This is a genomic window from Moraxella sp. K127 (assembly GCF_015223095.1).
GTDB lineage: Bacteria > Pseudomonadota > Gammaproteobacteria > Pseudomonadales > Moraxellaceae > Moraxella.
The window spans coordinates 1-56922 of record NZ_JADFBZ010000011.1 but is presented as its reverse complement, the minus strand read 5'-3'; the positions used below and the strand labels follow the sequence as shown (position 1 = coordinate 56922).

The 56922-nt window shown below is 42.6% G+C and carries 49 protein-coding genes, 4 pseudogenes, 1 CRISPR repeat array and 1 riboswitch; of the genes and pseudogenes, 34 read left to right on the top strand and 19 right to left on the bottom strand.

Going from position 1 to position 56922, the window contains the following annotated elements; translation table 11 throughout:
- Together IM753_RS03925 and def are read left to right on the top strand one after the other, a co-directional pair.
- Positions 1-665, top strand: a 665-nt coding sequence (locus IM753_RS03925) for a hypothetical protein (protein ID WP_255518638.1), incomplete at its 5' end; no start/stop codon positions are given.
- A gap of 175 nt (positions 666-840) precedes the next feature.
- Positions 841-1353 (top strand): peptide deformylase, encoded by a 513-nt coding sequence (gene def / locus IM753_RS03920; RefSeq protein WP_029103579.1) that lies wholly within the window; start codon positions 841-843, stop codon positions 1351-1353.
- Positions 1354-1426: 73 nt separating this feature from the next.
- Here the strand turns inward: def and ompR are convergent, their stop codons facing one another.
- Positions 1427-2173, bottom strand: a complete 747-nt coding sequence (gene ompR / locus IM753_RS03915; RefSeq protein ID WP_062498796.1) for a two-component system response regulator OmpR — start codon at positions 2171-2173, stop codon at positions 1427-1429.
- 371 nt (positions 2174-2544) lie between these two features.
- Here ompR and IM753_RS03910 point away from each other — a divergent pair, with 371 nt between their 5' ends.
- From IM753_RS03910 to IM753_RS03900, 4 genes are all read left to right on the top strand, one after another.
- A complete protein-coding gene (locus IM753_RS03910; protein ID WP_065256800.1) occupies positions 2545-2820 on the top strand; it encodes a GNAT family N-acetyltransferase in 276 nt (91 codons plus the stop codon).
- A gap of 159 nt (positions 2821-2979) precedes the next feature.
- Entirely contained in the window at positions 2980-3288 is a 309-nt protein-coding gene (locus tag IM753_RS03905) for a 4a-hydroxytetrahydrobiopterin dehydratase (RefSeq protein WP_065256799.1), read from the top strand.
- Positions 3289-3624: 336 nt separating this feature from the next.
- Entirely contained in the window at positions 3625-3747 is a 123-nt protein-coding gene (locus IM753_RS13265; RefSeq protein ID WP_255518635.1) for a hypothetical protein, read from the top strand.
- A 96-nt stretch (positions 3748-3843) separates the two neighbouring features.
- Positions 3844-4953, top strand: a complete 1110-nt coding sequence (locus IM753_RS03900; protein ID WP_065256797.1) for a hypothetical protein — start codon at positions 3844-3846, stop codon at positions 4951-4953.
- Positions 4954-5028: 75 nt separating this feature from the next.
- On the opposite strand, the gene IM753_RS03895 is transcribed toward IM753_RS03900, so the two are convergent.
- Positions 5029-5892 (bottom strand): PhzF family phenazine biosynthesis protein, encoded by an 864-nt coding sequence (locus IM753_RS03895; RefSeq protein ID WP_194108722.1) that lies wholly within the window; start codon positions 5890-5892, stop codon positions 5029-5031.
- Positions 5893-6006: 114 nt separating this feature from the next.
- On the opposite strand from IM753_RS03895, the gene mltG reads away from it, so the two are divergent.
- Positions 6007-7083: an endolytic transglycosylase MltG gene (mltG, locus tag IM753_RS03890; RefSeq protein WP_194108721.1), complete on the top strand. Its 1077-nt coding sequence runs from the start codon at positions 6007-6009 to the stop codon at positions 7081-7083.
- A gap of 64 nt (positions 7084-7147) precedes the next feature.
- Positions 7148-7792 (top strand): dTMP kinase, encoded by a 645-nt coding sequence (gene tmk / locus IM753_RS03885; RefSeq protein WP_194108720.1) that lies wholly within the window; start codon positions 7148-7150, stop codon positions 7790-7792.
- 183 nt (positions 7793-7975) lie between these two features.
- Here tmk and IM753_RS03880 read toward each other — a convergent pair whose 3' ends face one another.
- The 7 genes from IM753_RS03880 to IM753_RS03850 form a co-directional block, all read right to left on the bottom strand.
- On the bottom strand, positions 7976-9616 hold the full coding sequence (locus IM753_RS03880) for a surface lipoprotein assembly modifier (RefSeq protein ID WP_194108719.1): 1641 nt from the start codon (positions 9614-9616) through the stop codon (positions 7976-7978).
- A gap of 1 nt (position 9617) precedes the next feature.
- On the bottom strand, positions 9618-12614 hold the full coding sequence (locus IM753_RS03875; RefSeq protein ID WP_194108717.1) for a lactoferrin/transferrin family TonB-dependent receptor: 2997 nt from the start codon (positions 12612-12614) through the stop codon (positions 9618-9620).
- 213 nt (positions 12615-12827) lie between these two features.
- A complete protein-coding gene (locus IM753_RS03870; RefSeq protein ID WP_194108716.1) occupies positions 12828-15452 on the bottom strand; it encodes a transferrin-binding protein-like solute binding protein in 2625 nt (874 codons plus the stop codon).
- 429 nt (positions 15453-15881) lie between these two features.
- The gene (locus tag IM753_RS03865; protein WP_062499354.1) at positions 15882-16283 is read right to left on the bottom strand and encodes a biopolymer transporter ExbD; all 402 of its coding nucleotides are present in this window, start codon (positions 16281-16283) and stop codon (positions 15882-15884) included.
- An 11-nt stretch (positions 16284-16294) separates the two neighbouring features.
- A complete protein-coding gene (locus IM753_RS03860; RefSeq protein WP_062499355.1) occupies positions 16295-16843 on the bottom strand; it encodes a MotA/TolQ/ExbB proton channel family protein in 549 nt (182 codons plus the stop codon).
- Positions 16844-16948: 105 nt separating this feature from the next.
- Positions 16949-17938 (bottom strand): energy transducer TonB, encoded by a 990-nt coding sequence (locus IM753_RS03855; RefSeq protein WP_194108714.1) that lies wholly within the window; start codon positions 17936-17938, stop codon positions 16949-16951.
- A gap of 121 nt (positions 17939-18059) precedes the next feature.
- Positions 18060-18431 carry a hypothetical protein gene (locus IM753_RS03850; RefSeq protein WP_065273991.1) on the bottom strand — a complete coding sequence of 124 codons (372 nt, stop codon included), beginning with the start codon at positions 18429-18431 and terminating at the stop codon, positions 18060-18062.
- A gap of 698 nt (positions 18432-19129) precedes the next feature.
- On the opposite strand from IM753_RS03850, the gene IM753_RS03845 reads away from it, so the two are divergent.
- Positions 19130-22351, top strand: coding sequence for a lactoferrin/transferrin family TonB-dependent receptor (locus tag IM753_RS03845; RefSeq protein WP_194092612.1), 3222 nt, complete (start codon positions 19130-19132; stop codon positions 22349-22351).
- A gap of 166 nt (positions 22352-22517) precedes the next feature.
- On the opposite strand, the gene IM753_RS03840 is transcribed toward IM753_RS03845, so the two are convergent.
- On the bottom strand, positions 22518-22835 hold the full coding sequence (locus IM753_RS03840; RefSeq protein WP_194108713.1) for a PepSY domain-containing protein: 318 nt from the start codon (positions 22833-22835) through the stop codon (positions 22518-22520).
- Between the two features lie 589 nt (positions 22836-23424).
- Here IM753_RS03840 and IM753_RS03835 point away from each other — a divergent pair.
- Together IM753_RS03835 and IM753_RS03830 are read left to right on the top strand one after the other, a co-directional pair.
- Positions 23425-24936 carry a surface lipoprotein assembly modifier gene (locus IM753_RS03835; protein WP_194108712.1) on the top strand — a complete coding sequence of 504 codons (1512 nt, stop codon included), beginning with the start codon at positions 23425-23427 and terminating at the stop codon, positions 24934-24936.
- 273 nt (positions 24937-25209) lie between these two features.
- On the top strand, positions 25210-27372 hold the full coding sequence (locus IM753_RS03830; RefSeq protein WP_194108711.1) for a transferrin-binding protein-like solute binding protein: 2163 nt from the start codon (positions 25210-25212) through the stop codon (positions 27370-27372).
- A 622-nt stretch (positions 27373-27994) separates the two neighbouring features.
- Here IM753_RS03830 and IM753_RS13260 read toward each other — a convergent pair.
- Positions 27995-28237 (bottom strand): annotated as a pseudogene (locus IM753_RS13260) (IS5/IS1182 family transposase); the annotation flags it as partial.
- Positions 28238-28255: 18 nt separating this feature from the next.
- Positions 28256-28471 carry an IS5 family transposase gene (locus tag IM753_RS13255; protein WP_065256784.1) on the bottom strand — a complete coding sequence of 72 codons (216 nt, stop codon included), beginning with the start codon at positions 28469-28471 and terminating at the stop codon, positions 28256-28258.
- Positions 28472-28796: 325 nt separating this feature from the next.
- Between IM753_RS13255 and dapA the strand changes: the two genes are divergently transcribed.
- The 19 genes and pseudogenes from dapA (at position 28797) to dapE (ending at position 49575) form a co-directional block, all read left to right on the top strand.
- On the top strand, positions 28797-29699 hold the full coding sequence (gene dapA, locus IM753_RS03820) for a 4-hydroxy-tetrahydrodipicolinate synthase (RefSeq protein ID WP_062501463.1): 903 nt from the start codon (positions 28797-28799) through the stop codon (positions 29697-29699).
- A gap of 23 nt (positions 29700-29722) precedes the next feature.
- Positions 29723-30019: a hypothetical protein gene (locus IM753_RS03815; protein ID WP_227514763.1), complete on the top strand. Its 297-nt coding sequence runs from the start codon at positions 29723-29725 to the stop codon at positions 30017-30019.
- Positions 30020-30101: 82 nt separating this feature from the next.
- On the top strand, positions 30102-30815 hold the full coding sequence (gene purC, locus IM753_RS03810) for a phosphoribosylaminoimidazolesuccinocarboxamide synthase (RefSeq protein ID WP_065256783.1): 714 nt from the start codon (positions 30102-30104) through the stop codon (positions 30813-30815).
- 243 nt (positions 30816-31058) lie between these two features.
- On the top strand, positions 31059-32012 hold the full coding sequence (gene cas1f / locus IM753_RS03805; protein ID WP_194108710.1) for a type I-F CRISPR-associated endonuclease Cas1f: 954 nt from the start codon (positions 31059-31061) through the stop codon (positions 32010-32012).
- 9 nt (positions 32013-32021) lie between these two features.
- On the top strand, positions 32022-35333 hold the full coding sequence (gene cas3f / locus IM753_RS03800; RefSeq protein ID WP_194108709.1) for a type I-F CRISPR-associated helicase Cas3f: 3312 nt from the start codon (positions 32022-32024) through the stop codon (positions 35331-35333).
- Positions 35334-35529: 196 nt separating this feature from the next.
- A complete protein-coding gene (gene csy1 / locus IM753_RS03795; RefSeq protein WP_194108708.1) occupies positions 35530-36927 on the top strand; it encodes a type I-F CRISPR-associated protein Csy1 in 1398 nt (465 codons plus the stop codon).
- Entirely contained in the window at positions 36924-37856 is a 933-nt protein-coding gene (gene csy2 / locus IM753_RS03790; protein ID WP_194108707.1) for a type I-F CRISPR-associated protein Csy2, read from the top strand. The genes csy1 and csy2 overlap by 4 nt, the downstream gene beginning before the upstream one ends.
- Positions 37857-37987: 131 nt before the next feature.
- Entirely contained in the window at positions 37988-38980 is a 993-nt protein-coding gene (csy3, locus tag IM753_RS03785; protein WP_194108706.1) for a type I-F CRISPR-associated protein Csy3, read from the top strand.
- A 2-nt stretch (positions 38981-38982) separates the two neighbouring features.
- Positions 38983-39594 (top strand): type I-F CRISPR-associated endoribonuclease Cas6/Csy4, encoded by a 612-nt coding sequence (gene cas6f, locus IM753_RS03780; protein ID WP_194108705.1) that lies wholly within the window; start codon positions 38983-38985, stop codon positions 39592-39594.
- Between the two features lie 177 nt (positions 39595-39771).
- Positions 39772-40643: direct repeats of the CRISPR family, unit length 28 nt; unit sequence GTTCCTTATCGCATAGATAACTTAGAAA.
- Between the two features lie 123 nt (positions 40644-40766).
- On the top strand, positions 40767-43202 hold the full coding sequence (gene gyrB, locus IM753_RS03775) for a DNA topoisomerase (ATP-hydrolyzing) subunit B (protein WP_194108704.1): 2436 nt from the start codon (positions 40767-40769) through the stop codon (positions 43200-43202).
- Positions 43202-43435 carry a hypothetical protein gene (locus tag IM753_RS03770; protein WP_194108703.1) on the top strand — a complete coding sequence of 78 codons (234 nt, stop codon included), beginning with the start codon at positions 43202-43204 and terminating at the stop codon, positions 43433-43435. The genes gyrB and IM753_RS03770 overlap by 1 nt, the downstream gene beginning before the upstream one ends.
- Positions 43425-43589, top strand: a complete 165-nt coding sequence (locus tag IM753_RS03765; protein WP_194108702.1) for a hypothetical protein — start codon at positions 43425-43427, stop codon at positions 43587-43589. The genes IM753_RS03770 and IM753_RS03765 overlap by 11 nt, the downstream gene beginning before the upstream one ends.
- A 1-nt stretch (position 43590) precedes the next feature.
- Positions 43591-44331 carry a hypothetical protein gene (locus IM753_RS03760; RefSeq protein WP_194108701.1) on the top strand — a complete coding sequence of 247 codons (741 nt, stop codon included), beginning with the start codon at positions 43591-43593 and terminating at the stop codon, positions 44329-44331.
- Between the two features lie 39 nt (positions 44332-44370).
- Entirely contained in the window at positions 44371-44976 is a 606-nt protein-coding gene (locus tag IM753_RS03755; RefSeq protein WP_065256199.1) for a 2OG-Fe(II) oxygenase, read from the top strand.
- A gap of 127 nt (positions 44977-45103) precedes the next feature.
- Positions 45104-45436 (top strand): IS1 family transposase, encoded by a 333-nt coding sequence (locus IM753_RS03750; RefSeq protein ID WP_083108081.1) that lies wholly within the window; start codon positions 45104-45106, stop codon positions 45434-45436.
- A 241-nt stretch (positions 45437-45677) separates the two neighbouring features.
- Positions 45678-46708: pseudogene (locus IM753_RS13440) on the top strand (ThiF family adenylyltransferase).
- A complete protein-coding gene (locus IM753_RS03740; RefSeq protein WP_065256197.1) occupies positions 46701-47894 on the top strand; it encodes an MFS transporter in 1194 nt (397 codons plus the stop codon). Before IM753_RS13440 ends, IM753_RS03740 begins: the two are co-directional and overlap by 8 nt.
- Positions 47895-48134: 240 nt before the next feature.
- Positions 48135-48344: pseudogene (locus tag IM753_RS13400) on the top strand (transposase); the annotation flags it as partial.
- Between the two features lie 52 nt (positions 48345-48396).
- Entirely contained in the window at positions 48397-49575 is a 1179-nt protein-coding gene (dapE, locus tag IM753_RS03730; RefSeq protein WP_194108700.1) for a succinyl-diaminopimelate desuccinylase, read from the top strand.
- Between the two features lie 54 nt (positions 49576-49629).
- Here the strand turns inward: dapE and IM753_RS03725 are convergent, their stop codons facing one another.
- Positions 49630-49953: an NGG1p interacting factor NIF3 gene (locus IM753_RS03725; protein ID WP_194108699.1), complete on the bottom strand. Its 324-nt coding sequence runs from the start codon at positions 49951-49953 to the stop codon at positions 49630-49632.
- Between the two features lie 274 nt (positions 49954-50227).
- Here IM753_RS03725 and IM753_RS03720 point away from each other — a divergent pair, with 274 nt between their 5' ends.
- Both IM753_RS03720 and thiC read left to right on the top strand, forming a co-directional pair.
- Positions 50228-50548, top strand: a complete 321-nt coding sequence (locus tag IM753_RS03720) for a hypothetical protein (protein ID WP_065256288.1) — start codon at positions 50228-50230, stop codon at positions 50546-50548.
- A 260-nt stretch (positions 50549-50808) separates the two neighbouring features.
- Positions 50809-50918, top strand: a riboswitch (TPP riboswitch).
- 101 nt (positions 50919-51019) lie between these two features.
- A complete protein-coding gene (thiC, locus tag IM753_RS03715) occupies positions 51020-52882 on the top strand; it encodes a phosphomethylpyrimidine synthase ThiC (RefSeq protein ID WP_194108698.1) in 1863 nt (620 codons plus the stop codon).
- Between the two features lie 30 nt (positions 52883-52912).
- Here thiC and IM753_RS03710 read toward each other — a convergent pair whose 3' ends face one another.
- The 6 genes from IM753_RS03710 to IM753_RS03685 form a co-directional block, all read right to left on the bottom strand.
- Positions 52913-53563, bottom strand: coding sequence for a histidine phosphatase family protein (locus IM753_RS03710; RefSeq protein ID WP_194108697.1), 651 nt, complete (start codon positions 53561-53563; stop codon positions 52913-52915).
- A gap of 3 nt (positions 53564-53566) precedes the next feature.
- Positions 53567-53749 (bottom strand): type II toxin-antitoxin system mRNA interferase toxin, RelE/StbE family, encoded by a 183-nt coding sequence (locus tag IM753_RS13435; RefSeq protein WP_194108725.1) that lies wholly within the window; start codon positions 53747-53749, stop codon positions 53567-53569.
- Positions 53721-53873: a hypothetical protein gene (locus IM753_RS13230; protein WP_194108696.1), complete on the bottom strand. Its 153-nt coding sequence runs from the start codon at positions 53871-53873 to the stop codon at positions 53721-53723. The genes IM753_RS13435 and IM753_RS13230 overlap by 29 nt, the downstream gene beginning before the upstream one ends.
- Entirely contained in the window at positions 53863-54147 is a 285-nt protein-coding gene (locus IM753_RS03695; RefSeq protein WP_194108695.1) for a type II toxin-antitoxin system RelB/DinJ family antitoxin, read from the bottom strand. Before IM753_RS03695 ends, IM753_RS13230 begins: the two co-directional genes overlap by 11 nt.
- 537 nt (positions 54148-54684) lie before the next feature.
- Positions 54685-55140 (bottom strand): hypothetical protein, encoded by a 456-nt coding sequence (locus tag IM753_RS03690; RefSeq protein ID WP_194108694.1) that lies wholly within the window; start codon positions 55138-55140, stop codon positions 54685-54687.
- A gap of 58 nt (positions 55141-55198) precedes the next feature.
- Positions 55199-55663 (bottom strand): hypothetical protein, encoded by a 465-nt coding sequence (locus IM753_RS03685; protein WP_194108693.1) that lies wholly within the window; start codon positions 55661-55663, stop codon positions 55199-55201.
- Between the two features lie 255 nt (positions 55664-55918).
- On the opposite strand from IM753_RS03685, the pseudogene IM753_RS03680 reads away from it, so the two are divergent.
- Both IM753_RS03680 and IM753_RS03675 read left to right on the top strand, forming a co-directional pair.
- A pseudogene (locus IM753_RS03680) lies at positions 55919-56176 on the top strand (transposase family protein); the annotation flags it as partial.
- Positions 56177-56591: 415 nt separating this feature from the next.
- Positions 56592-56777 (top strand): hypothetical protein, encoded by a 186-nt coding sequence (locus IM753_RS03675; RefSeq protein ID WP_156065149.1) that lies wholly within the window; start codon positions 56592-56594, stop codon positions 56775-56777.
- Positions 56778-56922 lie beyond the last annotated feature (145 nt).

Sequence of the window (56922 nt, the reverse complement as noted above, 5' to 3'; positions counted from 1 at the left end):
ATATCACATATCAATCATTAGAAATAAATAGTGATTTTGAAACTAATTTTTTTATCTATTTCTTGGGTTCCATTATTTTTATATTTTTAAATCTATTCTTTACATTTGATGATGTTATTAAAAAAGTAAAGGACAATAGAATTTTAAATACTATTTTATTGCTAGTAACCATTGGTTTTTATGTATTTTCTATAACGGTAAGTAAGGGGCATGTTATAAGCTCTTTATCCTTCCCTAAATTCATAGAAAAACCCCAAGACAGCTCTTGGTATCTTATTCATAATGGTAATACCACTTCTGAAAATATCAATGGCTTATCCAAAAGAGATATTTTGGCACAAAAAGATATTTTTAATGCTTACAATTGTACAGGTTTAAAAAATGAAGAGAGTAAAAAGAAATGCCAAGATGATAATAAAGATATTTTTAATAATAGAGATAATGCCTTATATGGCTATATGGCATGGAATTTGGGTAGCACCAAAGTTTTCTGCCCTGTATCGGTAGATTTTTTCAAGTTTGCTACTGATGAAGAAGGTCGAATCAATCAGTCAAAAGACATTGCAAAAACAAAAACTAAAATACAACAGGAGAAATCCGCCAAATGTCTTGTGATTGACGATAAATATTTACAGCCTGTTAGTGAGCATTATTTGGCCAAATGATGTTGTGTGAAAAACCCATGGAAATATATAAATTGGAGTTTAGTGGCGGTTTGTTTTGTCTTTTGCAGGTTATTTTTGATGACAAAAAGACTGCCAAACCACGATAACCCTAAATCCATTTTACCAAAACCCAATTTTCTGATATAATACCCCAAAACCAACGACAAGAGACATTATGGCACTATTACCCATTTTACATTATCCTGACCCACGTTTGCGTACTGTGGCAAGTGAGGTTGGCGAAATTACCGATGAGATTAAGACCTTAATTAGCGACATGTTTGAGACCATGTATGATGCCAAGGGCATTGGACTGGCGGCGACACAGGTGGACAGGCATGTGCAAGTGGTGACCATGGACTTAGCCAAAGAAGGCGAAGAGCCACAGCCCAAGGTGTACATCAATCCCAAAGTCACGCCACTGACCGATGAGCTTGTCCCTTATAAAGAGGGCTGTTTGTCCATTCCTGAGGTGTATGATGATGTCAGTCGCCCTGCCCGTGTGCAGATTGATGCTTTGGATGCTGACGGCAAGCCATTTAGCGTTGAGGCGGATGGGCTGTTGGCGGTGTGCATACAGCATGAGCTTGACCATCTAAAAGGCATTGTGTTCGTGGATTATCTATCCCGCCTAAAACAAGACCGTGCCAGAGAAAAGGTGCGTAAAGTGGTCGCCAAAAAAGGCTGATGTGCAAGCGGTAATCCAAGACAAACATCCAGTAAAAAACCAAACAACAAAGCGTTGTTTGGTTTTTGTGTTATCAGCTCTCTGCCCCGTCAGGGACAAAGACATAACCCACGCCCCACACCGTTTGGATATAGCGAGCCTGAGATGGGTTGTCTTCGATGAGTCGTCTTAGGCGTGAGACTTGTACGTCAATTGAACGCTCCATCGCTCCCCATTCACGCCCACGAGCCAGATTCATGAGTTTGTCACGGGTCAGTGGCTCTCTGGGGTGCTGAACGAGTGCTTTTAGAACGCTAAACTCGCCTGTGGTTAGGGTGACGACATTGCCGTCTTTTTTTAGGGTGCGAGTGGATAAATCAAGCGTCCATGAGCCAAACTCCACCACTTCCATCTGCTGAGATGGGGCTCCGGGCAGCTCTCGGTTATGACGGCGAAGCACCGCTTTGATACGAGCCAGTAGTTCTTTGGGGTTAAAGGGTTTGGGTAGGTAGTCATCCGCCCCTGCTTCAAGCCCTGCGATGCGGTCGGTGTCGGAGCCTTTGGCGGTCAGCATGATGATGGGAATGTCGGCATTATCGGCACGCAGGCGTTTGCAGATGGCGATGCCGTCTTCGTCGGGCAACATCAAATCAAGCACGATGAGCGAGAACATCTCACGTTGCATGAGTTTGTCCATCTGCTTGCCATCATGGCACGCACGCACGGTAAAGCCATCATCTTCTAAAAATCGCTGTAATAAGGCACGCAGTCTGGCGTCATCATCAACGACTAAGATACGATGACTGGCGTTTGGGTTTGGATTGGCGTTATCTTCGGTCATGTGTCACCCCTGATAATTGTATGGCTCTTAGTTTACAACATTACACAAAAAAATGTAACTGTTTTTGTCATTATAAATAATATTTTAAGGCTAAACCATATCCAAGATATGTCAAATGGTTAAAAGATCTCTAAAATATGCTAAAAAACTGATGAATTATCATACCACGATGAATACCAAAAGTCGGTAATATTTTGGTAAATGGGTTTGGTGAAATGATTTTGGTTTGTCAATGCACCTGATGTGGCATGCCATGTATAGCGGCAAGCGTATAAATAGGCTTTTGCCTTGATAAAATTTGTGTTAGCATAAGAGCAGTATTTTTAACTTTTAACTTTTAACCTTTAATATCAACCATTAAGGACAGCCCCATGACCGACATCATCCACAACCTTGCCACACAGCGTTTTGAAGTGACCATTGACGGACATACTGGCTTTTTAAGCTATGAAGTCATCAATGATGATACCCTAGATTATAACCACACCATCGTTCCCAAAGAGCTGGGCGGGCGTGGACTGGGTACGGCATTGGTCAAACACGCCTTGGATTATGCTCGTGATAATGGCAAAAAAGTCGTGCCAAGCTGTTCCTTTGTGGCAAGCTACATCGACAGACGAGACGAATACCAACCGCTGTTGGCGTGAGCATGACTTAACACGTCTTATCATGATTGGGTAACAACTAAATTGTGATAATCGTTTACAAAAATATGGGTTAATTTGCCAAAAATCTTGCCGAAATTTTGAAGATTTTGGTAAAATGGCTTGGTGTATTTTTATCTTTTACCTAACCAAAGGAACATCATGAGCAGTCTTACCGCAGACCAAGTCGCCTTACAACTAGAAAGATTGCAAGGCTGGGCATTGGATGGCAATAGCCTTGTCAAGACGTATGAATTTGCCAGTTTTGCTGACGTCATCGCCTTTACTACCCGTGTGGCGTTCTATTGCGAAGAGTTAGAACATTACCCCACGTGGGAGAATTACTATACTGTTTTAAAAGTACGCATTGGCGAGCCCGACCAATACGAAGTGCATGGGCGAGACATTCAGCTTGCCAAACGCATGGAAATGGCAAACGGCGTGGTCTTTGACCAAAAAGAGAAAAATTGAGTTTGGAGAGATAAAATGGGTGTCATCGCCCATTTTTTTGTGTTTTTGATTTGTGTTTTAAAGTTAAAAAACCGCTTTATAAATCTGCCAACTTCCCATTATACATAAAATCCCCAATCAAAGTAGGTCTTTTTACAAAGACTTACAAACCTTGTTATCAATCTTACACAGCCGATTTTTTGGCTACATTTTAACCATAAAACCGACCATTTCTTAACAGACAAATACCCAAAAACTCGCTACAATCATCATCAGATTTTAAATTTAGATTTTATAATCGGACGGTTAAATTTAATTAATTATGTGATTAGGGCGTGCCTGCCTTTGGTATTTGCAATGAAAAATGAGAAAAATCGCACGTTTTTCAAGGAAAAAACGCAGGTTGATAGTTATTCTATCAGACAAGTTTTTGACGATGAAAAACAAGATTTAGCCATTTTTCATGCAAAAATTGATTGAAATTGTCAATTTTTCATCTTATTTTATAAGAATGTTATCAATGGTAGGCACGCCCTAATGATTAGCCATTTAGCAATCAAGTTTAAGGAGTTTGTTATGAAAGCAACATTAAAAAACCTAAAAGCCACCCGTGGCAATCCTGCCGTGAGTATCTTTGTCAAAACTCACCGCACCCACCCAGAAAATGAGCAAGACCACATTGCCCTAAAAAATCAACTAAAAGTCGCCGAAGAGCGTATCACAAACGAACATGACAAACGCACAAGCGATGCCATCATGGAGCTTATCCATGCCAAGACGGACGAGCTTGACCATAATTATAACTTAGATACACTTGCCATTTTTGCCAATGAAAACGAAGCCCAAGTGTTGCGTTTGCCATTTGATGCCAAAGAGCGTGTGATTTTGGGCGAAAAGTTTGCCACCAGAGACTTGGTGCGTGATATGTCCGAAGCGGTGCATTATTATGTACTTGTGGCAACAAGCGAACACGCTCGCTTGATTGAAGCGACCAACGACCGTGTGGTTAAAGAAATCGGTGGTGAGAGCGAACGTCAATCGCAAATGAGCGAGCTGACTTTCCCGATCAATAACACAACCCTACCCACAGGGGCAAAAGCCGACCGTACAGGCTCATCGGATGATGACCGTTATCTAAAAGAGTTCATGAACCGTGTGGATAAGAGCTTACAAGAGTTTCGTAACATTGACCCATTGCCTGTGATTTTGGTGGGCGATAGCCGTACTTTGGGCTTTTATGAGCAGGTAGTGGACAACGACAGCTTTATCATCGGTAAAGTGGAACACCTGCCCAACCTAAAAGACGGACGTGCCGAAGAGATTGTGGCAGGCGTGCAGGATGTGGTGGAGACTCAGCGTGCTACTCGCTATGAGACCGCCCAAGGCGAGCTTGAAAAAGCCCGTAACGAGAAGATGGTACGCACCGATTTGCAACAAATCTACCGCTCAGCGGTTGAAGGCAATGCCGTCAAACTCTTAGTGCGTCAAGGACACATCGTGCCTGCGACCATTGATGAGACTGCCTTGACTTTGCTCGTATCAGACGATGCAACAGCAGATGGCGTCACCGATGATGCGGTAAGTGAGATTATCGAGATGGTGAGCCACAACGGCGGTGAAGTGGTATTTGTCCCCAAAGACAAAATGGACGAAAAAGAGCCGATTGCTCTGATTACTCGCTACTAATTTAGTATGTATCAAAGCACAAAAACCTGCCTACGGGCGGGTTTTTGGTTTTGGGAGAAATTTATTTGGCGTTATTTAGGTCAAATAAAATTCGCCCCGCCCGACTTGCCTTACCTGTCCGCCCATCCGTATGCCGTCATTAAGCCCCAAAAGCAGACGGTTTGGGCGGTGTAGATGGTCGCCTTGATAAATGGTAAATTGTCTGTGGTTGGTGCCATTATCAAGCAGATACGCCCCCAAATTCACGCACGCCGAGCCTGTGCCACTGTCTTCTAAGATAATCCCATTTTGTTCAAAAAATAAGCGAACATGAATGGTATCATCATTCATGCACCACAGATATAGCGTGTGTTCAAGCGTTATGCCTTGGTTGATGGCAAGGGTTTTGTTATTATCAAAGATGTTTTTTAGGCTTGTCAAACACACCTTGGCACGCTCTAACGCTTGTGTATCTTTGACTTGCAAAAGAAGCTGGCACACTCCTGCATTGACAAAATATGCCTTATCCGCCAACATCTCTTGGGGCAAGGCGGTCAAGGTGCTAAGGGCGTGGCGGTCTGTTTGGGCAGGGCAAAGGGCGTAACTGTTGGTGGTTAGCGTGGTGCAAGATGGCATATGGTTGAGATGAACGGCGCGAGTTTGTGTACTGATGTCAAGTGCTGACAAGCCGTGCGTTGTCGCCAAATACCACCCCGACCCAATGGTTGGGTGCCCTGCAAAGGGCATTTCAATACTTGGGGTGAAAATGCGAATGCGTGCGGTGCGGGCTTGTTTGTCAAAATGGGTGATAAACACCGTCTCATTGAGATTGAACTGGCAAGCGATGGCTTGCATGGTGGCGTCATCAAAATTGGCGTGGGGAAAGATTGCCAACGGATTGCCCCCAAAGGGCGTACCATCGGTAAAGACATTGGCAAGGATAAATGGGTGGGCGGTCATGGGTATGCTTATGAATTGTCCAATATAAAATTATCCTGTTAATTTTACAATAATCTTAAAAACTTTTGTGGTAATTTGCTACAATAAGCATAACTTTTCTCATCCAATGTTGCCATGCCAAACAAAAAATCTTCCAAAAAATCCCCCCTAAAATGGCTCACTCTGGCTGTCGTACTAGCCTTGATTGCCCTGTGGGGTGCCATCGTCTATGTAACCGCCTTTGCCAAAACTAACCGCTCTGCCCAAACTTTGACCGTAGAAAAGGGTGATACTTATCACAGTCTTTTGGTCAAAGACAAATGGCAGACCAGTCCGCTTGCATCTGCCACTGCCACACGGTTGTATCTAAAATTGCACGCCAAAAATAACTTAGAAACAGGAACCTACCAAATACCCCAAGGGGCAAGTCTTGCTGATGTTGTCAAGATTTTGGGTCAAGGGGGGGAGGTTGCCATGATAAAAGTGCAAATCATTGAAGGTAAAACCATCAAAGACTTGTATCACACCCTAAAAACAACCGATGGGGTCAAACTAGAATTACTCACACCCCTGTTATCAGATGCTGATGGATATTCATGGGTTGATGTGGCACAAGATAATGCCAAAGTTACCAAAACCCTAAATATCAGCACGCCCAACGGCAATCCTGAGGGGCAGTTTGCTCCTAATACCTACTTTTTTAATCAAGGCACAACCGACACTGTCATTTTAAAAAAACTGCACAGCGACCAGATGGCGATATTGGGTAAGATATGGGCAGAACGTGATGAGGGTTTACCTTATAAAACGCCTTATGATGCACTTATCATGGCAAGCATCATAGAAAAAGAAACAGGCATAAAATCTGAAAGAGATGACGTGTCAGCCGTATTTGTTAATCGCCTGCGTCAAGGCATGAGATTACAAACCGACCCAACCATCATCTATGGACTGTTTGACCGCTATGATGGTAAAATTTATAAATCCAATATCACCGAGCGAACCGATTACAACACTTATCATATAGACGGTTTGCCACCTACGCCCATTGCCCTGCCGTCTGCCGAAGCCATACAGGCGAGTTTGCACCCATCTGATGTGCCATACATCTATTTTGTGGCGACAGGTAAAGGCGGTCATAAATTTAGCCTAACCCTTGCTGAGCATAACAAGGCAGTGGCGGAGTATCGGGCTTTGATGGCGGATAAATAGATGACGTTGCAATCTTTTGTGTGTTATTAACACTTTTAAAAAAATCAAAATATTTGGAAAAATCATGACAATACCCCAATTTATCACCTTTGAAGGCACCGAAGGCGTGGGCAAAACGACCGCCATAGATAACTTTTGCTGTGAGCTTGATAAACAGGGCATCTCTCACATCCGCACTCGTGAGCCAGGGGGTAGCCTGCTTGCCGAAGACTTGCGTAAAATCCTACTAGATAACAAAACCCACATCAATGATGACACCGAGCTTTTGCTTATGTTTGCCGCACGAGCTGACCATTTGCATCGCATCATTTTGCCTGCTTTGGCAGAGGGTAAATGGGTCATTTGCGACCGTTTTTTTGACAGCACCGTGGCGTATCAAGGCTTTGGGCGGTTTGGGGGCGATGAGCGTGAACTTGCTAGGATTGAACGGCTCATAAATGACTTTATCCCAAAACAGCCTGATTTGACTTTTTGGCTGGATTTAGACCCTGCCATTGGCTTGGAGCGAGCAAGTCAGCGAAGTCAAGCAGATAGGTTTGAATGTGCAGGGCAAGGATTTTTTGACAAAACTTATCAAGGTTTTTTGTATCAATACCAAAAAAATCCCGAGCGTATCAAGCGAATCAATGCCAATCAAAGCCCTGATGGTGTAACAGATGAGATTATGCAAATTTTCAAGATTAGCCAAAAGCGGTTGCTCTTGCTGTGATGTGCTTTAACGCTTAGCTCTGTTGCTCTTGTGTCATCATGCTTGTTGATGGGGTGATGGTAATGGGTTTTGTCTTTGCTTAAATGGGTTTTGATGGTATAAATAGTTGTCATCAAAGAAGTTTAATAATACCACAATACTCAAAAACCGCCAGCCACCTTAACCTACTCTTAGACAATTAAGTTAAAACGACCGACTAAGCTCCAAATAAAAATTTTGTTTGTTATGGCTATAAAGTGCTGGTAAATTACTGTTATTTTTACTGTAACGATAAGTCAGCTTTGGCGTTAATCCAAGCCAGCGAATGTCTTTGTGCCAAATGGAGGTTTGTAGGGTTAGGGTTTTATCTGTGCGATACACATCATCAGGATTGACCAGACGCAATAATTTACCATGATAACGCTCACGCTCAGCACTCACCCTACCTTGCACGGTCAGACCATTTGGTAATCTTTGCAATACCCCAAAATGTATCTTTGTGGCATGACTGCTTTTTGTTGCATCTTGCAGATGACTAAGCTGATACCCCACGCCCAAAGAATAACGACGATTTGGGCCATCTTGCAACAAAATGGTGTCATTCACATGATAACGCTTGCCATCATAACCTTGATAACGCTCGGCATAATTGCCTTTTTCCATGCGTACAAAAAACGCATTTTGCCATTTATTATTTACCTGATGATGGCTGCCAAACGCCACGCCCTGACTGTCTTTTCTGGGGGATAATCTGCCATGCAACTGCTGATTGGTGGCAAAAATACGCCCAACAAAAGGCACGACATCAATATAACCTTTTTGGTGGTCTTTTCTTAGCCCAGCATGAGCAAAAACCGCCAGTTCATTGTGGCTTTTGTCATCATAAAACTTACCATCAACATCTAGGGCTGTATAAATACTGATGCCATGACTAAGTGGCGTGTATTTATTCACACCAAGCGATAAGGCAAGCCCATGAGCAGGTTTTGGGGCGTCTTTTTTAATGTTGGGCTGTGTGATGGTAGAGGCGGCATTGATATTGTCCAAATGCAGATAGTTGATGCCCAAATCCAAGCCCATTTTATATTTTTTATGCAAATAGCGACTTTGCGACAGCACCCATCTTTGTTCTTTTTTGCTTAATTTTAAAAAGTGGGCATCGTCTTTGAGTTCATCTAGCACCATTTGGGCGTGTTTATCGTGCTTTTTGGTCAGAAGCAAAGAGGCAAGTTGTAATTTCACCGCCGTAAGCGTCGGCTCTTTGTTGCTCAAATCGGTCAGCAGATTTAATGCCAATTTGGTATTACCATCACTTAGGGCAAGTTTGCTTTGGGCAAATAACAACAAAACATCATCTTGATAATCATCAGGCAGGCGGTCATAAAATGGCAATAACAAGCGTAATGTTGCCACATCATCTTGCACAATCGCTTGATGAAAGACATGATAAAATGCTTCTGGCTGGGCAAGTAAAAAATTGACATCTACGGTCGGTGGGGCAGATTGGTTCTCATTGCTCTGATTAACGGTCAAGGCATTGATGGGCAAGGTATTGATGGGCAAGGGGCTTTTATCACTCTTTAAGTCATCACTGGTAAAACCATCGCCTAAGCCATCACCTAAACCATCTGGGCTATCCAAACTGTCCAAATCTTTACCCAAACTTTCATCTGATAAAGCATCAGCAGATGGCAGTTCATGTGTGGGCGTATGAATGGGCATATGATGGCTGTGGGCATACGCCTGTGCTGTTAATGTATCAACACAGAGCAATAACAGCAGCTGCTTTAAAAGTCTGTGCTTGACTTTTAAAGCAGGGTTGGTCTTTGATAAAAAACAGGTCATATTAAAACTTCATTTCAAGACTGGCAAAGTAACTGCGACCTGGTGCAATGTAACGGGTTGATTGGGTACTGCTTGCAGCTTCGCTGGGCAGTTGGCGTGCCGCTTCCCATGTGGTGTAGCGGGTGTTTAACACATTATTAATGCCAAGGCGGGCGGTGATGCTCTCAGTTGGGCTATAATAACCTGTCATGTCTATTAAAGTATAGGCTTTGGGTATTGTGTGTGTCAAGGTTTGTGTTTCTCTTTTGCCATTTCTGATTCTAAGGGCACTCAGCTCATTTTCATCTTTTTGTTTGCTGTGCGTTAAAGTTGTGCCAATGCCCCATACTTGACTGGGGTGGTCATAGTTTAGACCGACCACATAGCGCGCTGGGGTGATGGCGTCCCAAAAAGCAGGGCGAGCCTGATACCAACCATCGGCATCTTTGGGTGCAATGTAATCAAATTTCCCCAATTTGGTATGACCATAACCCAAGGTCATTTCAAGACCATCTGGCAGTTTTGATGTCATGGCATGCAAATCCAGTTTGCCTTTGACGCTCACCCCTTTGATGGTGGCATTATATAAGTTAGCAAATACCTCATCACTGGTTTTGGGCGTGGGCGGATTGCCAACACATTCATTGGAATCCAAATGAGCCTTACAATACTCTTGCTGGGCTTTGGTTAAGTTCGGTATGGCTTTATCTAACATGTCCTTGTAACGGCTTTTGAACATGCTCATCTCAATATCCCCCCAAGGGTGCTGATAGCGAAAGCCATATTCGTTGGTATTTGAAGTTTCAGGTTTGACATCAACCGCTCGTTTGGGAAAAGACACATCAGGGTCGTTTTTATGCTGGGCGGCGGTGCTGTTATAGTTGTATAACTCATAAAAACTTGGCGTACGAAAGCCTTTGGCAGTTTTATACAACAGGCTAAAATCAGGTGTCAGATGAACCGCCGCCCCAAAATTATAGCTCTTATTGGTGTAGGTTTTGTTGATGATGTTTGAATCGGTGCTGTGAATGCGTTGTTTGTCCAAGCGTCCACCAAAACTTAAATCCACATAATCATTTGGTGTATAAAGGTTGTTAATGCCCACATATTGGTTACTGCCATGAATGGGAGCGCGTTCACATTCATTGGCATTACCACAGGCATCTTTTTCTTCTAAGCGTCCAAGGCGATTTTTGACAATCCACGCTGCCCCTGATTGCTTAAATTTGGCTTGCTCCTGTGCTGTCAGCGTGCTTTCATCAATAATGGCATCGCCTTGGGTGGTGTCAATGATTGTGCGTCTGCGGTTGTTGGCACGAAATTGGCTTTTAACTTTATCTGCACCAGCCAACACCGTCAAATCATGCTGGCCCAGCAGGTCAAAATTAAAATCAAGTTTGCCTGTCAAACTGGTACGCCCTTCTTTATAACGGTAATTGTTTTGATATTCATAATGCCCAATTTCACTGATGCCACAATTTAAATCCACCTTAGGATATTGGCTGCACGATTTTTTAATGTCATGGTTAATGATTTGGATATTTTGTTGGTGTAGGTTTAATTTTGCTTGTTTAAACCATGGCGTGTCAGGCTTAAACTCAAAACCTAACCCATAGCGAGTTTTGCCATGCTCTTGGTTAAACACACTGCTTCTGGCATAAGCCAGTTTTGGAATGGGGGCGTCATTGGCCCCTGGTCTAAATGATGCTTGTGATGCGTCATTGGGGTTTAGATACTCTTGATAATCATCGCAAAGGACAATGGAGCCGCCATTGGCAGGTTTACCGTCATTGCCCAATCTTGCCCCATGATAACTACAATGACGCATATCACGAATGTTGTATGTTTGCTTGGTGTCTTCTAATAACAGTTTGCTGACCAGATTTGGGGTGATTTTGATGTTAAGGCGTGCCAAATACGAGTCTGAACGATAGTCCATGGGGTCAGGTAACAACCGATAAATGCCTGTATAATCTTTGGCAGAGACAACCTCATGGGGGTGCGTGGACGCCAAATATTGTGCTTTTTCAGCATCGCTTAACTCAGAAAAATTGCGATTGCCGATGCCATCTGGTCGGGCTTTGGTGTAGACATAAGGGTATTGTACGCAGTTTTTTGGGTCATCACTTGCCAAACAGCTTTCGGTGATGTAGCTTGTGCCTGCAAACAGTTCATTGGGCTTTCTTAAATCATATTTTTGTTGCCATGCACCCAAGCGATATAGGCTTTGGTTGATGCCATTTAGGTCGCTGTGTGCTTTGTTTTCTTTGCCTTTACGGTAGGTATACTGCACCATCGCCTCCACACGCTCGGTTTTACCTGCCGCTGCCAGCGTCTGACTAAAATGGTCATTTTTGCTGTTATAAGTGGTTTTGCTTTGAGCGCCAAGATTTTTACCAGATTTTAAGACATCGCTCACATCTTTGGTATGAAACGCCACCGAACCGCCCAACGCGCCAGAGCCTGCTTCTAGGGCATTACCACCTTTATTGATGGCAACGGCGGAAATGTTTTCAATCTCTATCTCGTTCATCGCCCCAGAGCCTGCACCAGCTCGTTTGGTGGATTCATCTTTGTAAGATTGAATTTGGGCAATACCATCTACGGTAATCCCCACTCGGTTTTTATCCACGCCATGAATGGCAAATCCGCTGCTGCCACCACGCCCCTGTTCAACCACACTCACCCCAGTTTCATAACGCACCAAATCACGAATGCCCTGTACTTGTTCTTTTGCCAGCGTGTCAGAGGTTTTGACCGTTTTGCCAAGCCCTGTTACATCGGTGTCAAATCGAGAAACAGGGGCAGATGGGGCGGCGGTTACCGTGATGGCATCTAAATAGACGACAGGTGTTTTTGTGTCTTTACCATCAGAGTTGGCATCTGTCTGAGTGTTCTCTTGCGCCCAAACGGATAGGGGTAAAACTGCCACCCCAAATAACGCCACTTTGATGGCAAGGTTTAAGCGGTGTGTGGTCATGGTACAAGCTGATGGTGTGTGTATGATAGATTTTGACATAAAAAATCCTAAACTTTATTTTCTATTTTCTGGCGATGTTTTATCAAGATTTAGCCCAAGGCAAATCTGGTGTATTTATCCAAGAATTCGCCCAAGGCATTGTTTTAAGGCATTGTTTTAAGACACCATTTCAAAGTGCTGTTTTAAGGCATTGCCAAGGGCGTCATCAACTGTTGGTCAAGCGACTAAACGACTAAACGATGATGGGGGGCGTTATTTGGTCTCTTTGACAGCCCCAAAGACAGCCCCTGCTTTTTCGGCGGTGTCATTGATGCCATCGCCTTTGTCATACTGTAACTGTCCTGCCAACTCTTCGCCATTTGTGCCAAAAAATTGCCCCTTAACATCAATGTCTTGAATATTGTATAAAAATCCGCCACTGCTGTTATTGCCAATCTCATGGCGATAATCGGATACATCGGCTTTGGCGGTAAAGGCTGTGCCATCAATCTTGCCATCTTTGATGTTAAAAACAATGTCGCCATTATTGTCATTGAGATTGCCTGTCAGGCTGTTGGTGTCAAAATCCACATTAAACTTAGCTTTATTTTTACCATCTAAGGAGAAAGTTTTTTCATAAGTAGGCTCGTTAATGGGCAAGTGCTTGTTGGCAAATTCGGGGCGAATCTCACCTGCATGGTACACATTATCTGCACCATCATCATCGGCGTCTGCATCATCATCTTGGGGGTCAGCAGATGCGGTCAAATCATCGTCATCTTCTTCTGGGGTAAAGTCTTCGGTTAACAGATAACCTTGATGGCCTTTTGCCTTGATGGTTTCTGCATTATCGCTATAACCTTTGTCCTTTTTTTGAGTAAGATAGCCTGCCCAAAGACCGTTGTAGGTGAATTGACCTGCCGTGGGCAGCGTGGTGCTGGTATCGGCCCTACCGCCTTGCACAAAATAACTGCGTGTTGGGGTTTGGTTGGCATCGTTATACAGCGTCTCGCCAAAACTGATGTGCTGATAGCTTTTAGCACGAATGGCGGTATACGGCTTATCACCACTGGCTTCTTGTAACACGATGGTGGTAACTTGGTTATCTTTATTTAGTTTGGCATCAGGGTATTTTTCTTTAATGGATTGGTTGGCTTTGACAGCATCAGCAGGGGCTAATCTATCAACATGCTTGGCTGATAGGTCATAATAGTTGCCATTAAAATAAAATTTATCATGTTGCCCAAAATAAGCTGGCACGACTTGGGTGCTGCTGCCGACTTTTTTGGTGAACTCTGCTTGTGGTTTGCCCCAACGATATTCATAATATTCTTCATTACTGACATGGACAGTCCCATCTTCAATTTGTTCATTGATTTTATCATTTAACTTTGCTTTATCAATAATTTCACCAATCGTTTCATTATCCACAAAACTGGTGTTGGGTTTTTCAAAGCCTGCACTAAAATACACCGTTTTTGTGGCGACAGGTTTGGCCGTTTTGTCTCGTTTGCCACCAAAGACCACATAAGATGCGTTGTCATTGGATAAAAATTTACCCGCCAGCTCATCGCCCGACTGGCCATAAAACCCGCCTTCTAGCGTGTCTGAGTTGGGGTTTGGGTTGTTTGGGTTGGCAGCATTAGAGAATAGCTCTTTGATAAAAGGTGCGGTTTGTGTGTTTTCGTTAACCAAAGATTTGGCCGTACCGACAAAGCGGTTGCCTTTGATTTTGGCATCAATTTGATACACATCGGTTTCATTGACTTTTTTGGTAGTGTCAAATTGGCTTTTAATATAGTCGCCTTTATCATTTTGCTGATTGGGATTGTCATAATAAGACAGCTTGCCTGTTAATGAGTTTGTGTCAAAATCCACCTGATAAGTGGCAGGCGTGTGCTTATATTGAAAGCCATTTAGATAAATGTGGGCAGCACTGACGACATCGCCCTCGTTGGCCTTGCCACTGGCATTGAGATAGACCCCCACTCGATCATCTGCTGCTGAAAGGGCGGGGCGTTTTTTGACATCACTTAGGTACAGCCAGTTGCCTGTGTAGTTAAATTTACCAGCACTGGGCAGCTGGCTGCTGGCATTTTCTCCATGATAAAACAAAATGGGCATGGGTTTGGGAATGCGGTCTTGGTCATTTTGAGTATCGGCATTTTTTTGGGTCAGGCTGCTGCCTTGTAGTTCAAGATACCCAAAACGGATATTTTCATAAGCATCGGCGGGCTTTTTGGCTTTGGCATTATCAGCTTGCTGATGATTGATGTGAGTGTTGTTGTTGGACGGTGTTGTTAAGTTGCCATAACCATACACTTTAATGGTGTTTATCTTTTGGGGGTCAAAACGATGGCGTTCACTGTCTAAGTGCAAATCAGACAATGCAGGGAATTTGTTAAAATACAAGGGTTTGATGTCATTGGCGGTGATGGGCTGACGCAAGTTTTTACCTTTTCCGATGCCATCAGGGCGATGGGCATCAATACCAACATATAATTTGCCTAACCACTGCTGTTTTAAATCATCGCTATAATCTGGGTCATTTTTTGGGCTGGTATCACGAATCTTACCCATCACAAAAAACCCTGCGGCAGCGGCGGTCTTTTGTGATTGTGTCAGTTGGTTGTTATCGCCATTTGGGTCAGTTGTGCTGGTGTTGTTATCCGTGTTGTTGCCCTGATTGTTGGCGTTGTTGGCATTATTGGTATTGTCATGACCTGTGTTCGGTGTTGGTAAAACCGTGCCTTGGGGCAGTTGGGTAACATTGGGTGCATTGGCACTGATGTCATCAGAATGGCAGCCTGTCATCAGAGCGGCAGCAAAAATACTGGCGATGGCAAGGCTAAGGGTGCGTTTTTGGTAGAAAATGTGGGGGGTTTTGACAGTACTCATGGTGATGTCTCGTTTGGTGTGTTATGAAGACCGCTTTACTAAATCAGCCCAAGCATCCACCACGAAGAAAAGTGCAATCAACTCCCATAAACACATAACAAGGCAAAAAGCACAATCAGCCGATGCTGTTATGCTAAGCTTGCTGTCAATCGGACAATCCACTCACCGTTTGGTAATTGTTAAGATGGGGAATGAAGTTTAGCAATGGATATCTTGGCACTAATGATAATTAGTATCATATAATAACATAAAAATTTACAATCTAGCAAGTTATTTTCTGATATTTTTCTGTGACAATATTAATGGTGTAATAAGATTTTTTGGTAAGATAAATCTTTATGGTTGATAATTTATGGTTGATAAGTAGAATGATGGGCAATAATTAGGGTGTGTTGAACCAATGCTCAACACACCCCAAATCAAATCCATCTATTCGCTGACAAAAGCGATTTTGCCCAGTCCTGCTTTTGATGCCTCAGCCAAAACCTGTGCGACGGTGTCGTATTTACCCTCTTTATCAGCACGCAAATTAATTTGAGGGTTTTTGCCTGCATTAACCTGCTCGGTGAAACGCTGACTTAGCTCATCTAAGCTCAGTGCTTCACGGTCCCAATAAATCCCCCCTGCCTCATCAATGCTAATTTGTAAGACCTCAGGCGGTGCATCATTCACCGATGCCGAAGTTTTTGGTAAATCAAGCGGTACACTTGGATTTAGCACCGTTGCTGTTACCAAAAAAATAATCATCAAAACCAACATGATGTCAATCAGCGGAATAAGGTTCATCTCATTCATGCCGTTATTGTCATGATCACCCAACTCAAAAGCCATCAGAATCTCCTTTATCGTACAATCTTAGACAGAATTTGATGGGCTGTATCAGTTGCCAGATGAATCGCTTGCTTGTTGATGCGTGTGGCAATGTTATAAAAGATCACCGCAGGTATTGCAACCGCCAAACCCAAACCTGTCATAATCAATGCCTCGCCCACAGGTCCTGCCACTTGTGCCAAGCCTGCTTGACCTGTTGCACCGATGCTATGAAGGGCATGAAAAATCCCCCAAACCGTACCAAACAGCCCAATAAAAGGTGCGATGGAAGCTGTTGTGCCAAGAACGGGCAGACCTTTTTCAAGTTCATAACGATGACGAGCGATTTGTTGGAGCAGTTTTTGCTCTGTTGCCATCTTGCGTTGGTCAAATGGCAAATCATCCAAGTTTTGGATATTGATTTGGGAGGTTAGCTCATCAACAATATTTGCTGTGCGACGCCGAGAGTTAATCACACGCATGATGCCCACAACCCAAGATGTCATTGATAAAGCCAATAAGACAAAAAACAGTGTCTTACTCACCGCATCGGTATGCGACCAATAAAATCCAAAATCCATAAATTCACCTCAAATTTTCAAAACCTAATCAAATGACCAAATATCTGGGCAACTCAACTAAGTTATCATAAGAATTATTGCTAAAAATCAGTTAAAACCACAAAATTAGTTGGTACATGACTCATCTTTTGGTAGTTTTAACGTAATCGGATAAATTGCAGTGCCAACACGTGTGATGTTACCCTCTCTAAACGGATGCAGGCGACCACGACCGATTTGACGGATAATCTGTCGGTCTAATTTGGCATCGCCTGTTGAACCATTTAAATTGACATTGGAGATTTTACCCTCAGCATCAACACGGAAACTCACTTGAAGCGTGGTGTCAATATCACTTCTGGCTGAACAAAAATTATTCACTCTGGGCTTGGTTTTCCAGCTGGCATTACTGATATTAATGCCGCCTTCCACGGTCTGATTTTGGGCAGGCTGACCGCCCCCATGATTACCTGCTTTTTTGGCAGCATCAGCCGCCGCTTGGGCAGCCGCTTGTCTTGCAGCAGCCGCTTGGGCTTCTTTCTGTGCTTGTTCTCTGGCTCTGCGTTCGTTGTCAAGTCGCTCCTGCTCACGTCTTGCGTTTTCTAAGCGTTCTTGTTCAAGTCGCTCTTGTTCTCTGCGTTCATTTTCAAGGCGTTCTTGTTCAAGTCGCTCTTGTTCTTGAATTTTGGCCAATTGTTTTTGCTGGGCAACCCAAGCCTCTTGAAGTCTTTGTTGTTCTAAGATGGCTTCTACATCAATCTCGGGCTCAGGTTCAGGTTCAGGTTCAGGCTCGGGCAATGGCTCAGGTTCGGGTTCAGGCTCAGGAATTGGTTCAGGTTCGGGTGGCGGTTCAACAACCTCAGGGGTAGCAACCTCTGGCTCTACAACAGGCTCTGGCGTAACAACAGGTTCGCCTGGCGGTTCGGGCGATTCAAGGTCATTAAGTGCGATGGGTTCAGGCACTGATTCTTTGATGAATTCAACCTCTAAGGGCGGCGTTACAGGTGGTGGTGTTATTGGTTTTATGGTCATATTCGCCAATCCAAAACCTACCAATCCATGCAAGACAGCTGCAATAGAGATAGCCAACACTTTGATTTTTTTGGAATTATCCACTTAAAACACCCATAAACAACTAAATGTAGCACATCTATTTATAGAAAATTAAAAATATTAACGATTATCATTTGTTATATTATAAATAATTTGATTATAAATTGCAACATTTTGGTAAAATTTATTTCACCAAAAAAGCACCAAGCACGCTCATCATCTTATCCTTAATCCAAACCAAGTTAGCACAGTGTTTGGCAAAGTTTAGGTAGGAGCCTAATTTAGGGAGATAGTGAGTGTAATGATTGGTAAAATAAGCCCAAATGCCTTTGTCTGTATAAAGACCTAAGCACTCTCCAACAAGCTCCATGGTAATGATTTTTGCATCAGATAAAGCATGAGTAAAACCTTTGCCTCTTAAAGGTTTGGTTACAATATTTTGATACAAAGTCTCTACCAAAAGATAGGCAACAATGATAAAATCATCATACGACATGGCTTGCTCTGATTGTTTTGTGGTGAAACTTAGGATTGGGCTATGTCGTTTTTGTTTCAAGGGGCTTGGGTTTAGTTGAGAGTGGGGTTACGAGTAGGTCATGGTATTTAGAATCCCTATTTAACGGATGTTAGGGTATTGTAGCATATTTGGGGTTTGTGGGGTGTACCTACTTTCCATGACGGACGATAAGGATGCGGTTATCAAGGTTGGTAATCTGTACTAGGGCGTGCCTGCCCTTTATAACACTATTTGCAATATAGAAATATTTTAGAGATAAACTAATCGTTTTTGCATGAAAAATGGCTAAATCTTGTGACTCGAAGTCAAAAGCTCGTTTGATAGAACGACTATCAAACGAGCTTTTTCCTTGAAAAGCGTGCGATTTTTCGTGATTTTCATTGCAAATACAAAAGGCAGGCATGCCCTATTTTGTTAATAAAAACATTTGTATTATCTCATATAGAGTTGATGTTAATGGTTTGTATTATTCCTTGTTTATCACTTGCATTTGTATGATGCTTTGTATTATAATTTTACTTATTTTTACAAACTTTAAACCAAAATAACCAAAATCAAAAATTCAATCACTTTGGTTGGGTGGTTTTAGCAAGCAAATGGTTGTTTTTGGTAAAAAATAAGTTTTCAAAGACGATACACTTCATACACATTTTTGGCATCTTCAATTTGATGCCTGCCTTGTGATTGATTGGGGTGTATCGGTGTGTCAAAGTGCAAAAGCCAACAGGTGGTCATTGATGAATCAATCAAAACAAAACAACAAATCCAAAAAATCCAAACAAGTATTAAAACTTAGTGCCTTGTCTTTGGGTCTGCTTAACATCACGCAGGTGGCACTGGCAAACACAACGGCCGATAAGGCGGAAGCAACAGATAAGACAAACCTTGTTGTTGTCTTGGATGAAACTGTCGTAACAGCGAAGAAAAACGCTCGTAAAGCCAACGAGGTTACAGGACTTGGCAAGGTGGTCAAAACTGCTGAGACCATCAATAAAGAACAAGTACTAAACATTCGAGACTTAACACGCTATGACCCTGGCATTGCTGTGGTTGAGCAAGGTCGCGGGGCAAGCTCGGGCTATTCTATTCGTGGTATGGATAAAAATCGTGTGGCGGTATTGGTTGATGGCATCAATCAAGCCCAGCACTATGCCCTACAAGGTCCTGTGTCAGGCAGAAATTATGCCGCAGGTGGGGCAATCAACGAAATAGAATACGAAAACGTCCGCTCCATTGAGATTAGCAAAGGTGCAAATTCAAGTGAATACGGCTCTGGGGCATTATCTGGCTCTGTGGCATTTGTTACCAAAACCGCCGATGACATCATCAAAGATGGTAAAGATTGGGGCGTGCAGACCAAAACCGCCTATGCCAGTAAAAATAACGCATGGGTTAATTCTGTGGCAGCAGCAGGCAAGGCAGGTTCTTTTAGCGGTCTTGTCATCTACACCGACCGCCGTGGTCAAGAATACAAGGCACATGATGATGCCTATCAGGGCAGCCAAAGTTTTGATAGGGCGGTGGCAACCACTGACCCAAATAACCGCACATTTTTAATGGCAAATGAATGTGCCAATGGTAATTATGAAGCGTGTGCCTCTGGCGGTCAAACCAAACTTCAAGCCACGCCAACCAATGTGCGTGATAAGGTAAATGTCAAAGATTATACAGGCCCCAACCGCCTTATCCCAAACCCACTCACCCAAGACAGCAAATCCTTACTGCTTCGCCCAGGTTATCAGCTAAACGATAAGCACTATGTCGGTGGTGTGTATGAAACCACCAAACAAAACTATGCCATGCAAGATAAAACCGTGCCTGCTTATCTGACGGTTCATGACATTGAAAAATCAAAGCTCATCAACCATGGCGAAGCCAATGGCTATTATCAAGGCAATAACCTTGGTGAACGCATTCGTGATGCCATTGGGGCAAATTCAGGTTATGGCATCAACTATGCTCATGGCGTATTTTATGACGAAAAACACCAAAAAGACCGCCTAGGGCTTGAATATGTTTATGACAGCAAAGGTGAAAATAAATGGTTTGATGATGTGCGTGTGTCTTATGACAAGCAAGACATTACGCTACGTAGCCAGCTGACCAACACGCACTGTTCAACCTATCCGCACATTGACAAAAATTGTACGCCTGATGTCAATAAACCTTTTTCGGTAAAAGAGGTGGATAACAATGCCTACAAAGAACAGCACAATTTAATCAAAGCCGTCTTTAACAAAAAAATGGCGTTGGGCAGTACGCATCATCACATCAATCTGCAAGTTGGCTATGATAAATTCAATTCAAGCCTTAGCCGTGAAGATTATCGTTTGGCAACCCATCAATCTTATCAAAAGCTTGATTACACCCCACCAAGTAACCCTTTGCCAGATAAGTTTAAGCCCATTTTAGGTTCAAACAACAAACCCATTTGCCTTGATGCTTATGGTTATGGTCATGACCATCCACAGGCTTGTAACGCCAAAAACAACACTTATCAAAATTTTGCCATCAAGCAAGGCATAGAGAAATACAACCAAAAAAATACCGATAAGATTGATTATCAAGCCATCATTGACAAATATGATAAACAACACCCCAAAAACACCCTAAAACCCTTTGAGAAAATCAAACAAAGTTTGGGGCAAGAAACATACGACAAGATAGACAGACTGGGCTTTCAAGCTTATGCAGGGCTACGCAAAGGATGGGCGGATTGGACTAATGAAAACAGCCAAAAAAACGCCAAAAAAGGCACGGATAATATCTATAAGCCAAATCAAGCGACTGTTGTCAAAGATGATAACTGCAAATATAGCGAGACCAACAGCTATGCTGATTGCTCAACCACTCGCCACATCAGCGGTAATAATTATTTCATCGCTTTAAGAGACAACATGACCATCAATAAATATGTTGATTTGGGGTTGGGTGCTCGCTATGACAGAATCAAACACAAATCTGATGTGCCTTTGGTGGACAACAGTGCCAGCAACCAGCTGTCTTGGAATTTTGGCGTGGTGGTCAAGCCCACCAACTGGCTAGACATCGCTTATAGAAGCTCGCAAGGCTTTCGCATGCCAAGTTTTTCTGAAATGTATGGCGAACGCTTTGGCGTAACCATCGGTAAAGGCACGCAACATGGCTGTAAGGGTCTTTGGTACATTTGTCAGCAGACTGTCCATCAAACCAAGCTAAAACCTGAAAAATCCTTGAACCAAGAAATCGGAGCGACTTTACATAACCGCTTAGGCAGTCTTGAAGTCAGTTATTTTAAAAATCGCTATACCGATTTGATTGTTGGTAAAAGTGAAGAGATTAGAACCCTAACCAAAGGTGCTGATGCAGGCAAACAGCGTGGTAAAGGTGATTTGGGCTTTCATAATGGACAAGATGCTGATTTGACAGGCATTAACATTCTTGGCAGAATTGACCTAAACGCTGTCAATAGTCGCATTCCCTATGGATTATACTCAACACTGGCTTATAACAAAGTTGATGTTAAAGGCAAAACCTTAAACCCAACTTTGGCAGGAACAAACATGTTGTTTGATGCCATTCAGCCATCTCGTTATGTGGTGGGAATCGGCTATGATGCCCCAAGCCAAAAATGGGGAGCAAACGCCATGTTTACCCATTCTGATGCCAAAAATCCAAGCGAGCTTTTGGCAGATAAGAACTTAGGTAATGGCAACATTCAAACAAAACAAGCCACCAAAGCAAAATCCACGCCGTGGCAAACACTTGATTTGTCAGGTTATGTAAACATAAAAGATAACTTTACCTTGCGTGCTGGCGTGTATAATGTATTTGATACCTATTACACCACCTGGGAATCTTTACGCCAAACAGCAGAAGGGGCGGTCAATCAGCATACAGGACTGAGCCAAGATAAGCATTATGGTCGCTATGCCGCTCCTGGACGCAATTACCAATTGGCACTTGAAATGAAGTTTTAACCTGCACTTTTAATCAGTGGTTTGGATGTGATTGTGGCATGCCAAATCCCAATCAACCAATGAATAAAGCCCCCATCTACCATGAGGGCTTTATTTTATCATCGCTAAGTGATGCTCTTAGCGGTCATCACTCAGATTAGTCATTAATTTATTAGCAATTAATTTATCAGTAATCACGTTGCTCTTTTAGGATGTTAAGTGATGGGTATTCAAGAACGATGTCATACTCAGCACCGTCTTTGTAGGCTTCTACTTCAAAAACAGGCTTGCCCAAACAATCATCAACTTCTATATCAGCAACTTGATAGCCACGAGCAACAAGCATTTGCATGGCTTTTTGACGATTTTGGTTAAAATTGCTGTCGCCATAAGCTTGTGCTTTAATACGGTCGTTAGCAACTGCGGTGGTAGAGATACCAACGGCAGGCAACAAAACAGCAACACTTAACACGCCAGCCAACAGTTTGTTGGTTAAATTTTTCATGGTAGTTTCCTGATTATTATCATTGTAATTCATGTTTATCGTTATAAACAATCGTTATAAATAACTGTGTCGTGATAACCATCAATCACAAGTGGGTTAAATGCCTTTTGCCCAATGGCAAATGACGCAATATGCTGTTTGTTCTATGATGGTCTATTATGATCATCATTTTATTGACCTATTTTTTAATCGTAATGTTTGTTTGATGTTAGTATAAATTTTATCAATCAAACAATCACAAATTATATCAATCATAGACGGTAAACAGGCTTCATATTTTACGCATATTTCCCCAAATGTCTGTGGTATTTCATAGATGATTTGTAAAATAATTGTCGGTCATTATTATCAATTGTAAACTGATGGCTAATTTGTAACCTTATGGCTAATGATAATATGAATAAAGCGTTATACTGTATCAAATAATGAATAAAAACCATCAATGGCATCTTATTTATCGTCAGTTTGTGTAAATAAGATGACAATGAAACTAACAATTTTGATAAATTAATTAATAATTATTCACATTTTTATTTTTAAATACCATAAAAAATGGTAAAATATGCTCGCTTTTTTGATAGGAACTGTCATGACAATCACGCCTGTTTATACCACATTCACCCCCACCAAAACACCCATAAAATTTTTTATGGCTGGCTTGACTTTTCTAATCGCTCATATCAGCCATGCCGATGATGGTCGCACCGACAATCAAGAACCAATCAATCAAGAAATAACCGCCCTTGAACCCATCATTAACCATGCTCAACCTGAACTATTGCCCCATGGTGCATTAACACCAACAACAGAACCAACACTGGCACAAGCATCAAATCCTGACGAAGATACGCTCATCGCCGATGAAGCGTTACTGCTTGATAACCCCGATTTGCTTAATCACGCCCTAAATTCTGCTGTCATGACCAATCATATGGCAGGGGTTCGCGCATTATTGCCCATTTATCAAAAACTGCCCAAAGACCATCAAAATGGCATCTTGCTTGGGTATGCCAATGCACTGGTTGCCTTGGACAAAGGCAACGCCAAAACAGCCATTGATGAGCTACGTCGCATCATCGCCATCATGCCTGAATATAATGTGGTGCGTTTTCATCTGGCAAGGGCATTATTTATGGACAAACAAAACGAAGCCGCCCTTGACCAGTTTAATAAATTACATGCTGATAACTTGCCAGATAATGTGCGACAGGTTGTTGGGCAGTACAGACAAGCGTTAAAACAACGAGATTCATGGACATGGCAAGCAGGCATGAATCTGGCCAAAGAAGACAACATTAATCAAACCCCCAAAAACACCACGCAAGGTCAATGGACTTTTGACAAACCCATTGATGCCATCACCCTAAGCTATCAATTAGGGGCGGATAAAAAGTGGTCTTTGCCCAAAGGGGCATATGTGGGAGCGAACGCCCAAATCCATGGCAAACATCATCAAAATCACAAAAAATACAACGACCATTGGGGCAGACTGGGGGCAAATTTGGGCTTTGCTGATGCCAAAAAAGACCTTGGCATTGAGGTCTATGGTGAAAAAAGATTTTATGGGCATGAGCGTTATACCGACACCATAGGCATACGCATGTCAGCTGATTATAGAATCAACCCAAAATTTCAAAGCCTAAACGCCATAGACATATCACGCCTAACCAACCATCGGACGCCTAGGGCTGACAGTAACAACACTTTATACAGCACATCATTGATTTATTACCCAAATGCCACACGCTATTATCTTTTGGGGGCAGACTTTTATGATGAAAAAGTGCCACAAGACCCATCTGACAGCTATGAGCGCCGTGGCATACGCACAGCGTGGGGGCAAGAATGGGCGGGCGGTCTTTCAAGCCGTGCCCAAATCAGCATCAACAAACGCCATTACCAAGGGGCAAACTTAACCAGCGGTGGACAAATTCGCCATGATAAACAGATGCAAGCGTCTTTATCATTTTGGCACAGAGACATTCACAAATGGGGCATCACGCCACGACTGACCATCAGCACAAACATCAATAAAAGCAATGACATTAAGGCAAATTACCATAAAAATCAAATGTTTGTTGAGTTTAGTCGCATTTTTTAATGGGATGAGCATGCCCTGCTTTTGTTTTTGTAAAAAAATGTACCATCATAGACAATATCAAGAAAAAATCAAGAAAAAAATCAAAAATATAATAGATAATTGTTATTGTTTATGTTATTATTTATCAATGTAAATTTACCGTATTTTGTCCATCACAAACGCATTTATCATAACTGCTCAAACAAATACGCCAAATGCACATTGTCAGCATGCCAAAATAGGCATTAACAGACTTGTTTAGATAATACCATCAACCCATCAGAGGATTATTTTATGAAACACATTCCTTTAACCACACTGTGTGTGGCAATCTCTGCCGTCTTATTAACCGCTTGTGGTGGTAGCAGTGGTGGTTCAAATCCACCTGCCCCTACGCCCATTCCAAATGCAGGCAATGCAGGTAATGCTGGCGGTACAGGAAATACAGGCGGTACTGGCAGTACTGATAATGCAGGCAATGCTGGCGGTGCAAACTCTGGTACAGGCAGTGCAGGTAATTCAGGTAATGCAAACTCTGGTACAGGCAGTGCCAACACACCAGAACCAAAATATCAAGATGTGCCAACAACGCCCAATAACAAAGAACAAGTTTCATCCATTCAAGAACCTGCCATGGGTTTTGGCATGGCTTTGAGTAAAATTAATCTATACGACCAACAAGACACGCCATTAGATGAAAAAGATATCATTACCTTAGACGGTAAAAAACAAGTTGCAAAAGGTGAAAAATCGCCATTGCCATTTTCGTTAGATGTAGAAAATAAATTGCTTGATGGCTATATGGCAAAAATGAATGAAGCGGATAAAAATGCCATTGGAAAAAGAATTAAAGAACAAAATAAACAAATCTCCGATGCAGAGCTTGCCAAACAAATCAAAGAAAATGTGCGTAAAAGCCCTGATTTTCAGCAAGTAATAACATCACTGGAAAACAAAATTTTTCATTCAAATGACAAAACAACCAAAGCAACCACACGAGATTTAAAATATGTTGATTATGGTTACTACTTGGTGAATGATGCCAATTATCTAACCGTCAGAAAAACAGATGAACCAAGACTTTGGAATTCAGGTCCTGTGGGTGGTGTGTTTTATAATGGCACAACGACCGCCAAAGAGTTGCCCACACAAGATACAGTCAAATATAAAGGATATTGGGACTTTATGACCGATGTTGCCAAAAATAAAAGAAACCGATTTAGCGAAGTGAAAGAAACCTATCAAGCAGGCTGGTGGTATGGGGCATCTTCAAAAGATGAATACAACCGCTTATTAACCCAAGAAGGCTCTGCCCCTGATGGTCATAGCGGTGAATATGGTCATAGCAGTGAATTTACGGTAGATTTTAGTAAAAAGAGCCTAACAGGTGGGCTGTTTAGTAACCTACAAGACAGCCATAAACAAGCAGTAACCAAAACCAAACGCTATGACATCAATGCCAGTATCCACGGCAACCGCTTCCGTGGCAGTGCCATCGCACATGATAAAAAAGAAGAAAGCAAAACCAAACACCCCTTTACCAGCGATGCTACAAACAAGCTAGAAGGTGGTTTTTATGGACCAAAAGGTGAGGAGTTGGCAGGTAAATTCTTAACCGATGACAACAAACTCTTTGGTGTCTTTGGTGCTAAACAAGAGGGTAAAGTAGAAAAAACCGAAGCCATCTTAGATGCTTATGCACTTGGGACATTTAATACAAATAACGCAACCACATTCACCCCATTTACCAAAAAACAACTGGATAACTTTGGTAATGCCAAAAAGTTGGTCTTGGGTTCTACCGTCATTGATTTGGTATCTACCGATGCCACCAAAAATGAATTCACCAAAGACAAGCCAGATTCTGCCACAAACAAAGCGGGCGAGACTTTGATGGTGAATGATAAAGTTAGTGTCAAAACCTATGGCAAAAACTTTGAATACCTAAAATTTGGTGAGCTCAGTGTCGGCACAAGCAACAGTGTCTTTTTGCAAGGTGAACGCACCGCTACCACAGGCGAGAAAGCCGTACCAACCACAGGCAAAGCTAAATATCTGGGGAACTGGGTAGGATACATCACAGGAGCGGACTCATCAAAAGGCTTTAATGATGCCAAAGATGTTGCTGATTTTGACATTGACTTTGAGAAAAAATCAGTTAATGGCAAACTTATCACCAAAGACCGCAAAGATCCTGTATTTAGCATCACAGGTCAAATCGCAGGCAATGGCTGGACAGGCAAAGCCAGCACTGCCGAAGCGAACGCAGGGGGCTACAAGATAGATTCTAGCAGTACAGGCAAATCCATCGTCATCAAAGATGCCGAGGTTACTGGGGGCTTTTATGGTCCAAATGCAACCGAGATGGGTGGGTCATTTGCACACAAAAACAGCGGTGATGATGGCAAAGTCTCTGTGGTCTTTGGCACAAAAAAACAACAAGAAGTTAAGCAGTAATTTAAACACAATGTTTGTTCGGCTGATGGGATTGATGCTTAATCAAATATAAATGATTAAGATGATAAGCCCAAGCCATGCCAATGATTGATAGCAACGATGGCAGATGATGAGTTTTCATTATCTGCCATTATTATTGCTTAGTTACTGTTTGTCATTTGGTGGCATTTTACTTAGGTGGTGTTACTGGTTTTGGTTATGATGCACCATTTTAGAGCAAATGGTCAGATTATTTTCACATCAGACACTTGCCTGCAAAGGCTTATGGTTACCGCTATTCTGCTTAAAAAGCATATACCCTCTGCTGTTTATATGGACATTTTTATGGTAAATACAAAATTTCAACACGCTTTAGGGTATGCCTGCCTTTTGTATTTGCAATGAAAATCACGAAAAACAAGATTTAGCCATTTTTCATCCAAAAACGATTAGTTTATTTCTAAAATATTTCTATATTGTAAATAGTGTTATAAAGGGCAGGCACGCCCTATTAATTTTTATGATATATTCATAAAATTAAGTTAAGTTTTATTTATACTCACCAAACCCCAAAATAACATCTCAAACCTTCTTCGATTGTCTCAAACTTTGACAAATGACTCCTAAGCCATCGCTAACCCATTCACAATCTTTTCAACAACAACGCAATAAAAGCTAAATTCACAAACTGCAAGCTTGTATTTAAGTATCGCTTGCAGTTTTTCCTTAAAATGACTTTAAACTTGTGTAATTCATCACGTTTAGCCACTTCGGTTGTGACTGTTTCACCTAAAATGCTTTTGATACAATGAGTAAACGTCTCGTCACGATAACCGCCATCAACCATGACATTTTTTACTCTGGTGAGTTTTTTACTGCTGCTTTGGTTTTTTAAATAACTGCACTAACCTGCCTGATTTGACCACCTAAAAAAATCACGATGAATGCTATAATAGTTGCCAAGCTCACAAGGCAAATCTTCCCACGAAATGCCTGCACGAATGCGATACAAGATGCCTTCTGCGGTGTTTCTTAAACTGTGCTTGTTATAGATGCCTAATTGTAGTAAAATGGTTTTTAACTTGTACCATTGTTCATCTGTGAGTAAGGTGCGAGCCATAGCGATTTTGATACTTTGACTGGGTTAGAGCTTTCATTGTGCCAAAATCGTTATTTGTTTTGTAAATAATTGTCGGGATGCTCTAGGGCGTGCCTGCCTTTTGTATTTGCAATGAAAATTACGAAAAACAAGATTTAGCCATTTTTCATGCAAAAACGATTGATTTATTTCTAAAATATTTCTATATTGTAAATAATGTTATAAAGGGCGGGCACGCCCTAATAAATGCAATTAAATGCAATAATTTTAATTTAAATTATTTTAAAACGCTCAGTAAAATGTTAAACTAAGCCATTTGATACAAAATGACAAAATCAGGTGCTTTATGACAACTTATGATGAGATGAAGGCAAGACTACAAGGCTCGATGACAGCACTGGTAACGCCCATGACGGCAGACGGTGCGGTGGATTATGATGCGTTGGCTCGCCTGATTGAGTGGCAGATTGAGTCTGGCACGCACGCTTTGGTGGCGGTGGGAACAACAGGCGAGTCCGCCACGCTTTCTATGAAAGAACACGGCGATGTCATTGAATTTTTTGTCAAACAAGTGGCAGGTCGCATTCCTGTGATTGCAGGAACAGGGGCGAACAACACCGCCGAAGCCATTGAGCTGACCGCCCACGCCAAGGCAGTTGGGGCGGATTTTGTCCTGCTTGTCGTGCCATATTATAATAAGCCCACCCAAGAAGGGCTGTATCAACATTATAAGACCATTGCCGAAGCGGTGGATATCCCCCAGATTCTCTATAACGTCCCTGGTCGCACGGTCGTGGACATGAATGAGGACACCGTGGCACGCCTTGCCGATATTTCCAATATTGTCGCCATCAAAGACGCCACGGGCGATTTGGTGCGTGGCAAGGCACTTATCGAGCGTGTGGGCGAGCGTCTTGTGGTCTTGTCGGGCGATGACCCAACCGCCCTAGAACTCATGAAATTTGGAGCAAAGGGTAATATCTCAGTAACATCCAATGTCGCCCCCAAAGCGATGAGCGAGATTTTTAGCTTAGCTTTGGCGGGTAAGTTTGATGAAGCAAGTGTCATCAACCAAGGTATTGAGCATTTGCACAAAGAGCTGTTTTGTGAATCTAGTCCCCAACCTGCCAAATACGCCCTGCACAAGATGGGCATGATTGACACGGGCATTCGCTTGCCTTTGGTGTGGCTGTCAGCAGGCAATCAGTCCATCATCGACCAAGCATTGCAAAAAGCCAATTTGATTTAACAGCAAGAATAAGTGAGAATAACATGACCATGCTAAAAACAACACTAAAACCAACACTAAAACTAACCGCCCTTGTCATGATGAGCGTGGTGCTACTGACGGGGTGCCAAAGTGTCAAAGGCGTACTGGGCAAGCGTGATAACGGCAGTTTGGACTATGTTCACGCCACCAAGCTACACCCCATCCGCCTACCTGCCAACCAAGCATCCGCTCCATTTATCCCTCTGTATGATGTGCCAGAAGTGGCAGGCGAGATCACCCCGTCGACCAATGAGTCAGGCAAGCAGTACCAATTACCCAGACCACCACAGGTAAGATGATTGTTTGGCACGAGCGTTGCTGTTCGTGCCTTTTTATTGTGTAAATTTATCGTGCAAACCGCCACCAAACACGGAGAAACCCATGCAAAAGCAAGCCCTACTTTATGCTGGCAAAGCCAAATCTGTCTATGAAACGGACAACCCTGATTATCTGATTTTGCATTTTCGCAACGATGCGTCCGCCTTTAATGGCGAAAAAATCGCCCAACTTGACCGCAAAGGCAGAGTCAATAACCGCTTTAACAGCTTTATCATGAGCAAATTGGCAGACGCTGGCATTGAGACCCATTTTGAGCGTGAGCTGTCTGATGATGAGGTGCTGGTCAAACGCCTAAAAATGATACCCGTAGAATGCGTGGTGCGTAACTATGCCGCTGGCGGTATTGCCAAGCGTTTGGGGCTTGCTGAGGGCTTGCCACTTATGCCACCGACCTTTGAGCTGTTTTATAAAGATGACAAATTGGGCGACCCCATGCTTGCCCCAAGTACCGCCATTGCCTTGGGTTATGCCACCGCAGACGAGTTGGAGCAGATGAGTGTGCTGACTCACAAGGTCAATGACGTGCTAAGTCAGATTTTTGATGAAGCGGGTCTTATGCTGGTGGATTTTAAATTAGAATTTGGACTGTTTCATGGGCGTGTGGTGTTAGGCGATGAGTTCTCGCCTGATGGCTGTCGCCTGTGGGACAAAGAAACCAAGAAAAAGCTCGACAAAGACCGTTTCCGTCAAGGTCTAGGCAATGTGGTTGAAGGCTATGAAGAAGTGGCAAGACGTATTGGCGTACCGCTTGACTAACTTGGCTAAGAAGTACACCTAACAAACTTAATATTTGCTACAGGCTTTGTAGGGACGTGCTGAGCACGTCCTTTTAATGTTGATATAACATGCTTATTTCTTACATGCAAACTGTGGTATAAGTCCATCATGCCCCTGCACGTCTGCCCAAAATACAACCATCCAAACCCACCCCAATCCGCCCCAACGATTGACGGCACAGTACACATCTGTTAATATCCATGTTATTTGTAAGGATAACACATGGACACCCTACGCCCCACCGACCTAAAAACCATTTTACATTCCAAACGTGCCAATCTGTATTATTTAGAGCATTGCCGAGTCATGCAAAAAGACGGACGAGTGCTGTATCTGACCGAAAGTAAAAAAGAAAATCTCTACTACAATATTCCCATTGCCAACACCACCGTGATACTGCTTGGCACAGGCACGTCCATTACCCAATCTGCGGTAAGGCTACTGGCAAGTGCAGGCGTGCTGATTGGCTTTTGTGGGGGCGGTGGCACGCCTTTATTTATGGGGAGTGAGATTGAGTGGCTGACGCCACAATCAGAATATCGCCCCACCGAGTACATTCAAGGCTGGCTGTCGTGGTGGTGGGACGATGATAAACGTCTCGCTATGGCAAAACGCTTGCAAATGGCTCGGCTTGATTTTATGAATGACGTGTGGGGGCGTGATAAGGACTTGCGTGGGGCGGGCTTTGATAGTAAATCTGATGAAATCATAAGCTTACAAAATCATTACCGCACCCAAATTTTAGGGCAAAATAGCGTCTCAGACCTGCTCGCCCTAGAAGGACGTATGACCAAAGAGCTGTATAAATTTGCCGTCAAACACACAGGCTATAAGGGATTTAGCCGTGATTATGACGGTGTGGACAAAGCCAATCAATTTTTAAATCACGGCAATTATTTGGCATATGGCTTGGGGGCGACCACTGCTTGGGTGCTTGGCATTGCCCACGGATTTGCGGTCATGCACGGCAAGACACGGCGTGGGGCGTTGGTGTTTGATATTGCCGACATTGTCAAAGATACAATTATCCTGCCACTTGCCTTTATGTGTGCGTCTGATAACGTCCGTGAGCAGGAATTTCGTGAACTGTGCTTGTCTTATTTTACCGATTATCACGCCCTTGATGTGATGTTTGAGACGGTAAAGGGGCTTGCTCTAAACAAGGAATTTGAATAAGGATTTTGCATGATTGTAACCTTTATTTCTCAATGTGAGAAAAAAGCCATTAAGCGTACTCGCAAGATTTTGGATGCTTTTGCTAATCGCATTGGCGATAACGTTTGGCAAACCAACATTACTGAAATCGGTCTAAAAACGGTGTATGAGCTGTTAAAATCCACCGCCAGTAAATCCACTGCGGTCGCCTGCCACCGTATCGCCACTCGCCACCGCACCGAGCTTGTGTGGGTGGTGGGGAATAAATCCAAGTTTAACGCCACAGGGGGCATAGCCGTGAATCGCACCAAACGGTCTATTTTACACCACGATTGGGAAAATAACTGGCAGTTTTTGGACGGCATTGGTATCATCGCCACATTGGCAGGACTGCTCCACGACATCGGCAAATCCACGATAGGCTTTCAAAACAAACTCTTTGCCACCGCCAATATCTCCGACCCCTACCGCCATGAATGGGTATCGTTAAAACTCATCGTGTGGCTGGTGGGCGACTGCACGAGCGACCAAGCGGTATTTGACCGCCTTGCCCATATTGATGAGTATTTGGCGGATAAGGCGTTGCCGACTTTGTCCGATTTTGGCACGTTGGATAAGGCGGATATGGGGCAACTGCCACCTTTGACCAAATGGATTATTTGGCTTGTGGTAACACATCATCGCCTACCGCCCACGCATGCTTACTATTTTAAAAATCCCCAAAGTTTTAGCACGCCTGATTATCTGTCAGGCGATGTACAAAGTTATTTGGCAAATCTAGAAGCCAAAGAGCGTTGGGTATCTAATAAGGGTAATAAGGCAGACGACTTTTTTCATTTTAAACAGTTTATTTTGCATAACAAACTGTGGCAAAAACAGCTCAAACGCTACGCCACAAAAGCCCAAAACTCACCCTATCTGCAAATCCTTATCAAGCAACACCCCCAAGCGGTATCCGACCCATTTTTACTGCATTTATCACGGCTATCACTCATGACCGCTGACCATAATTATTCTAGCTTAAAGGCAAATGATAAAAAACGACTTTGGGGTAAATTTAACCAAAACTTGACTGCCAATACCACAAAAACCGATGACGGCAAACAAACACAAACCAAACAAACCTTAGACGAGCATTTATTGGGCGTGGCACAATTTACCGCTCAATTTGTGCGGATTTTGCCAACGTTGCATGAAAATCTGCCAACCCTACAAAACCACAATCCTTTGTTGCAAAACACCGATACGGACGGATTTTTGTGGCAAAACACCGCCTTTAAAACCGCTTTAAAACACCGTGAAACGAGCGATACGCACGGCTTTTTTGGGATAAATATGGCAAGCACAGGCAAAGGCAAAACGCTTGCCAACGCTCGTATCATGTACGCCTTAACCGACCCCAACAAGGGGGCAAGGCTTACTGTGGCGTTAGGGCTTCGTGTTTTGACCTTACAAACAGGGCAAAGCCTACGCCAAAAGCTGGCTTTGACGGATAAAGAGCTTGCCGTATTGGTAGGCGGTCTTGCCCAAAAACAGCTTTTTGAATTACAAAACAGCGACAATGACACCGAGATAGGCTCGGATACAGGCAGTGAGTCCGCCCAAAGACTGCTGGACGAATTTGTAGATAGCGACATTGACACGGATTTGGGCGAGCTAAATCTTGGCACGCTCGTAGAGAGCGACCACGCCAAACGGCTGATAGCGTCCCCTGTGGCGGTCTGCACCATAGACCACTTAATGCAAGCAAGCGAATGCAAGCGTGGTGGGCGGTATATCGTGCCGATGTTACGACTGTTTAGTAGCGATGTGATTTTTGACGAGCCTGATGATTTTGACCAAAACGACTTGCCCGCCTTGTCTCGCCTTGTGCATTTGGCAGGGTTGTTTGGCTCTCGGGTGATGTTGTCGTCCGCCACGTTGCCCCCTGATTTGGTGGCAGGACTGTTTAAGGCGTATCAAAGCGGACGTATGATTTACAACGCCAATTTTGGTAAACCTACCCCAAAGGTGGTGTGTGCGTGGTTTGATGAAAATACCAGCAAAGCGGTGCAAGTGGCAGATGATTTTGATACTCATCATGGGCAATTTATCAAAGGGCGTGTTAAGCATTTAAATGATGAACCAGCACGCCATTGGGGTGAGATTTTGCCGATTGATGAAGTGGATAATGAAGATGATGACGAGCTTTATAAGGACATGGCAGGCGTGCTGTTTGACAAAGCCAAAGCCTTGCATGACTTACATCACACTCAAATTCATGATAAAACTGTCAGCATTGGGCTTATTCGCATGGCAAACATCAATCCACTCATCGCTATCGCCAAAGCCATGCACGAGACGGGCGACATGAAAGGGTTTGATGATTGTCAATTTTATTTGGCGTGCTATCATGCCAGACAAGTACTGATTTTGCGAAATCAGCTAGAAGTGCGACTCGATAACCTGTTAAATCGCCATGACCCAAAGGCTCTTGCCAACAATCCTGATATTATAGACAACCTTGCCAAACACCCCAACAAAACACACCACATCTTTATGGTGCTTGCCACGCCTGTGGCGGAAGTGGGGCGAGACCATGACTATGATTGGGCGATGATTGAACCAAGCTCCATGCGGTCTATCATACAGACGGCAGGGCGAGTGTGGCGACACCGTACCGATAAGGTGGCTGTTGCTCCCAATATTGCCATTTGGGATAAAAATATTAAAGGATTAAAAGGCGAACAAATTACTTTTTGCCGACCTGGATTTGAAAGCGAGCGTTTTCCCCTTGCCACGCACCAAGCTAGCAGGCTCATCAAACGGGCAGATTATGAACGCATTTCATCGGTGGCTCGGATTAGCAAATCCACCACGCCAGAACCCAAAAAGAATCTGGTGGATTTAGAACACGCTGTCATGCAGGACTTGATGAATAATGACGGCATCAATGTGGTCAATGCTTATCATAAGCCAGATACCGCCAATCGTTTGCACGTTCATCTGTCTTGTCTGACACCATTTCGCAAAAATCAAAAGGATACGCATAAGGACAAGGATTTTATCGTCAATCCGCTGGATAACACCCTAAACATCTCGTCCTATGAGAGTGTAGAGATGAACGGCGTGGCAAATGCCAAAGAAACCCATGAGATTATCCCAAAGGCAATAACGTGCCAAAATCCCAATCTTGATACATGGCTGACCGCCAATCTATCGGACGAGCTTGCCAAACTTAGGGAGCATTATCCAGATACGTCTGTCAATACGCTCATCATTCGCTTTTGCGTGCTGACCATTCGTGATGATTCTCATGACGGTTATTATTTTGATGAGCGGTTTGGGGTGTATAAGCGGTAAAGCGATAAATAAGTCATCTATGCGATGAGGAATGTATATTTGACATGGATAATTTTCTAAGTCATCTATGCGATGAAATTTATATTATACTCAATTTGTTTCCTAATAACAAAATTTCATTTATATTTTACAAGTATAATGGTTGAAATCATCTTTTAAATATGATTTAATACCCCAAAAATAACAAGGAAATCCCATGACCGCACCGACCCCAAACACCGATTTGACGACCGATGATATCAAGCAGGCGATTGATGAGTTTTTGCTGGCTCAATTTCACAAAAAAGCCGACAAAGAACTAAAACAGCTTGCCAAAGCCACAGAAGCAGGCGACTCTGCCAAAATCGCCCAAACCCAAGAAGCACTTGCCCCCATACAAGCCAAATACCAAAAACAAGCATGGCTTAGTGATGCCAAAAGAATGGCGACTCAGCTAAAATTTGGCACGCACATCTCAAAAGGCGTACACCCCGATGCCAAAGGCGACAACATCACCGCCAACGCCACGACCTGCCCGTTTGTCGGCACGCACACCCTTGATACGCCAAGCCTTGATGCCAACGGTAACGCTGCTGCCCTGCCATTGGCGAGCTTTTTTGATTGGCAAGTGGGCGATGTCAAAATCAGACAGCTCATCACCGACCAGCACCCTGCTTTGGTGGGGGCATTTCATGATGACGTGGCGATTTGCGATGACTATCGGCAGATTTTTTATGACACGCTCACAGGCAAAAAGGACATACCGACCACGCACGAACGCAACAAACAGCTTTTTTGGGCGTTGCCTGATGATGAATATCATCTGATTATACCGCTTTTTGCGTCCGCTCTTAGCCATGATGTTTTTCATAAAATCAATGAGTTACGCTATTCAGAAGCTAACAAACAAGCCCGAGACAATCGCTTTAAAGGCAAAGAGATGACCGCTTATGTGTCGGTTGTGGATTTGGCAACGATACAGCTTGGTGGCACAAAGCCCCAAAACATCTCTCAGCTTGTCAGCCGTCAAGGTGGCAAAACCTACCTTTTACCGTCCTACCCGCCCACCTTTACAGGCAGTAGCGATTTGTCTTTTGCCAAGACGGCAAAGACGATTTTTGGTAAGTCGCTAGCTTATGTGGTCAAAGATGATATGGATGAGCTTTTTAAACTACTTGTCCGTGCCAATAAAAACCACAAAAACACCATAGACATTCGCACCGCTCGTGATGACATTTTGCAAAATATCATCATAAGCGTGCTACAAGTCGCCCATGCTATCCGTCAGCGAGAAGTAGGCTGGTCAAAGGCTTATAAACTTGCCCTGCCCCAAAAATACTGGCTAGACCCCAAGCGTGGCGAGCTTGACGGCGAAGACAAATTCAAAAGAAATCATGACAGCAAAAACTGGCAAAACGATGTACAAAAAGATTTTGCCCATTGGATTCAAAACGAGCTTGAAAAACGCTTGGCTTATTATCAGCAAGAACAAAAAAAGAAAAACAAGCAAGCGGTCGAGCTAGAATTTGGGCGAGCAGAATTTGAGCATTGGCAAAAAGAATTTAAAGACACCTTTAACGCAAGTTTGCGTTTAGGGCAAGGAGTATTGGCATGAGTTTTATTTATCCTAAATCACAGTACTCACTGATAGGCTATGTTCGCCTTGACCGTGTCAAAATCATCAATGCCAATGCCGTCTCCGCCCCCTTGACTTATGGTTTTCCTGCCTTGACAGGATTTGTTGGGGCAACGCACAGCCTAAGCCGTAAAGTATCAAGCCTTGCAGGGTTTGAAAATATTCGCTTGGACGGCGTGCTTGTGGCGTGTTTTGATTGCCAAGTCCAAACCTACCAAGAAGGCTATAAGGACAAAACGTTCGCCCAAACTCGCAACCCCATTTTAAAATCAGGCAAAACCGCCCCAATCATCGAAGAAGGTCGTTGTCATCTCACCGTCTCTTTACTTATCGGTGTCTATAAAGACAGCGTGCAGGATTTGACCGAAGATAAAGCAAACAATCTCGTCCAAAACGTGCAGGAATTTGCCCTATCCCAACGCTGGGCAGGCGGTAGCGTAACGGGCATAAGTGGTGTGCATTTTGTCAAAAAAGACGACATCGATGAGCAAAAATCTCGCCTATGCCCTGCCTTTATCATTACGTCCGCCCATGATGAGCTTGATGAGATTACCCAAGAGTTACAAGAGCAAAACCCCAACGCCACCGCCCTAGATGCACTCATTGAGACGGCGGTATTGCACCACATACCGCCCACAGAGACCCAGTCCGAGTGGACGACCCACTCGGTCAAAAAACAGCGTGGCTGGCTTGTGCCTATACCTGTGGGCTTTGTCGGCATCTCGGACAAATACGACAAGGGACAGATGAGCCGCGCCCGCTCGGACGAGTACCCCACTCAGTTTGTGGAAGCGGTGTATTCGCTTGGCAAGTGGCGATTTGCCAATCGCATAGATGACTTGGATTCTGCGTTGTGGTATGGCAGTTATGATGATTCTTGTGATTTATATGTGATTAAGCATTTGTAATTTTGGTATTGTTAGATATTTATATCTTAATTTACATAGGGCAAATGTAATTTGCCCCTACAAATATCATCAGTTCAAAATGCCATAATTTTAACCTTTAACCAACTTTTAACCCAATAAAGGAAATTGTAATGACCCTAAAAACCCCTTCCGTGCTTGCTTTTGAACGCAAACTTGACATCTCGGACGCAACCTTTTGGCAAACCAACGGCAAAGACAAAATGCCTGTGCTTGTCCAAGAAAAGTCCGTGCGTGGCACAATCAGTAACCGCCTAAAAAACGCCATTGCCAGCGACCCTGCCAAGCTAGACTCTGAAATCCAAAAGGCAAATTTGCAAACCGTGGACGCAAGTTTCTTAGATGAATCGTGCGACACGCTCATCACTCGCTTTACGGTCAAGGTACTGCCCTTTGACGGCAAAGCCAACGTTTGTAATGAGCAAGCCTACCAAAACGCCCTGCTTGATGTGGTACAAGCCTACAAGGACGAACACGGATTTGATGAGCTTGCCAGACGCTACGCTTACAACATCGCCAACGCTCGCTTTTTGTGGCGAAACCGCATGGGAGCAGAGTCGGTGTCGGTGGTGGTAACGTTTGGCGATGAGTCGGTAGAATTTGCCAATGCTCGTGAATTGTCGCTTAACAATTTTGATTATCAAGATGACAAATTGGCTCTTTTGGCAAGCTGGATAAAAGGCGGACTTATGGGCGACAAATTCACCATTTTGACGGTGGAAGCTCATGCCAAAGTTGGGTTCGGACAAGAAGTGTATCCGTCCCAAGAGCTGATTTTGGATACAGGCAGTAAAAAAAGTAAGGTGCTTTATCGTGTGGGCGACATCAGCCAAAACCGTGCTGGTATGCACTCACAAAAAGTCAGTAACGCCATTCGTACGATTGATGACTGGTATTCAGATGCTCAGTTTCCTGTGGCGACCGAGCCTTATGGGGCGGTTACGACCCTTGGCACGGCATTTCGTCAGCCCAAAGAAAAACAGGACTTTTATAGCTTGTTTGACGGCTGGGTTAAAGACGGCAAAATCCCAAGCGAAAACGAGCAACACTACGTCATGGGCGTGCTGATTCGTGGTGGTGTGTTTGGCGAAAGCGGTAAGGAATAAGCATGGTTTACCAAGAGATTAACCTAATCCCAAACGATGACATACCGCCCTATGCGATATGGAGCAAGCTCTACAATCAGCTTCATATCGCCCTAGCAGACGTGGCAAATACACATGGTATTCGTACCATTGGTGTGGCATTCCCCAATTATCGCTATGTGGAGCGAGACGGCAAGACGTTTGCCACGCTGGGCAGTCGCTTGCGGATATTTGCCCCAAGCCGTGATGAGTTTGAAAAGCTAGACCTTGCCAAATGGTTTGACCGCTTGACCGACTATGTGCATATCAAAGCGATAGCGGACGTGGGCGAGCGTGCGACAGGCTATGTGGTGGTAGAACGCCAACAGCGAGCGGGTTTGCAAAAACAAGCCGAGCGATTTGCCGAGTTTAAAAATCTGACGGTGGAGCAGGCGTTGGAGCATTGTTTGGCGTACAAAAAACAGCCAAAGGCGTATCCGTTTATTGAGCTGTTTAGCCAAACCAATCAAGTGCCGTATCGGCTGTATGTCAAACAAACGGTCGTGGATAAGGCGGTGGACGGCGAGTTTACGGTCTATGGCATGCACAATCAAGGCGGAGCGATGACGGATAAGGCAACTGTTCCGCATTGGTGATTGAGTTTGATTGTGCTAAAATAAGGGGTATGATACAGGTTTATGCCCTTTATTTTTTGACTATTTAAAAACTTGATAAAAATCAACTACTTATAACAAGGCTAAAAAACATTGGGTAAATGCCCAAAATATGGCTTTAAGTCTTGATATAAGTGGGTTTTATGTTGTATAATTCTAGTTCCTTATCGCATAGATAACTTAGAAACCGCTTGCTCGGCGGTTGGGAAATTGGGGTCAGTTCCTTATCGCATAGATAACTTAGAAACAAAGCGGTATCGGCACTTGTGCGAGCAGTGGGTTCCTTATCGCATAGATAACTTAGAAACAGTAAACTCAAAGACAACTCAGGACTTACCCCGTTCCTTATCGCATAGATAACTTAGAAAGAGCAAGGCGTGCGGTCATGTCTGTATCTGCTTGTTCCTTATCGCATAGATAACTTAGAAAATTTATTGAGAGTATTATGCTTGTACAGTTATGTTCCTTATCGCATAGATAACTTAGAAAAGTTAGACCCCCATGCCGTGTTTACTGCTATTGTTCCTTATCGCATAGATAACTTAGAAAGTATTTCTTCGCCCCAAATTCCAATACCGCCAGTTCCTTATCGCATAGATAACTTAGAAATTTGTTACTTAACAATCTTGGCAAATGAGCAAGTTCCTTATCGCATAGATAACTTAGAAATTGTTTATGTTGCCTATTATATCAAACGAGTTGTTCCTTATCGCATAGATAACTTAGAAATAACGGCAACAAGCTACAAGCCGAATTGGTTTGTTCCTTATCGCATAGATAACTTAGAAAACAACCAATAGAGGTTATTATGAAAACGTATTGTTCCTTATCGCATAGATAACTTAGAAATTGGTGTTTTCTCTTCGTATTTGGGCAATATCTGTTCCTTATCGCATAGATAACTTAGAAAACCGCCCTTGTATTGCCAAAGGCAGGACAAACAGTTCCTTATCGCATAGATAACTTAGAAAAACGGATATTGTGCGTTTTAATCGCATAGAGGGTTCCTTATCACACAGATAACTTAAAATTGTATTGAACCGTATCGCAATACAACTCAATACAATCCACGCCGCACAGATAGCTTACAAAGCAAAAAAATGCTATAATAACCCACATTTTTCAAAGAATTAGGCGTATGCCAAAGGATTTTTATGAGCGAGCAACTTCCTACCAACGACTACAATGCCAGTAGCGTGCGAGTTTTGCGTGGACTAGAAGCGGTGCGAGTCCGCCCTGGTATGTACATTGGCGACACCGATGACGGTTCGGGCTTGCACCACATGGTGTTTGAGGTGGTGGACAACGCCATTGACGAGGCACTCGCTGGGCATTGCGATGAAGTGCTGGTTACCATTCATGCCGATGAGTCGGTGTCGGTGTCGGACAACGGACGAGGCATTCCTGTGGATATTCACCCCGAGGAGGGCGTGTCGGCAGCCGAGGTTATCATGACGGTCTTGCACGCAGGGGGCAAGTTTGACGACAACAACTACAAAGTCTCAGGCGGTCTGCATGGCGTGGGCGTGTCGGTGGTCAATGCCCTGTCTAAGAAACTTACGCTCAACATCTGGCGAGACGGCTATGCCCACACCCAAGACTACACGGACGGCGTGCCTGATTTCCCCCTAAAACGCCTTGACAAAACCGACAAAAAAGGCACCGAAGTTCGCTTTTATCCAAGCGATGAGATTTTTACAGGGACGATTTTTGATTATGACATTCTTGCCAAACGCTTGCGTGAACTCTCCTTTTTGAACTCAGGCGTGCGTATTGTGCTGACCGATGAGCGAGACGGCACGCAACATATTTTTGAGCATAAAGGCGGTCTTGGCGAATTTGTCGGCTACATCAATGACGGCAAACAAACCCTAAACGACATTTTTCATTTTACCGCCCAAAGCACGGACGGCATTGGCGTGGAAGTCGCCTTGCAGTGGTCGGACAGTTATAACGAAAAGGTTTTGTGCTTTACCAACAACATTCCCCAACGAGACGGTGGTACGCACTTGTCGGGCTTTCGCTCGGCTCTGACTCGTTGTCTGAACGCCTACATGGATAGCGAAAACATTGGCAAAAAAGAAAAAGTGGCGGTAACAGGCGATGACGCTCGTGAAGGGCTTGTGGCGATTGTGTCGGTCAAAGTGCCAGACCCCAAATTTAGCTCACAGACCAAAGACAAGCTTGTATCCAGCGAAGTCAAATCCGCCGTTGAAACGGTCATGCACGAAAAGCTGTCCGAGTTTTTATTAGAAAATCCAGCGTCTGCCAAAGCCATTGCAGGCAAAATCCTAGACGCTGCCCGTGCAAGAGAAGCCGCTCGCAAGGCTCGTGAGATGACACGCCGTAAGACCACACTAGACATCGCAGGACTACCCGGTAAATTGGCGGACTGCCAAGAAAAAGACCCTGCCTTGTCCGAGCTGTACCTTGTGGAAGGGGACTCAGCAGGCGGTTCTGCCAAGCAAGGGCGTAGCCGAAAAACGCAAGCGATTTTGCCATTAAAGGGTAAAATCCTAAACGTGGAGCGAGCCCGTTTTGACAAAATGCTATCATCTGCCGAAGTTGGCACGCTCATCACCGCCCTTGGCACGGGCATTGGCAAAGACGAGTACAACCCCGACAAACTTCGCTATCACAAAATCATCATCATGACGGACGCTGACGTGGACGGCTCGCACATTCGCACGCTACTGCTGACGTTCTTTTTCCGTCAAACGCCAGAGCTTATCGAGCGTGGGCATATCTACATCGCCCAACCGCCACTTTATAAGGTCAAAAAAGGCAAGCAAGAGCTGTACCTAAAAGACAATGACGCTCTAAAATCCTATCTCTTGTCGTCCACGATTGACGACAACCAACTGTTTTTGAGTAAAGACACCCCTGCCATTCGTGGCGAGGCGTTGGAGAGTCTATTAAATGATTATAGCCTTGCTCAAAATACCAAAAACCGCCTAAGCCAAAGATATCCTGCCAGTCTCATCGACGCCCTAACTTTTGTGCCAAAGCTAGAAAATGAGATGCTAAAAGACAAAGTGGCACTGCAAGCATGGGCGGATAAGTTGCTAAATGTGCTAAATGATAAGGCAGGTGAGCCGTCGCCACAGGTAAGTCTAGAACCTGTGGACGGTGCGGACGCTGAGACCGCCCAAACATTTTTGCCAAAAATCACCATTTTTGTGCATAAACTGCCCCAGCATTATACGCTTGACCCCTTATTTGTCAATTCGGGCGAATACGCAAAATTGTTAAAATTATCAAGCACTTGGAACACGCTACTGACCGATGAGAGCTTTATTAGACGGGGCGATAAGGATTTTGCGGTGAAAGATTTTGACCATTTGTGGGAGCAGTTTATGGCGGAGGCTCGCCGTGGGCTTGCCATTCAGCGTTATAAGGGCTTGGGCGAGATGAATGCCGACCAGCTTTGGGAGACGACCATGGACCCCGAAAACCGCAATATGCTCAAAATCACGATAGAAGATGCCATTGAAGCCGACCGTCTGTTTAACTGCTTAATGGGAGATGAAGTAGAACCCAGACGGATTTTTATTGAAGAAAATGCGTTAAATGCACAGGTGGATACATAATGAAAAGAACAACAAAAATCCTGCTCTATGGGGTGGGATTTTTGCTAATGGCGATTGTATTTTTTGTGGTGGTGGTTATTTGGAAAGTGGCAACGGCTGATGCTTTTGTTCCTGACCCAAACTTTATTGAAAAATCCATTTTTAAAAGCCCTATAACCAATGCCGACATTCCCAATGACACCACGCATGGTGTTATTAAACAATACCAATCAATGCCAACAAATGGAAAATGATGTATTTGATTGCCAAATGACCATTTTTCATGACAGAAAAACAGGTGCAGATAAAATTATCACTTATCAACTGAAAATTGAACCAAGTGGTGATTTTTGGGGCGAGCGTTGGCGATTATTGGACATTAAAACAGCTAATATTGTGGAGAAATAAAATGCCAAATTTATACCGCCTAAAAATATCCTTAGTAGAACCGCATTATCCCATTAACGAGTTGCACCGCATTGTCGAAGTGTCGGGCAACATCCGCTTTGATGAATTGCACCAAGAGATATTTCGCCTGTTTGAACGCCATGACGAACATCTTTGGCAGTTTTTTATCGCTCGGAGCAAAATGGACAGTTTTAATAAACTGTTTAATGATTGTCATGAATACGTTCTACTAGATGACAGTTGGCAGTTGGCTGATGAGTTATTTGCCAGCGAAAATAAAATCCACCCCACATCGACCACGCTAGATGAGCTAAGTTTAGCCGAAAAAGAATACATCTATTATCATTTTGATTTTGGTGATGATTGGCTACATCGCATTCGCATTGAAAAAATCACCCAAAGCGATGACTTAGACGGCTATCACTTTACCGTCATCAAAGCCGTGGGCGAGATGCCACCCCAATATGCCGATGAAATGGACGAGCTTGCCGATACACCCTTTGACCCAAATAACATCAGTCCTGAGCTGGATTTGGAGCTGTCTTTGTTGTCCGCCATGATGCTTATCGTGGGTGATCCGACCAATCCCACCCGCTTTGGCGATTTGGTGGAAGCGGGCATTGCCGATGAGATGCTAAAAAGAGAGCTTATCAAGCCTTGTGTGAGTCTCACGCACAGAGTGCAACTGACCGCCAAGGGCGAGGGCGAGCTTGTGCGGGCGATGGAGATGCTTGGGATTTGATTTTGGTATTTGGTATTAACATTTTCATAGAGACACACCATGACAACCACGCTATTTGCTACCGACTGGCACGCCCTAATAGACCCCAAACTTGATGATTTTATCGCCACAGGTACCATGGTGCTTGATGATGTGTTTGGTGCAGACGACTTGACCGCCTTACAAGCTGAGAGCGGATTTATAGACTACAAAGAAGCTCATCTTACCCATGGCGAGCGAGAAACCGCCATTCGTGGCGACAGCATTCGCTGGATTGATGAGACCTGCTCTGTGGGGTCGGCGTACCTTGGGGCGATTGACGAGCTTGGACGGTATTTTAACGCCACGCTATATACAGGCATTCGCTCATCAGAAGCCCATTATGCACGCTATCCGTCAGGCTTTGGCTACAAATGGCACTCGGACAACCCCAAAGGGCGAGATGAGCGGGTCATCTCTGCGGTGTTTTATTTAAATGATAACTGGACGGCGGACAATGGTGGTGCGATAACGGTGGTGGATAAAGTGGGCGAGACTACCCAGCTTTTACCACAACTTAATCGTCTTGTGGTGTTTGATAGCAATCTGTTACACCAAGCAGAAATTACCAATCGCACTCGGTTTTCTATTGCAACGTGGTTAAGACGTGATAACAGAGTTCTATAATGACAGATTAAAAAAATTATCAATCAATCTCATCAAATTTTAATTCATAAATTAGGTAATGGAAATTTAAAAGCCTATGAAATTTAAAAGCCTATAATGAAGCATCCTTTAATTAGGATTTGCTTATATTTATGACGGACACACAGGTGAGATTGTTGCCTATGTATGGGGCAGACGAAACCTTGCTACTGCCAAACAGTTAAGGTCAAAATTGATGAGTTTAGGTATAAGTTTTAACAAAATTGCTTGTGATGATTGGGATGGCTTTCTTGTTGCTTTTAAGCACTCTATCAAACAAGTGGGCAAACGCTTTACCGTTGGTATTGAAGGCAATAACACAAGGCTTAGAACCTTTGCTAGGCGAGCATTTAGAAAAACGTGTTGTTTCTCTAAAAACCCAACCAATCATCTTAAAGCATTTGACTTGGTGTTTCATTATATCAACCATGGGTGGGTGTAGCATACTTTTTGGACTGCTAGAAAGTTTTCTAAAATTATTGACATCATGCTAACCGCTCGTTATAATAAATTTTCTAAATTAACCAAAGAATTAATAAGGAGGTAGCCATGCTAGGCCGTTCACACAACTAAATTAATAGACAAACACCAGTTTGTGTAGTTAAGAAGCTTACCACTTACTTTACTATTTTTAAAATTTTAAAAATGGGTGGTAAGCTTTATTAATTTTAAAGGAATAATTCATGTACTATACATCAAAACAAATTAGCTTTGGAATATTAGATGATAAAAATTATGTTATATCATCTGGTAGTAAACAGGAATTAACTGCTGACATTAAGTTTTTTGATAAGTTGGTTGATTTGTGTGATTTTTGTCTAGATGGCAAAAAAGAAATCGATATCATAAACTTCATGAAAGCCAATGAAATTGATGAATATTGTTTACAGTACCTACTAAACAACAGATATATTTTACCTAAAAAAATTGATTTTAGTGATAGATATAGCAGGAACCATCTTTATTATGAAACCTTAGGTTATGATAGTGATTTAGTGCAAAAAGCAATATCTAGATCGCATATAGTATGTGTGGGTGCTGGGGGCATTGGCAATATTATATCTTATCTAACTGCAAGCCTTGGGGTTCAAAAAATAACTTTGGTTGATGATGATATAATAGAAAAAACCAATCTAAATAGGCAGTTTTTTTTAGAGAATGCGATATTGGTTGCAAAAAAGTCGATATAATAAAAAGAGAATTGGAAAACATAAATAAAAATCTAATCATAAATATTATATCTCACAAAATTTCACAAGAAATTTTAGAAAGCATTGAAAATATTGACTTGATAATTAGTTCGGCAGATGATGACTATTGCCTATCTTTGATGAATGAGTATTGTTGTCATAAAAAAATACCAATGGTTGGGGTGGGATATATTAATGATATTTCTACAATTGGACCATTTTATATTCCAGAACTCACATCTTGCTTGTATTGTAATAAGGATATTTATTTGGAAAGAACCAATTATGATGAAAAAGTTATTAGGATTAATAATGCCTATAAGGCTCCATCAACCATAGTAAATAATTTTTTTGCAGGAGCAATGATTTCATCAGAAATCATTAAATTCTTCGCTAAAGATTATGATGGTATGCTAAGTATTAATAATATTATTGGCATACATAATAAAACTTTTTTATTAGAAAAAATAAAAATAGAGAAATCCCCTAACTGTATTTATTGTGGCGGTGAATATCATGTATAAATACAAAAGATTAATTTTAAGCGAAGTATCCGTATCTTCGACCAGAATGCTCATCGGTGCATCTTCAACTATCTATATGATCATCAGTGGTTTGAGCTTGTATCAAGTTGGTATAATAAAGAGTTTTCAAGCCTTGATTATATTAGCCTTGGGGTTTATTGTAGGTCTAATATCCGACAGAATGGATAGAAAGTACCTTTATGTGTTGGCTGTATTCTTTTCTTTTATTTGGCTCTTATTAAGCTATATGGCGGGCAATAGCAATGGTAATAGTTTTGAATTGTTTTTTTTGGCAGAATTATTTAATGCGTTGTCGTTATGTGTCTTTCAAAATAATAATCATGGATACCTTGTAGATACTTATAATAGCCAATTTGATGATAATGATACTAAGAAGATTTTTGGAAAAAAGTCCTATCTTGAATTCTTATTCATGTCGATTGCATCTTTGATTGGTGGCGTGTTGTACCAGATCTTGAAGAGTGATTTATTTTTACTAACTTCAATCATGATGTTTATAGTTTTTATGTTAGGTACGTTTTATTTGCCTAATTGCAAAACAGCAATTGAGAATAACCCTTCATCAAAGATTTTTGATAAAAAATCTTTTGCCTTAATTTTTGAAAAATTTGAATTTTATAAAAAAAGTATATTTCTTTTTTTAATATTTAGTCTCTATTTTCAGATAATTATTCAATATTGGCAGATTATCATTGATATCTTTGATATGGTTAAGAGTAATGAATCTATATTAGGTTTGGTTTTATTTTTAATGATGTTAGTACAGTCTTTTTCTGGAAAAATTCTAGAAAAATATAACGTGTTTTCTGATTTTTATATTTTATCAATATTTTTCTTAGGATTGCTTTTTTGTATTATTTCTCTACAAATACGAGGATATTTAGGGTTGGTTCTATTTGTATTAGGCATATGTGCAAATATTTTCTCCATCAGATATTTAGTTACAGCCACCAATTCAAAAATACACGCCAATATTCCATCTTGTATTAGGGCTAAGTATGATATGGTTTTAAATACTGTTTTAAGATTACTAACAGCGTCTATGCTACTTCTTGTGGGATTTATTTCTGATAAATTTGGAGCGAGTGTAATAGTTTATTTTGGGTTGGTTCTAGGTGCAGTTAGTGCGTTTATAACTCTTAGAGTAAAAGACAAGAATGGTTAAAAATTAAGGGGCTGTAGTAGATTACACAATGTGATATACTAGGGCGTGCCTGCCCTTTATAACACTATTTACAATATAGAAATATTTTATAAATAAACTAATCGTTTTTGCATGAAAAATGGCTAAATCTTGTTTTTTATCGTCAAAAGCTCGTTTGATAGAACGACTATCAAACTTTGCTTTTTCCTTGAAAAACGTGCGATTTTTCGTGATTTTCATTGCAAATACAAAAGGCAGGCACGCCCTAATCACTCAAAAGAGTTTGTAAAAGACCACAACCACATCAACGGCATTGAAAATTTCTGGTCGCAAGCCAAACGAATACTTAAAAAATACAACGGAATTAACAAGAAATACTTTCATCTCTTTATGAAAGAGTGTGAGTTTCGTTTTAATTATGGTTTACCATCTCATCAGCTTGAAGTATTGAGAAAATGGTGTGAGGTTTAAGATTTATCTACCACAGCCCCAAAATTAAAGTTGAGTACTTTAAGGAACTCCCATGACCCCCACCTTATCCCTATCCACCGCCCTACTGCAACAGCCGTCCATTGCCCCCCATGATTTTGACTGCCAAAATATCTTGGCAGAATATTTGGGCAACTTAGGCTTTGACTGTGAATTTTTGTATTTTGGCGACCCAAATGACAACGGCAAAAACGCCCAAATCAAAAATCTCTACGCCAAGAAAAAAGGAAGCGACCCCACCGCCCCCCACCTATGCTTTGCAGGGCATACCGATGTCGTGCCTGTGGGCGATGAGAGCCTATGGACGTATCCGCCTTTTTCGGCGACTGTGGCTGACGGCTATCTGTGGGGGCGTGGGGCATCTGACATGAAAACCGCCATTGCCTGTTTTTGTGTGGCGTGTGATGAGTTTATAAAGACTTGCCCCGACCACAAGGGCGATATTTCGCTACTTATCACCGCAGACGAAGAAGGCGTGGCGATTAACGGCACGCACAAGGTGGTATTGGAGCTTGCCCATCGTGGTGAGCGTATGGATTTTTGTCTTGTGGGTGAACCATCCAGCACAGACACACTTGGCGATGTCATCAAAAACGGCAGACGTGGCTCACTAAACGCCAAGCTCACCGTAACAGGCAAACAAGGACACATTGCCTACCCACATCTGGCGGTCAATCCCATGCACGAGCTTGCCCCCGCCCTTGCCGAGCTTGTGGCGTGTGAGTGGGATAGGGGCAACGACTATTTTCCTGCCACCAGTATGCAAATCTCCAACATAAATGGCGGTACAGGGGCGACCAACGTGATACCCAATAGCGTGGACGTGCTGTTTAATTTTCGCTTTTGCACCGAGAACACCGTCGAGAGCTTACAGGCAAAAACCCACGCCATTTTGGATAAGCATTTTGCCAATTCCAAGGCGACTTATGACATTGAATGGAATTTATCAGGCGAGCCGTTTTTGACCCCAAAAGGCGAGTTTGTGGACGCTGTCGTGTCCGCCATCAAGGACGTTACAGGCACGGACAGTAAGCTGTCCACATCGGGCGGAACATCGGACGGGCGGTTTATCGCTCCGATTATGAACGCCCAAGTGGTTGAGCTTGGTGTATTAAATGACACCATTCATCAGATAGATGAAAAAGTGGCGGTCGATGATTTGGAGAAATTAACCCAAATTTATGGGAAGATTTTGGAAAAATTGATTGCGTGATGACTTTATAAAAGGGCGAGTGATTCGCCCTTTGATGTGATTAACCCTACCATCTTAATCCAACTTATCCACATCAACCATCTGATAAACATCATAAGCGGGTACTTCATAGGGGTGAGCCGATTTGTAGGCACGCACCACGTCCATGAGCTTATCATCAGGGACAATGGTCTCAACCCGCCATTCGGGGACGTATTCTATTTTGTCAATCTGACCGATGGCAGGGTTTGAGCCTTTTAAAGGTTTAAACTGCCCCATGCCAAGCACTTGCCAAGAGCAATGGCTATATCCGTCAAATTGCCCTGCCCCTGCGTTAAATAGGGCGGTTTTGACGTTTTCTAGGTCGGATTCGGGGATATAAGCGATGAATTTGTACATGGTTTGTCCTAAAATGGGTTGTTGGCGATACCAAAAGCATGGATGATGTTTTTGATATGAGTCCTAAGTACTCTATCACAAAAGAGTGCATTGGGGCAAATCACTTTTGCCTTTTGTGGCAGTCAAGCCATCAAGCAAAATTGGGGCGTAGCTGATGCCTTATGACAGATGGAGAGCGAACTTATCCAAGCAAATGAGAATAAATAATAATTGATAATGGGGTGTGATTTTGTTATAGTATTATTTTTTTACGTCAAATCAAACAAGGAAAATAATGACCAAGTTAACCAAATTTTTTAGCGCACCATGGCTTAACCGAAATGAAGGTGTTCGCATGGCGGTTACGGGATTTTGGGTGTTAATTTTTATATCCTTTTCAAAAATTATCTATTCTTATTTGCCACTTAATCAAAATAATTGGGTATTAGTTTGGCTTATGATTTTTGTTTTAGGTTTTGGCATTAATTTTTTGGTAAATGCTTATTTTTCAAAACGTGATTATTCTGATGAACAATTAAAATGGTTTAATAAAATAGGTTATGGGTTGTTGCTAGTATTTACCTTGTTGTCTTTTGGCGTTATTTATTACAGTTAACACAATTGAATTTTACTACGGAAACCGTTCGCCACAAACTTGCCTGCGGGTAACGGTTTTTCGTATTATGGGCAGGCATAGCTTACCAATGGGCGTGTGCAACACGCCCCTACAAAGGCATTATTTAAAGAGATAAAATTGATATGAATTGGGGTTAATTTACCATAATGTACTATTATTGCTTTAAATATTTGGTTTGGGTTAAAGCTTGGCAAATGTGTGTCATGCTTTTTTATTGCCCTAATATTTGTTATAATGTTACCAACTTGACGGAGTGCAACCCAAAGTTGCCGAGATTGTGGTTATGCCACAAAATCCGTTGAACCTGATGCGGTTCGTACCGCCGTAGGAAATCAAGTTTTCAAAATCTTAAAAATTCTGTATATTATTGATTGATATCAATAATTCTTTTTCATCATAAGATTTTTGATGGCTTGATTTGTTTATTAGCCATTTAAAAAGGATATTATGATGAGCCAAATCGCAAATCAATCCCCAACCGAACTTATCAATCAACACGAACAGGACGCTAAGGATTTAACTCGTATCCTGCCTGCGTCCAAAAAGGTGTATGTGCAAGGCTCACGAGCGGACATTCGTGTGCCGTTTCGTGAGATTACGCTGACCGACACGCCCATAGGTCTTAGCCAAAATGGTAAACAGGACGGTTTTGAAAAAAACGAGCCGATTTTGGTGTATGACACATCAGGCGTGTATACCGACCCAAGCGTTCACATTGACCTAAATCAAGGCTTACCCAAACTGCGTGAGGCGTGGATTGCCGAGCGTGATGATACGGACGTTTTGGACGGTTTGACATCGGATTTTGGCAAGGCACGGCTTAACGACATTCGCACGGCGGACATTCGTTTTGCTCACATTGCCAAACCCAGACGAGCCAAACGTGGCAAAAACGTAACCCAAATGCACTACGCCAGACAGGGCATTATCACCCCTGAAATGGAGTACATCGCCATTCGTGAAAATGGCAAACAGCGTGATGGCGTGGATTTACGCCAACATCAAGGCGAAAATTTTGGGGCGAGCGTGCGTGAGATTACCCCTGAATTTGTGCGTAAAGAAGTGGCAGAAGGGCGAGCGATTATTCCGTGTAACATCAATCACTCAGAGAGCGAGCCGATGATTATTGGGCGAAATTTTTTGGTAAAAATTAACGCCAATATTGGCAACTCCGCCCTAGGTTCGTCCATTGATGAAGAAGTCGCCAAAATGACGTGGGCGACACGCTGGGGAGCAGATACGATTATGGATTTGTCCACAGGCAAAAATATCCACGAAACACGAGAATGGATTATTCGTAATAGCCCTGTGCCGATTGGGACGGTGCCGATTTATCAGGCATTGGAAAAGGTAAGTGGCGTGGCGGAGGATTTGACGTGGGAGATTTTTAAGGATACGCTCATTGAGCAGGCAGAGCAGGGCGTGGATTATTTTACCATTCATGCAGGGGTGCTGCTGCGTTATGTGCCACTCACCGCCAATCGCTTGACAGGCATTGTCTCTCGGGGTGGGTCAATCATGGCACAATGGTGTTTGGCTCATCACAAGGAGAATTTTATTTATGAGCATTTTGATGAGATTTGTGAGATTGCCAAAGCCTATGACGTGGCGTTTAGTTTGGGCGATGGACTTCGCCCAGGGTGTATTCAAGATGCCAATGATGAAGCTCAATTTAGCGAATTAAAAACGCTTGGCGAGCTAACCAAACGCGCGTGGGAGCATGACGTACAAGTGATGATAGAAGGGCCAGGGCACGTTCCCATGCACATGATTAAAGAAAATATGCAGATGCAACTCACGCATTGCCACGAAGCCCCATTTTATACGCTAGGGCCTCTGACGACTGACATCGCCCCTGGCTATGACCATATCACCAGTGCGATAGGGGCGGCGATGATTGGCTGGTATGGTACGGCAATGCTGTGCTATGTTACGCCAAAGGAGCATTTGGGTCTGCCCAACAAAAAGGACGTAAAAGACGGTATCATCACTTACAAAATCGCCGCCCACGCCGCCGACCTTGCCAAGGGACACCCGCTTGCCCAAGTGCGTGATAATGCCTTATCTAAGGCACGGTTTGAGTTTCGCTGGGAAGACCAGTTTAACCTTGCCCTAGACCCTGACACGGCAAGGGCAATGCACGATGAAACAATGCCAAAAGAAGCCCATAAATCGGCACATTTTTGCTCAATGTGTGGTCCAAAGTTTTGTTCGATGAAAATCACGCAAAACGTGCGAGAATACGCTCGTGGCATGGACGAGATGAAGGATAAGTATAAAGCAGGGGGCAGTCAGCTTTATCGGGTGGTGTGATAGACCACAAAAGGGAAAAGGGGCTTAGGGTCAATCATCACCCCTAGCTCTCACCTTGCTTATCGTATTGTGCCCGTCATCGCTTATCATCAGATAGACTTCGCAGTTTTTTGGGCGGACGGCAAGCTCAAATTCTCTAAATTTTATCATATTAAACAGGCGTGGACACTCGCCCCCATGATAGCCAAGCATGAGTTGCCACATGAGCATACCCAGCCACATACCATGCGTAAAGACGACATAAGTGCCGTCTGGCAAGGCATCAAACGCATCACGCACCGCCTTGACACGCTCTGCAAGGTTCACAAAATTATCGGTCGTGGGGCTGTCGGTGTGGGTTTTGTCGTTACCTGCCCAGTAGTCGTCCGCCATTTTGACGATTTGGGGCAGGGTTAAATCCTTGATATGCTCATAATCTAGGTAATTAAACTCCCGCAAATCATCAATCTGTACAGGGGTCATGCCCGTCTTATCCAAATAAGGCTGTGCCGTCTGGTGCGTGCGAATGTAGGACGACACAAAAACCCTATCAGGCGTGGGGACGTGCGTGATGAGCCAGTCCGCCACGTCTGTGGCTTGGGCCTGTCCGAGCTTGGTAATGGCAATCTCGTGGTTGGGGCGAATGGCGTGTCCTGCGTTGGATTCGGATTGGGCGTGGCGGATTAGGTAGAATTTTTTCATGGGTTATTTATCAGCGTTTTTAAAAACTTCGGAATGCGTGTCCAAATAATGTAGCTCCAACACATTATCATCGTCCGATATTTTATAAAGCAATACCAAATCATTTTTGACATGGCAATCACGATATGCTTTTAGATTGCCTGTTAGGGCGTGGTCTTTATATTTGGGCGGTAGGGGGCGTGCGATGAATGAGACAGTTTATCACTTCTGCCCATTCGCCACTGATAAGGTGTAGATAATGCTTTTTGGCACACCGTTTAAATGATGAGAAAATCTCAATCTCTCGTGGCGTTTGATGATCATCGCTCATTTGCCAAGTCCGTCATCATCTCATCAAAATCGGCATAACGCACCGATTTGCCCGCCTGCTTTTCTTGCTCGTTGGTATTTAGGGCAACCAGTACCTGCTCGCAAAGTTCATCATTTGCTTGCCAATCAAAAGATAAAGGCACGGTTTTGGTTTTGATGACTTGATTGGCAAAGAGTTTAAAGGCTTGGGGAACGGTCAAGCCATAGCCTGATAGCACATCGGCAAATTCTTGTCTTACCTTGGGGTCAAAACTCATGTTAAAATTACCGCTCATGACAGCTCCTTTTTCGTGGGTTTTTCTGTATTTTATCGTGATTATTTGAAAAATGCAATGAATGGGCGTGGGTTTGGGCGGTGTGCGGTGTGTATTCTAGTTGGGCGTAAGGTGCGTACCACGCACCTTTTTTACAATAAAATAATAAATTTGATAATTTCACAAGGGCGAATTGCAATTTACTCTCTACCAATTTATACAAAAACCTTATCCATTAACAATACCTAAAAACATATTGGTGCGTATTACGCACCCTACCATACTGTTATGGTAGGCTTCTTTGATGACTTCTACCATTTGAGTAAATAAGTCCTTGCTTACCCCTGTTAAACGTTTAAACATCTTATCACCATAGTGCTTTAAAGTGTAGTGCATGGTGGTTTTTATAGGTTAAGTGAAAAGGGTGTGGTAGTATAGCATGGGATTTTATTTCGCAGTGGGTTTAATGTACATTATCTGCCTTTGTATCTTTACCATAAGCAAGGGTGGTTATACAAAGAACAAGTAGGGAGAGGAGGATGTGTTTGACTATCTTGGTCATTTCCAAAACTCACCATGGTTATGTACATCATAGCTATTTTTTAAGTTAAAATCTTCAATGGCTTGCAAAAATTCTAATGGCGGTAAGTATTGATGATGTGTAATATAGTGATAAAGCATATCTGGAAAACAATATAAAATATTTTTTTCTTTATTGGGAATGCACAGTTCACTTATTCCAAGAAGTCTTGTTCTATTTGTATTTGGAATATTAATTTCTATTACATTTTCATCAAAAGGGCAATGTTTAAAACTTCTAACTTTCATTGAAATCAAATTAATGTTTTTTACTCCACAAGTTAATAATAAAATTTTTTCAACAATTTCATTTTGTACACTACCAATCTCAAATTGATGATTAACATCTAACCATCCTATGTTTAATATCTTGGGATAAATTTTATCTTCGTATTGATAAGGTGTTAAATCTGGATAATAAGTAGTCATAGTCATGTTTCACCTATTTTGTGTAGTCAATTTCGTGAAAGAAAGGACTTAGTTGACAGAGTAGTTAAAATTTCATATTGAAATCATACATATATTTATCATATTCAAAATCACTCCATAAATGACCATCTAGTTTGTCTATTCTGATACCACTTGGCAAAAATCCGTCAGTATTATCTCCTAGAAAAATTGTCTCGAAGTAATAAAACAAAGGTGTATGCCTATTAAATGTAGAATGAAATATTGGCTCTATATTCTTGTGCATTGATTTATCCTTTGCAATATTAAAAGCATCCTCTTCTGTTATTGTGCCATGCTTATAGTATAAAGGAACACTAAATGCACTTATCTTCTTACTATTTAATGTATTCATTATAGGAATTAAACTTATTCTTTCCATACAAATATTTAAATACCCAGAATAAATTTTATTTGGGTCATATTTAAAACTTTTGTCAAACAGGGCTATAAATCTTAAAATATCATCATTTGCTTGACAATCTAAAAATAAATCACAGTATATTCTCATTTTTAATCACTCAAGATGCTTAATAGTTACAGCCTTATCGAGCATAACTTCGCTTAATTTGTTGATAGGGACGGTATAGCTATTACCAGGCGTAGGGTGCGTACCACGCACCTTTTATACAATAAAATAACCTAAATTTGATAATTTCACAAGGGCGAATTGCCATTCGCCCCTACCAATTTATCCAAAATTATTATCTATTAAAAATACCTAAAAACATATTGGTGCGTATTATGCACCCTACCATACTATCAGTTTGTCATCGCTGATAAAGGCTACATAGGTCTTGAACACAAAGGACTTATCGCCCCTATCAAAAAGCACAAAAACAAACCCCAAGACAAAGAGATAACACAGATTAACAAAGCCATTGGTAAAAGACGTATCATCATAGAACACATCAATGGCAAATTAAAAGTGTTTAAAATACTAAGCACCACCTACCGCAACCACCAAAGAAGGTTTAACCTAAGGGTGAATTTGATTGCGGGGATTGTGAATAAGATGGTTTAGTTTCGCAAGGGGTCTATTGATTATTTTTAAGTTACAGGGGTGAATTGTAATTCTCCCCTGTAAAAATTAATGACTTATATAAAGTTGAGAGTGAAATTAAGATTCTCAATCATTATGGAATAGACTATTCTTTGGTTGTTTGTCAATATGCTCCTTACAATCTTTATGATTTTTTGATATATCTCATGATATGCCCGTGCAATAGATTAGCAATTCTTTTGCTGAAATACATAAAAATACTCATAATAATCAAATATATATAAATTGATATCTGGGTATTTATATAAACAAAACCCATAAATACATATACAATGCATATCAGTAGTAGATAAAATAAGCTATTACTCATAAATAAATTTCCTTTTCTTTTCTAAATAGACTTCCTGCAAAACCCCTCCCATGCTAAAATACCTCAATGAACTACGAAGCATCCACACACTTATCTGATGAGAAGTTTAAACGCTTAATTGGCGTTGAGCGAGAAGTCTTTAACAGCATGCTTGCTTGTTTAGAGCAAGCACAAGCGACCATACACAAAAAAGGTGGTAGGCGTAGAGTGCATATCACGCACCTTTTATACAATAAAATAACCCAAATTTGATAATTTCACAAGGGCGAATTGCAATTTTCCCCTACAAATTTATCCAAAAACCTTATCTATTAAAAATACCTAAAAACATATTGGTGCGTGTTACGCACCCTACCATTACTGAACCTCTTTCAAGTAGTTTAACAACCATGACTAT

What these genes read in the sequence shown, in the direction of transcription:
- def (WP_029103579.1), top strand. Translation starts at nt 841, where the DNA reads ATGGCACTATTACCCATTTTACATTATCCTGACCCACGTTTGCGTACT.
- ompR (WP_062498796.1), bottom strand. Translation starts at nt 2,173, where the DNA reads ATGACCGAAGATAACGCCAATCCAAACCCAAACGCCAGTCATCGTATC.
- IM753_RS03910 (WP_065256800.1), top strand. Translation starts at nt 2,545, where the DNA reads ATGACCGACATCATCCACAACCTTGCCACACAGCGTTTTGAAGTGACC.
- IM753_RS03905 (WP_065256799.1), top strand. Translation starts at nt 2,980, where the DNA reads ATGAGCAGTCTTACCGCAGACCAAGTCGCCTTACAACTAGAAAGATTG.
- IM753_RS13265 (WP_255518635.1), top strand. Translation starts at nt 3,625, where the DNA reads ATGAAAAATGAGAAAAATCGCACGTTTTTCAAGGAAAAAACGCAGGTT.
- IM753_RS03900 (WP_065256797.1), top strand. Translation starts at nt 3,844, where the DNA reads ATGAAAGCAACATTAAAAAACCTAAAAGCCACCCGTGGCAATCCTGCC.
- IM753_RS03895 (WP_194108722.1), bottom strand. Translation starts at nt 5,892, where the DNA reads ATGACCGCCCACCCATTTATCCTTGCCAATGTCTTTACCGATGGTACG.
- mltG (WP_194108721.1), top strand. Translation starts at nt 6,007, where the DNA reads ATGCCAAACAAAAAATCTTCCAAAAAATCCCCCCTAAAATGGCTCACT.
- tmk (WP_194108720.1), top strand. Translation starts at nt 7,148, where the DNA reads ATGACAATACCCCAATTTATCACCTTTGAAGGCACCGAAGGCGTGGGC.
- IM753_RS03880 (WP_194108719.1), bottom strand. Translation starts at nt 9,616, where the DNA reads ATGACCTGTTTTTTATCAAAGACCAACCCTGCTTTAAAAGTCAAGCAC.
- IM753_RS03875 (WP_194108717.1), bottom strand. Translation starts at nt 12,614, where the DNA reads ATGTCAAAATCTATCATACACACACCATCAGCTTGTACCATGACCACA.
- IM753_RS03870 (WP_194108716.1), bottom strand. Translation starts at nt 15,452, where the DNA reads ATGAGTACTGTCAAAACCCCCCACATTTTCTACCAAAAACGCACCCTT.
- IM753_RS03865 (WP_062499354.1), bottom strand. Translation starts at nt 16,283, where the DNA reads ATGGCTTTTGAGTTGGGTGATCATGACAATAACGGCATGAATGAGATG.
- IM753_RS03860 (WP_062499355.1), bottom strand. Translation starts at nt 16,843, where the DNA reads ATGGATTTTGGATTTTATTGGTCGCATACCGATGCGGTGAGTAAGACA.
- IM753_RS03845 (WP_194092612.1), top strand. Translation starts at nt 19,130, where the DNA reads ATGAATCAATCAAAACAAAACAACAAATCCAAAAAATCCAAACAAGTA.
- IM753_RS03840 (WP_194108713.1), bottom strand. Translation starts at nt 22,835, where the DNA reads ATGAAAAATTTAACCAACAAACTGTTGGCTGGCGTGTTAAGTGTTGCT.
- IM753_RS03835 (WP_194108712.1), top strand. Translation starts at nt 23,425, where the DNA reads ATGACAATCACGCCTGTTTATACCACATTCACCCCCACCAAAACACCC.
- IM753_RS03830 (WP_194108711.1), top strand. Translation starts at nt 25,210, where the DNA reads ATGAAACACATTCCTTTAACCACACTGTGTGTGGCAATCTCTGCCGTC.
- IM753_RS13255 (WP_065256784.1), bottom strand. Translation starts at nt 28,471, where the DNA reads ATGGCTCGCACCTTACTCACAGATGAACAATGGTACAAGTTAAAAACC.
- dapA (WP_062501463.1), top strand. Translation starts at nt 28,797, where the DNA reads ATGACAACTTATGATGAGATGAAGGCAAGACTACAAGGCTCGATGACA.
- IM753_RS03815 (WP_227514763.1), top strand. Translation starts at nt 29,723, where the DNA reads ATGACCATGCTAAAAACAACACTAAAACCAACACTAAAACTAACCGCC.
- purC (WP_065256783.1), top strand. Translation starts at nt 30,102, where the DNA reads ATGCAAAAGCAAGCCCTACTTTATGCTGGCAAAGCCAAATCTGTCTAT.
- cas1f (WP_194108710.1), top strand. Translation starts at nt 31,059, where the DNA reads ATGGACACCCTACGCCCCACCGACCTAAAAACCATTTTACATTCCAAA.
- cas3f (WP_194108709.1), top strand. Translation starts at nt 32,022, where the DNA reads ATGATTGTAACCTTTATTTCTCAATGTGAGAAAAAAGCCATTAAGCGT.
- csy1 (WP_194108708.1), top strand. Translation starts at nt 35,530, where the DNA reads ATGACCGCACCGACCCCAAACACCGATTTGACGACCGATGATATCAAG.
- csy2 (WP_194108707.1), top strand. Translation starts at nt 36,924, where the DNA reads ATGAGTTTTATTTATCCTAAATCACAGTACTCACTGATAGGCTATGTT.
- csy3 (WP_194108706.1), top strand. Translation starts at nt 37,988, where the DNA reads ATGACCCTAAAAACCCCTTCCGTGCTTGCTTTTGAACGCAAACTTGAC.
- cas6f (WP_194108705.1), top strand. Translation starts at nt 38,983, where the DNA reads ATGGTTTACCAAGAGATTAACCTAATCCCAAACGATGACATACCGCCC.
- gyrB (WP_194108704.1), top strand. Translation starts at nt 40,767, where the DNA reads ATGAGCGAGCAACTTCCTACCAACGACTACAATGCCAGTAGCGTGCGA.
- IM753_RS03770 (WP_194108703.1), top strand. Translation starts at nt 43,202, where the DNA reads ATGAAAAGAACAACAAAAATCCTGCTCTATGGGGTGGGATTTTTGCTA.
- IM753_RS03765 (WP_194108702.1), top strand. Translation starts at nt 43,425, where the DNA reads ATGGAAAATGATGTATTTGATTGCCAAATGACCATTTTTCATGACAGA.
- IM753_RS03760 (WP_194108701.1), top strand. Translation starts at nt 43,591, where the DNA reads ATGCCAAATTTATACCGCCTAAAAATATCCTTAGTAGAACCGCATTAT.
- IM753_RS03755 (WP_065256199.1), top strand. Translation starts at nt 44,371, where the DNA reads ATGACAACCACGCTATTTGCTACCGACTGGCACGCCCTAATAGACCCC.
- IM753_RS03740 (WP_065256197.1), top strand. Translation starts at nt 46,701, where the DNA reads ATGTATAAATACAAAAGATTAATTTTAAGCGAAGTATCCGTATCTTCG.
- dapE (WP_194108700.1), top strand. Translation starts at nt 48,397, where the DNA reads ATGACCCCCACCTTATCCCTATCCACCGCCCTACTGCAACAGCCGTCC.
- IM753_RS03725 (WP_194108699.1), bottom strand. Translation starts at nt 49,953, where the DNA reads ATGTACAAATTCATCGCTTATATCCCCGAATCCGACCTAGAAAACGTC.
- IM753_RS03720 (WP_065256288.1), top strand. Translation starts at nt 50,228, where the DNA reads ATGACCAAGTTAACCAAATTTTTTAGCGCACCATGGCTTAACCGAAAT.
- thiC (WP_194108698.1), top strand. Translation starts at nt 51,020, where the DNA reads ATGAGCCAAATCGCAAATCAATCCCCAACCGAACTTATCAATCAACAC.
- IM753_RS03710 (WP_194108697.1), bottom strand. Translation starts at nt 53,563, where the DNA reads ATGAAAAAATTCTACCTAATCCGCCACGCCCAATCCGAATCCAACGCA.
- IM753_RS13230 (WP_194108696.1), bottom strand. Translation starts at nt 53,873, where the DNA reads ATGAGCGATGATCATCAAACGCCACGAGAGATTGAGATTTTCTCATCA.
- IM753_RS03695 (WP_194108695.1), bottom strand. Translation starts at nt 54,147, where the DNA reads ATGAGCGGTAATTTTAACATGAGTTTTGACCCCAAGGTAAGACAAGAA.
- IM753_RS03690 (WP_194108694.1), bottom strand. Translation starts at nt 55,140, where the DNA reads ATGACTATGACTACTTATTATCCAGATTTAACACCTTATCAATACGAA.
- IM753_RS03685 (WP_194108693.1), bottom strand. Translation starts at nt 55,663, where the DNA reads ATGAGAATATACTGTGATTTATTTTTAGATTGTCAAGCAAATGATGAT.
- IM753_RS03675 (WP_156065149.1), top strand. Translation starts at nt 56,592, where the DNA reads ATGAACTACGAAGCATCCACACACTTATCTGATGAGAAGTTTAAACGC.